The organism is Vibrio sp. 1S139, assembly GCF_041439475.1.
GTDB lineage: Bacteria > Pseudomonadota > Gammaproteobacteria > Enterobacterales > Vibrionaceae > Vibrio > Vibrio crassostreae_C.
Map to the genome: position 1 here is coordinate 1 of NZ_JBGOOD010000027.1, position 57,671 is coordinate 57,671.

The window sequence follows — 57,671 nt, forward strand, 5'->3', positions numbered from 1 at the left end:
CTCGTATCTCGTATCTCGTATCTCGTATCTCGTATCTCGTATCTCGTATCTCGTAGAAGCATAAAAAAGCCCCAACACGAATGTCGAGGCTAAAGTATCTTTATTTATGTTCTAGCTGAGTATCCGCTGCGTGCTACTCTTCGTTGTTTTCAGCAAACTTAGATGGTGACATGCCAAAGTGGTGCTTAAACCTTTGACTGAAATAGGAAGGGTCATTGAACCCCGAATCAAACGCCACATCAGAGATCTTCTCTCCAGCGAGTAAGCGCTCACACGCATGCTCTAGACGTACTTCATTCAAGTGCTCTTTGAAGGTCTTGTTGTAAGCCGATTTAAAGCGTCTCTGTAAGCTTCTCTCAGACATAAACAAATACTTAGCGGCAGTTGCAGTACTGAACTCGGCATCAGCGTAGTTTTCACTCACAAGCTGCGACACTCTGTTCTTCCACTCTTGTTCCGCTGTCAGTTTTTGTTGCTCTGGTGTTGAGGCGGCAAGCTTAATGGTTTCAATCTGTTCAATTGTGCTGGCTTCAAGATTGTCGAGTACTTGATACTCAATTGGCCACGAAAGCTGAACCTTATTTTGAGACTCCGAAACCAAGGCATTAAGCTCACCACCGCTCTGATTCATCAATAGCGGCAGCTTTTCGATGTTAAGGTCGGTCGACTTTCCGGTATTGTCACCCATGCTTGATGCCAGTTTAGGGAAAGGCATCCCATGATCTCGAATGGTCACAACAAGATGCTCCTTAACCTCTTCAACCAGAACCACCATACTCTGCGACTTAAAGTTTCTCTTGATGATGCTCGCAACCAAGCTATTGAAGATAATATCGAGATTAAAATACAGCAACGAGACATATCGTTGTTTTGTTTCGACTTTAATATCCAGTTCAATACCGGCTTTGGTTAAGTCATCCTGCCAAGCTTTGAGTACCACCTCTAAGATTAAAATTATATCGTAACAAACTTGCCCTTCTCCTTGAGGCGTATTACTCAATTGAGCTAAGCCATTTTTCAAGGTTAGAATCGGCGACTTCCCGAGCTCGTCATTCCAATTCGGGAGCATCGCAGCAATATGATTCACTTCAGAAGAGAGTTCATTGGCAGTGTGAGACACAAGCGCATTCTTCACGGATAGCTGCTTTTTAAGCTGTTGATTAGTGGCGAGTAATATCCGGCTTTGGTGCCTCAATTGGTCTGTCTTCAGTGCAACTTGCGCTTTTAAGTGCCGGTTGGCAAAAGTGACATAACGCGAACGCCAAAAGACTAAGATAGTCACAACGCCAATCAGTAATATCAGAGAGCTTGCTGCAGCCCAATTGGTCAGATACCAAGGCTCCGCAATCGAGAAGCTTTGATTGGTTGACACAAAGCGATAATGGGAGCCTTTAACCGGCTTCACTTCAAGTGTGTAATCCCCTGGAAGAAGATGATCGAGCGTTAACAAGCCCCCTTCAAACTCACTCCAAGGTTCATCGTCGCTCAGTCGGTATTCCATCGCAGGTGCGAACGTTGCTGGTAAGATACCTAGCTTAAACCCCATCGATGAACCATAAGGAATCTCATCCAGCTCTGCCGTTTTCCCGCCAAGTGATACCGTTTGTTGGTCGACACTTATCTTACTCAACAAGGCACGGCTATGAGGTGTAGTTGATACCAGTAACTCGTTAGATAACGCGCTGACTACACCATACTTTGAGCCGAAAACAAGCCTCGAAGGTTGGCTATCTTGACTGTAAAAAAGAGCACACGCTCCTGCCGCCAGTTCATTGGTGATCAAACCAAATGGCGAACCTATGTGTTTATGCAGTTGCCCATCCAATCCGTAATAACTGATGCCTTTCGAAGAGCCTAACCAAACACCATTGTCATCGCTTATCAGGCAGTTGGGGCTAATATTGTCTTCAACAAGAGTGATTTCTTGAATAATAGAGCTGTCATCCGGGATTCGATACACGCCATAACTGCTCGCAAACCACTGCGCTCCATCCTTCGCTTTTTCAATATCGACGACTTTGCCAAACCGTTCGCTGGAACGACTAAAGCTAATTCGTTTATCAATGAACGAGTAGAAGCCATGATCCGTTCCTATATAGATGCGACCTAGCAAGCCTACATTGAGAGCGGTGATCTTCGCAGGCAAGAACTTGTCGACTAACCAGTCAGTGCCATAACTCGTCAGTTTCATGGTTTCGATAGATAACGAATAGAGGTTTTGCCCAGAGGTCATCCAAAGAACGTTATCGGCTTGAAGCGCAAGGTTTTCAACACGCACTCCCTCAATTGGCCTTGGTAAATCAAGGGCTTCGGGTTGTAGTGTTTCCGTATTTAGACTGATGATACCTTGTTCGGTCGCCAACCAAATGGAAGAGCCAAAGATCTCAAAATCATTAACAGGGTTAGAGTAAACACGAATTGGGTTCTCTTCACTTTCAGAATCAACCAAGTAGAGCCCCATTGAAGACGCGACCCAAGATAACTGGTCACTGACAGGCAGTACTTTATTGATCACCACACTACTCGAATGCATGCCCATTCCAGTTAGGGGTGTTCTCGAGAAGGTTTTGCTGAACAGTGAGAAGTATCGGATACCGTTGTTTGTCGCAACCCACATACCACCAGCATGATCGTTTATCAACGAATATATTTTCTCACCCGGTAACGAGAAGTCTTGACTAGCGGCTTGTTCGAATCGAGTAATTTGTCCCGTAATAAAGTTGTAGCTAATAAGGCCGTGCTCTGTACCAATCCAATACTGGTCCGAAGTTTCGGCCAACGAGAGAACATGCGACCCTTTAACGATGGTCTCTTTGTCTGGGTTCGCGAGATCAACAATCACAGCACCATTTAAAGTACCGATCACTAACTCACGTCGAGCATTCGAAAAATAAACCGTCTCAATATGGTTTTTGTCTGATGCGGTGACATGGGTAAACTCTTGATTCTCTGAAAGGTAAACGCCAGAACTGGTCGCTAGCACCCACTTTGATAGTACCCACTCAGCGTCGTTAATCGCAATGTCACTGCTGTTATTGTATCGGTACAGTTTAAGTAGAGAGTAGGTGTTGAATTCTAAAGATTGAGTGTTGTAGGTATAGAAATTACTGCCGTCAGTAACCCAAATATAATCGCCTGATGCACCGATATTCGCTATTTCAGCGCCGGGACTTAGGCTAAACGCCAATTCGTTGCCAATTCCAGGGTTATGTCGATAGACCTCATTGCCGAAAAATGTCCAAAACTCATCGTTCAGAAAGGCGACTCTTTCCGAAGAAAATTGCAGTAAGCTTCCCTTGCGAGGGAATAGAGTTCGACCATCGTAAAAGAGTACTTTTCCATGCACATCATGAACCCAGAGCCCACCTCCGGCACCTAAATACAAGTTTTTAGCCGCAAGGAAATTCCCTTGCGCTTGAGCGGGCAAAGGATAGAAAACGGAGGGCGAGGTATTTACCGCTAGAACGCTAAATGAAATGCTCATTAACATGAACATTTTGAAGATAATTCGATACAACTCTTAATCCTGAACAGCAACAACACATGAAATTTTGGGTACCACAACGTCTTATCGTTGCTAAACCAAAAACTGAGTTTTTTTGTGCTTATTATTATCTTTCCATTTTAGCGGAAATTAGAAAAGGAGAAAGGAGGTTTGTTATTTGTTAGGAGGTTTTATCTTAGCGGTCACGAAAATGCCGCAAAAAGCGGCATGATTCATAAATTAACGAGAGCAAAGTAGAGTAAAGAATACTCGTTTATGACTTACTTCTCGTCTAAGCAACTTGTATAGCTATCTGTAAGTTGCTGAAGAAAATCGAAATAGCTTCCACTCTTCACTTCAACTGTTGAACCGATAGGGTCAAGCTGACCTTGTTTTGCGTTACTTCCGCGCGTCACTGATTCAATCACAGCAGGAGTGAATTGAGGCTCAGAAAACACACATTGAACGTTTTCACGTACTATCGTTTTCTTAATAGCGATCAGGCTTTTTGCACCCGGCTTACGCTCTGGGCTCACCGTAAAGTGACCTAAGTTATTTAGCTCAAACTCTTGCTCAAAGTAACCATACGCGTCATGAAAAACGTAGTAACCTTTGTCTTTCACGGGTGCAAGTTGCTCTCGAATAGACTGTTGCTTCTCTTTCAATGCAATCAGGAATGAATCGAGATTCTCTTGGTACGCCATTGCGTTGTCTGGGTCAGTTTCAATTAGCTTGTCTGAGATGTATTTCGCGGCAACTTCAACCTGATCGATCCCCAACCAAAAATGCGGGTCATGGCAGCCGTGGTGGTGGCCTTCGTGTGCATCATGGTCATGCTCTTCGTGTCCATAAGCGCGTAAGTTGATGCCAGGGATTTTAGCGATTTCGATAACGTTATCGTTCGACTCAATCACCTTGGTCAGGAACGCTTCTAAGTCTGGACCAAACCAAACAACCATATCTGCACTATGAACTTTTTTGACATCTGATGGTTTGAGCGCATAATCGTGCGGCGAAGCATTGCTGTTCATCAACACTTCCGGTTCACTAACACCTTGCGTTAGTTCTGTCACAATCATTTGAATTGGTTTGAAGCTTGTTAGAATAGTATTGGCACTTGCAACACTTGGCGCTAAAAGCAAAGTAGCAAGTATAAAAGATGAACGTGACATAATCCCTCGATAATAGAAAAGTAGCTTAGGCTTGAGGTAAATGTTACATTATAACATTAGCGAATTGCAAATGAGTTCTATTCATGGATAACTTAATCCAACTAGATTCTGTGAGCGTCGAATTTGACGGTCGAAAAGTTCTAGACAACATCTCTCTAAATTTAGAGCGCGGCAGAATCACCACCCTGATTGGGCCAAACGGTGCAGGAAAGTCGACATTAGTAAAAGTGGTACTGGGTTTACAGACCAAATTTTCAGGCACAATAACAAAAGCTAAAAAACTGAAAATTGGCTATGTACCACAAAAATTAAAGCTCAATGATTCCCTACCGCTCAACGTAGAGCGTTTTCTAAAACTCACTGGCAATTTCAGTCAGCAAGAGATCCTTGAAGCATTGAAGCTTGTTGGTGCTGAACATCTGCAGAAGAGTAACATGCACCAGCTATCTGGCGGAGAAAACCAACGTGTGCTCATTGCTCGTTCATTGCTAAGAAGACCAGATCTACTGGTTCTCGATGAACCGGCTCAAGGCGTCGACGTTCAAGGGCAAATAGACCTGTATGACTTGATTGACACCATTCGCCACCGCTTTGGTTGTGCCGTATTTATGGTTTCACACGATCTGCATTTAGTGATGGCAAAAACAGACGATGTTATCTGTTTACACCACCACATCTGTTGCTCAGGCGCACCTGCAGACATCAAACACCATCCTTCGTATATTGCGCTCTTTGGCACCGCGCCCCAAGAGACGCTAGCGTTTTATCATCACCAACACGAACATCACCATCATGATCTCGCAGGCCAGCCTGTCGAAGGCGACGTGCATGAATGTTCAAACCATAAACACGGACACCACTAATGCTTGAGTTTCTTCTTCCCTCTATTTTGGCGGGTTTGGGTATTGCACTAATTGCAGGCCCACTAGGTTCATTCGTGGTGTGGCGTAAGATGGCTTACTTTGGTGACACGCTTGCTCACGCTTCTTTGATGGGCTTAGCACTTGGCTTTCTGTTCAACATTAACTTGTATTTCGCGCTGCTGATTTGTTGTTTGATGCTGGCCGTGTTGCTAGTGACTTTACAAAAACAAAAGCTGGTCGCGACCGATACCCTACTCGGTATTTTGGCGCACAGTGCGCTATCACTTGGTTTGGTTGCTGTAAGTTTCTTAGATAACGTTCGTGTTGACCTAATGAGCTACCTATTTGGTGACTTGCTGGCAGTATCTCCAACGGATTTAGTGTTCATCTATGCGGGTGCTGCTGTGATTGGATTAGTACTTGCTATCTTTTGGCGACCACTACTATCAACGACGGTTAACGAAGATCTCGCGGCGGTTGATGGCATCAACATAGATTTAATGCGTCTGATTCTGATGCTATTGGTCGGTATCGTGATTGCTGTCGGTATGAAGTTTGTTGGTGCGTTAATCATGACATCGCTACTGATTATTCCTGCAGCAACGGCAAGGAAGTTCTCGAGCACACCTGAGCAGATGGCCTTCCTTGCATCAATTATTGGCTCTATCGCTGTATTCGGTGGATTAAGCTTGTCTTGGTTCTATGATACGCCTGCTGGCCCGTCTGTGGTTATCAGTGCGGCAGCAATGTTTATGCTATCTCAAATGGTTAGAAGTCGAGCTTAGCACTTAGCAGTACGATCTCGTATCTCGAAAACATAAAAAAAGCTTGGTCAGTGACCAAGCCTTTTTAATATCGTTTCAATTAACTTCTATCTCAATCGATAAAAGCCAGCTGATTACCAACCCGTGATTTCACGTAGGCCTTTACCGATGTCAGCAAGAGACTTAACAGTCTTAACGCCTGCTGCTTCTAGTGCTGCGAATTTATCTTCAGCAGTACCTTTACCGCCAGAGATGATTGCGCCTGCGTGGCCCATACGTTTGCCCGGAGGAGCAGTAACACCAGCGATGTAAGATACAACTGGCTTAGTTACGTTTGCTTTGATGAAATCAGCCGCTTCTTCTTCCGCAGTACCACCGATTTCACCAATCATTACGATTGCTTCAGTTTCTGGGTCTTCTTGGAAAAGTTTCAAGATATCAATGAAGTTTGAACCTGGGATAGGGTCACCACCGATACCAACACATGTAGACTGACCAAAGCCTTCATCTGTTGTTTGCTTAACTGCTTCGTATGTCAGAGTACCGCTGCGAGATACGATACCTACTTTACCCTTCTTGTGGATGTGACCAGGCATGATACCAATCTTACACTCGTCTGGAGTGATAAGACCTGGACAGTTAGGACCGATCATGCGAACGCCAGTTTCTTCTAGCTTCACTTTAACGTCGATCATATCTGTTGTAGGGATACCTTCAGTGATCGTTACGATCAGTTCGATACCTGCATCAATCGCTTCTAGGATTGCATCTTTACAGAAAGGAGCTGGTACGTAGATAACTGTTGCTGTTGCGCCAGTTACTTCTACCGCTTCACGTACTGTGTTGAATACTGGAAGGCCTAGGTGAGTTTGACCACCTTTACCAGGTGAAACACCACCAACCATTTGCGTACCGTATGCGATAGCTTGGTCTGAGTGGAATGTACCTTGACCGCCAGTGAAACCCTGACAGATTACTTTAGTGTCTTTGTTAATTAATACAGACATTATTTAGCCTCCGCAGCAGCAACAACTTTCTGAGCAGCATCTGTTAGAGATTCAGCTGCAATGATATCAACATCAGAATTAGCAAGTACTTCGCGACCTAGGTCTGCGTTTGTACCTTCTAGACGAACAACTACAGGAACTGTTACGCCGACTTCTTTAACTGCACCGATAATACCTTCAGCGATCATGTCACAACGAACGATGCCACCGAAAATGTTTACGAGTACTGCTTTAACATTGTCATCAGAAAGGATGATCTTGAATGCTTCAGCTACACGTTCTTTTGTCGCGCCGCCGCCTACATCAAGGAAGTTTGCTGGCTTGCCGCCGTGTAGGTTTACGATATCCATCGTACCCATCGCAAGGCCTGCACCGTTAACCATACAGCCAACGTTACCATCTAGTGCTACGTAGTTCAGTTCCCACTGTGCTGCGTGTGCTTCGCGCTCATCTTCTTGAGATGGATCGTGCATTTCACGTAGTTTAGGCTGACGGTACATCGCGTTTGAGTCGATGTTGATCTTGCCGTCTAGACAAAGCAGGTTGCCTTCGCCAGTAATTACAAGCGGGTTGATTTCTAGTAGAGCTAGGTCGTACTGAGAGAACATTTGTCCAAGACCCATGAAGATCTTAACGAACTGTTTGATTTGATCGCCAACTAGACCAAGTTTGAACGCCAGTTCACGGCCTTGGTAAGCTTGAGGGCCTACTAGAGGATCGATCGCTGATTGGTGAATCAACTCTGGAGTTTCTTCAGCGATTTTCTCAATGTCCACACCGCCTTCAGTTGACGCCATGAATACAATTTTACGCGTTGCGCGGTCAACAACAGCACCTAGGTAAAGTTCGTTAGCAATGTTTGATGCTTCTTCAACTAGGATCTTAGTTACAGGCTGACCATTAGCGTCTGTTTGGTAAGTCACTAGGTTTTTACCTAGCCACTTTTGTGCAAACTCTTTAACGCCTTCTTTGGTGTCATGTAGCTCTACGCCGCCCGCTTTACCGCGGCCACCAGCGTGTACTTGACACTTAACGACTTTCTTGGCTGTACTGATACGACCTGCAGCTTCGAAAGCTTCTTGTGCAGTATCACATGCGAAACCTTCTGGTACAGGCAAACCGAATTCTGCAAACAGCTGTTTGGCTTGGTATTCATGCAAATTCATTTTGATATTCCGTTTATTTTCCCTTAAGGGATTATTATTTCCATAACGACACAGTTTCCTGTGTTACGTCTGTAGGGTCTTCTCAAAACAACTGCTGTCCATTTTCTAATGGCTTTACAGTTCAATTGAAGGCCAGACGTTGAGCAGCCTAGCCTTTGAAACTTTTTACGTCTAGCTAACGGGGTTAACTAGACGTTTTAGCGATACTAAACGTCTAATAGCAGACGTGCAGGATCTTCTAGAAGCTCTTTGATGGCCACTAGGAAGCCAACTGATTCACGGCCATCGATTAGACGGTGGTCGTAAGAAAGCGCTAGGTACATCATTGGTAGAATCTCTACCTTGCCATCAACAGCCATTGGACGGTCTTGGATTTTGTGCATACCCAAAATTGCCGCTTGAGGCGGGTTGATGATTGGCGTAGACATTAGAGAACCAAATACACCACCGTTTGTGATAGTGAAGTTGCCGCCCATCAGTTCATCAACCGTTAGCTTGCCGTCACGACCTTTGATTGCTAGCTCTTTGATGCCTTTTTCGATATCAGCGAAACCTAGTGTGTCACAGTCTTTGAGTACTGGAGTCACTAGACCACGTGGCGTAGATACCGCCATGCTGATGTCGAAGTAGTTGTGGTAAACGATATCTGTACCATCAATAGAAGCGTTCACTTCTGGGAAACGCTTCAGTGCTTCTGTTACTGCTTTCACGTAGAAAGACATGAAGCCAAGACGCGTATCGTGACGTTTCTCGAATTGGTCTTTGTACTGCTTACGAAGGTCCATGATTGGCTTCATGTTCACTTCGTTGAAAGTAGTCAGCATTGCTGTGCTGTTTTTCGCTTCTAGAAGACGGTTTGCAACTGTCTTACGCAGGCGAGTCATAGGCACGCGTTTTTGGCTGCGAGCCGCTGCTGGCGCTTCAACTGCTGGTGCAGATGCTGCTGCCGGAGCCGCTTTCGCTGCTGCTAGGTGTGCGTCGATGTCTTCACGAGTAATACGACCACCAACACCAGTGCCTTTAACGTCAGCTGGTTGTAGGTTGTGCTCAGCAAGCAGGCGACGAACAGCTGGGCTTAGCGCGTCGTTGTTCTCTTCTGTTAGCGCAGCTTTATGGCGCTTATCAGGAGATGCTTCTGTATCTTCAGTGGTGTCTTTCGTTGGTTCACCAGCGACAGCACCCGGCTTGATTTTAGCCAGAAGCTGCTTAGAAAGTACCGTAGCACCCTCTTCTTCGATGATAGCTTCCAGAACACCCGCTTCAGGAGCCGGTACTTCTAGAACTACTTTATCTGTTTCGATATCTACAATGACTTCATCACGTGCAACCGCTTCGCCCGGTTTTTTGTGCCAAGTAGCAACTGTTGCATCAGCCACAGATTCAGGTAAATCTGGAACCAGAATTTCAATTGTCATGTGCGTATTTTCCTTTTACTTCTAGTTCTTAAGTAGGGTCAAAGCGTCGTCAACTAACGCTTTTTGTTGTTTCAAGTGTACTGACATATAGCCAACAGCTGGTGATGCTGATGCAGGACGACCTGCGTATTGAATATCAGCACCTACTGGGATAGCAGCTCGGAAATTATGTTGGCTACTGTACCAAGCGCCTTGGTTTTGTGGCTCTTCTTGACACCAAACGTAATCGACTACATTTGTGTATTGTGCGATGGCAGCTCTCACATCCTCATAAGGGAACGGGTAAAGTTGCTCAATACGTACAATAGCGACATCGTCTTGCTCGTTCTTACGTCTTTGGTCAAGCAGGTCAAAGTAAACCTTACCTGAACAGAACACGACGCGTTTTACGTTCTCAGGCGCCAGGTCATCAATTTCTGCGATAGCTGGTTGGAACGTGCCTTCTGCCAAATCTTCAAGAGAAGAAGTACACAGAGGGTGACGAAGCAATGACTTAGGTGACATTACAATCAGTGGACGACGCATTGGTCGAACAACCTGACGGCGAATCATGTGGTAAACCTGAGCTGGTGTTGAAGGAACAACAACCTGCATGTTTTGTTCAGCACATAACTGAAGGTAACGCTCAAGACGTGCAGAAGAGTGCTCCGGGCCTTGGCCTTCATAACCGTGAGGAAGCAGCATAGTTAGACCACATAGACGTGCCCACTTTTGCTCACCTGATGAAATGAATTGGTCGATAACAACTTGTGCACCGTTTGCGAAGTCACCAAATTGAGCTTCCCAAAGGGTTAGACCGCTTGGCTCTGCTGTCGCGTAACCATACTCAAATGCGAGTACCGCTTCTTCAGATAACACAGAGTCAAACACTTGGAATGGCCCTTGTTTATCATGAATGTTCGCAAGAGGAACATACGTGCTTGCATCTGATTGATTGTGCAGTACTGAGTGACGGTGGAAGAACGTACCACGACCTGAATCTTGCCCTGAGATACGAATACGCTTACCGTCGTCAACAAGTGTTGCGTATGCCAGAGTTTCAGCCATACCCCAATCGACTTGTTTCTCACCATTCACCATGGCAGTACGATCGTTGTACAGTTTATTTACTCGGCTTTGCAGCTTGTGGCTGTCCGGGTATTGACAAAGTTTGGTACCAAGCTCTTTCAGGCGCTCGATATCAATCTTGTTATCCCACTCGATGTTCCAGTCGTGACCTAGGTAAGGAGACCAGTCTACTGAGTGAAGTGCCATTGGACGCCACTCTTTAACCACAACTTCACCGTGATCAAGTGCATCACGATATTCGTTAACTAGCTGAGTTGCTGTATCAATACCAAACTCACCGCGCTCCATTAGCACGTCAGCGTAAAGCTTACGTGGTGTTGGGTGCTTCTTGATTTTTTGGTACATCAAAGGCTGTGTTGCATTCGGCTCATCGGCTTCATTGTGACCGTGGCGACGGTAACAAACCAAATCAATAACAACATCACGCTTAAACGTATTACGGTAATCCAATGCAAGACGCGCAACAAACGCAACCGCTTCTGGATCATCAGAGTTAACGTGGAAAATCGGAGCCTGAACCATCTTCGCGATATCGGTACAGTACATCGTAGAGCGTGTATCGCGAGGGTTAGACGTTGTAAAACCAACTTGGTTGTTTACAACGATACGAACCGTACCACCTACACAGAAACCACGAGCTTGAGACATGTTAAACGTCTCTTGTACTACACCCTGACCAGCGATAGCTGAGTCACCGTGGATAGTAATTGGAAGTACACGGCTACCATCATTATCACCAAGGCGATCTTGACGTGCACGTACTGAACCGATAACTACCGGGTTTACGATTTCTAAGTGAGATGGGTTAAATGCTAGTGCTAAGTGAACGTTGCCGCCTGGCGTTGCGAAGTCCGCAGAGAAGCCTTGGTGGTATTTCACATCACCAGTACCCCACGTGTCATCGTGCTTGCCCGCAAACTCGTCAAACAGGTCTTGTGGCTTTTTACCAAGCACGTTGACCAACATGTTTAGACGACCACGGTGAGCCATACCAACAACAACTTCACGCATGCCTTGTCCGCCAGCATGACGAATAATTTCTTTCGTCATTGGGATAAGAGCATCACCACCTTCCAACGAGAAGCGTTTTGCTCCTGGGAATTTCGCACCAAGATAGCGCTCAAGACCTTCAGCAGCAGTTAGCTCTTCTAGGAAAGCTTGCTTTTCTTCTTTGTTGAAAGAGGGTTGACCAGATACAGACTCTAAACGTTGTTGGATCCAACGCTTTTGCTCTGTATTTGTCATGTGCATGTATTCAGCACCAATAGAGCCGCAATACGTTTGCTTTAGAGATTTGTAGAGATCTTTAAGCACCATCGTCTCTTGGCCAATGGCGTAAGAGCCGACGTTGAACGTCTCATTGAGGTCATCTTCGGTAAGAGTGTGGAAAGAAGGGTCCAGTTCATCAACTGTCGCTCTTTTCCATAAACCTAGGGGGTCTAGATTTGCTGCTTGATGCCCTCGGAATCGATAGGCATTAATAAGTTGCAGAACCTTTACTTGTTTCGCATCGACATCTGGATCACTAACTTGGACACTGTAATGCTTTGTTTCTTGAGCGAGTCGACGGAAGTATTCACGAACACGAGAGTGTGGTTGTTCCACTGTCTCTGAAGCTTGCACAGGCAGTTCTTCAAAAACACTTCTCCATTCGTCACTTACCGAATCTGGGTCACTTAGATACAGTTCATAGAGTTCTTCTACGTACGTTGCATTGGCGCCAGCCAAGTGTGAAGACTCGAGCCATGCCTTCATCACGCCGTTGTGCATATTTTCCCTTAACCAGTAGTTTTCACGTTTGCTGCGGTCTATGCCGAGCTATTAAAAGGCCGCCCCAAAACTTCTAGGGCGGCAATTTTTATATAACTTAAACCGAACGATTCACTAGCATGGTCTTGATGTGACCAATAGCTTTCGTCGGATTTAATCCCTTAGGACAAACACTTACACAATTCATGATGCCATGGCAACGAAAAACGCTAAATGCATCATCAAGATCGGACAAACGTTCGTCTGTCGCTGTATCTCGGCTATCAATTAGCCAACGGTACGCTGCAAGCAGGCCTGCTGGTCCGATGAATTTGTCAGGGTTCCACCAGAATGATGGGCATGACGTTGTACAACATGCACACATGATACATTCGTACAATCCATCTAAATGAGCACGCTCATCAGGGCTTTGTAAGTTTTCACGAGCCGGTGGCACATTGCCATCAGACACTAAGAATGGCTTCACTTTTTCGTAGTTATCGTAGAACTGAGTCATGTCTACAATCAGGTCACGAACAACGGGTAAGCCAGGCAGTGGGCGAATCACAATCTTGTCTTGGCCCGAAAGCGCAGACAATGGCGTGATACACGCTAGGCCATTTTTACCGTTCATGTTCAAACCATCCGAGCCACATACACCTTCACGGCATGAGCGACGGAATGAGATTGTTGGATCTTGCTCTTTCAACAGAATAAGCGCATCCAAAAGCATCATGTCTGAACCTTCATCCACTTCTAGAGTGTATTCCTTCATATAAGGTTTCTGGTCGACATCTGGATTGTAACGATATAAAGAGAAATTCAGTTTCATGGTCATATCTCCTTAGTACGTACGTGCTTTTGGTGGGAACGCTTCACGATGGATAGGTTCCATGTTTACACCACGCTTAGTCATGCTCTCTGACTCTGGGTTGTAAAGTGAGTGGCATAGCCATTGCTCATCATCACGGTCAGGGAAATCGAATCGAGCGTGTGCGCCACGGCTCTCTGTACGGAAATTTGCAGCAACAGCCGTTGCGAATGCCGTTTCCATCAAGTTTTCAAGCTCTAGACACTCGATACGTTGAGTGTTGAACTCTGTAGACTTATCAGATAGGTGTGCATTTTTCAGACGCTCGCGAATCGCTTTTAGCTCTTCTAGGCCTTCAGCCATTGCTTTGCCTTCACGGAATACTGAGAAGTTGTTCTGCATACATTGCTGAAGATCTTTACGGATTTGCGCTGGATCTTCGCCGTCTGTGCTGTTTTCCCAACGGTTGTAACGCTCTAGTGAACGCTCAATGTCAGCTTCAGTTGCAGGTTTCGCTTCGTCTTGCTTCTTCAGTGTCTCACCTAGGTGTAGACCTGTCGCACGACCAAATACCACTAAATCAAGCAGTGAGTTACCACCTAGACGGTTGGCACCATGTACTGATACTGATGCGATTTCACCACAAGCAAAGAGACCTTGGATTTCAACATCGTTGCCGTCTTCGGTTTGCTTAATAGCTTGACCAGAAACTTGTGTTGGAACACCACCCATCATGTAGTGACATGTCGGGATTACTGGGATTGGCTCTTTCACTGGATCAACGTGAGCAAAGGTACGAGAAAGTTCACATACACCAGGAAGACGAGATTCAAGTGTCTCTTTACCTAGATGATCAAGCTTAAGCTTGATGTGTGGACCCCAAGGGCCATCGCAACCGCGACCTTCACGAATTTCAACCATCATTGAACGAGCAACAACATCACGACCCGCTAAGTCTTTAGCGTTTGGTGCGTAACGTTCCATGAAGCGTTCGCCGTCTTTATTGAGAAGGTAACCACCTTCACCACGACAACCTTCCGTTACCAATACACCTGCACCAGCGATACCCGTCGGGTGGAACTGCCACATTTCGATGTCTTGCATAGGAACGCCAGCACGAATCGCCATACCAACACCGTCACCAGTGTTAATGTGTGCATTGGTTGTTGATGCGTAGATACGACCAGCACCACCAGTCGCAAGGATTGTTGCCTTCGCTTTGAAGTAGCAAACCTCGCCCGTTTCCATACAAAGCGCGGTAGTACCTAAAATTGCACCATCTTCGTTTTTAACAAGATCCAGTGCATACCACTCAGAGAAAACCGTCGTTTTGTGTTTAATGTTTTGTTGGTAAAGCGTATGAAGCAGTGCGTGACCAGTACGGTCGGCTGCAGCTGCGGTACGAGCCGCTTGCTCACCACCAAAGTTTTTAGATTGACCACCGAAAGGACGCTGGTAAATAGTACCGTTCTCAAAACGAGAGAAAGGCAGGCCCATTTTTTCGAGTTCGATTACCGACTCAGGACCGTTTTTACACATGTATTCGATAGCGTCTTGGTCACCGATGTAATCAGAACCTTTTACTGTGTCATACATATGTTGTTCCCAATGGTCTTCATGCGCGTTACCAAGAGCAACAGTGATGCCGCCTTGCGCTGAAACCGTATGAGAACGAGTAGGGAAAACTTTAGAAAGCAATGCACAAGAAAGGCCTTGCTCAGAAATTTGCAGTGCGGCACGCATACCTGCACCACCAGCGCCGATCACTACGGCATCAAACTCACGAACAGGAATAGTCACTTACGCACCCCACAAAATAAACAGACCAGAGAAGAAATATCCAAGAAGAACTGCAACAACACCGACTTGAAGACCAACACGCAGTTTTGCGCATTTGATGTAGTCAGTTAGTACTTGCCATAGGCCGATCCACGCGTGAACCAAAACAGAAGTAAGCGCTAACATGGTGAAGACTTTAGTGAAGGTTCCACCAAAGAATTGCGTCCAAGATGCGTAAGAGATATAACCAGAGAAAGCACAAAAGCTAACTAGGTAGATAGTGTAAAGCGTCATAATGATGGCAGTAGCACGAATCAATAGATAATCGTGGACACCATTACGACCAAAAGTAGAAACGTTGTTTACCATACTAAGATCCCCGCTAGTAGAGACAATACCGCTGTTGCTGCGAATGCAACCTTAGCGCTCTTAGCGCCAGATTCCAGCTCTTCAAAGTGACCAAGGTCCATAAGAAGGTGACGAATACCACCAGCAATGTGGTAAGCCAAAGCGGTTAAAATGCCCCACAGAATAAACTTCACGAAGAAACCATCGACAATGTCGCTAGCTTCGGCAAAGCCTACTGGGGATGAGAGGGAAATGGATAGTAACCAAAGCAGAATTCCAATCGCGACAAAAGTTATCACCCCAGACACACGGTGTAGGATGGAAGCTATTGCTGTGATTGGAAAGTGGATGGTCTGTAAATCTAAATTAACAGGTCTTGTCTTTCTTTCTTTCACGGGCTTGCTCACTCAGCTCCATTGAGCATTATGGTCATTAAATAACCTTATGATATTGTTATGGACAAAATTTGATTGTAAACCTTCAAAATTTAACATTAACTTAACAAATAACTGAAGTTGAGCCTTAGATAATTGTAAAACAATTGTTAACTGCTCGATTAAGAAAGACACCTCACATTTCTTCTTAGCCTTGCTTTTATAAGGTTTTAACCAAACTTTTCAGCGTCACTATACGACTGGCAACATTCTAATACAATTGATGTAACAAATAATGCTACACAGACCAGATTTTTAACGAATTTAATGTAAAAAACACTAACAAGTGCACACAAAGCTTCAGAAAAATTGACTTTCCCACGTAAGACCAGTAAAAAAATGGCACATAAACATCCTGGACGGATTAAATAATAAACAAAGGAGATTGTTATGGCGGATAAGAAAGCTACCCTTCACATTGAAGGTCAAGCGCCAATCGAGCTGCCGATTACAGAAGGTGTACTTGGTACTCCAGTGATCGATGTTCGTACACTAGGTTCTAATGGTTTTTTCACTTTTGACCCTGGTTTTCTTGCCACTGCATCCTGTGAGTCTCAAATCACTTTTATTGACGGTGGAAAAGGCATTCTTTTACATCGTGGTTATCCAATCGACCAACTTGCCAATAACGCTGATTACTTAGAAGTATGTTACATACTTCTTTACGGTGAAGCCCCATCTCGAGCTGAGTACGAAAAGTTCAAGACTACCGTGACACGTCACACTATGGTGCACGAGCAAATCGCTAGTTTCTTCCACGGCTTCCGTCGTGACGCTCACCCTATGGCTGTAATGTGTGGTGTTGTAGGCGCTCTAGCGGCGTTCTACCACGACTCACTTGATGTCAACAACGATACACACCGTGAAATTGCGGCATACCGCCTGATTTCAAAAATGCCAACACTGGCTGCAATGTGTTACAAATATTCAATCGGTCAGCCGTTTATCTACCCACGTAACGACCTAGGCTACGCAGAAAACTTCTTACACATGATGTTTGCAAACCCATGTGAAGAGTATGAAGTGAACCCTATCGTTGCTCGTGCAATGGATAAGATTTTCACTCTACATGCTGACCACGAACAGAACGCTTCTACGTCTACAGTGCGTCTTGCTGGTTCATCTGGTGCTAACCCGTTTGCGTGTATCGCAGCAGGTATCGCATCACTTTGGGGCCCAGCTCACGGCGGTGCAAACGAAGCTTGTCTGCGCATGCTTGAAGAGATCGGTAGCGTAGATAACATTGAAGAATACGTTGCGAAAGCAAAAGACAAAGATGACCCATTCCGTTTGATGGGCTTCGGTCACCGTGTTTACAAGAACTACGACCCACGTGCAACAGTAATGCGCGAAGCGTGTCACGAAGTGCTTAAAGAGCTAAACATCCAAGATCCACTACTAGACGTAGCGATGGAACTTGAGCGTATCGCTCTTTCTGATGAGTACTTTGTTTCTAAGAAGCTATACCCGAACGTAGATTTCTACTCAGGTATCATTCTGAAAGCAATCGGTATTCCAGTATCTATGTTTACAGTAATCTTCGCGATGTCTCGTACCATCGGTTGGATTGCTCACTGGAACGAAATGCACAGCGATCCGACGAACCGTATCGGTCGTCCTCGTCAGCTATATACTGGTGAAGAACAACGTGACTTTAAAGCACTTCACGAACGTGAATAGTTGCTATAAATCATAATGTTAAAAGGGGTTGATGTGAGAACATCAACCCCTTTTCTTTTGTACGCTCTCAACCCCGTCATCCTCAAGAATGCGAAGTGAACGAATAAAATAATATCGTCATCCCCAAGAACGAGGGACGAATGAGTTGGGGATCTCCTTAAGCGAGCAGATAAACTATACAGGTTACCTGCTCAATTCTAGAGAACGACGCATACACTCGACTCGTACCCCTTATCTCGCATCTGCTCTTAAACTGGGTTATCGATATCGATAAACTCAACATCCAAGCAGTGCTCTTTTGCTAACCACTCACCTAGTGCCTTCACGCCGTAGCGTTCTGTCGCATGGTGACCTGCAGCAAAATAATGGATGTCTTGCTCGCGGGCCGAGTAAGTTGTGCGCTCAGAAATTTCACCAGAGATAAATGCGTCGATACCTTGAGAGGCTGCAAGTTCAATGTAATCTTGACCGCCGCCAGTACACCAACCTACCGTTTCAATCATTTTATCTGCGTTTTCAGGAGCAATATGTAGCGGCTTACGATTCAGTACTTGATCAATTTTTGCCGCAAACTCAGCACCGGTCATCGGTGTCTTTAATCTACCAAACATAGCAACCGATTGTGGGTGCCCTTCCAAGCCACCTTCTACTTCAATATCAAGCAGTTCAGCGAGTTTGGCGTTGTTACCAAGTTCAGGATGGATATCGAGAGGTAAGTGATAACCCAAAAGGTTAATGTCATTCTTTATCAGAGTGCGAATGCGTTTGCCCTTCATGCCACGAATTGCCTCTGACTCACCTTTCCAAAAGAAACCGTGATGAACCAACAAAGCGTCTGCGTTCAGTTCTACCGCTTTATCAATCAAGGCTTGAGAAGCTGTTACACCAGTAACGATTCGCTTCACTTCTGTCGCGCCTTCAACTTGAAGACCATTAGGACAGTAATCTTTAATCTGCTGTGGCTGCAGTTTTTCGTTAAGTAGCTTTTCTAATTGTAAGTTAATCATTTTTCTTTCCAGCTTACCTTCATAATAACGTCGTTATATCAATTTACGGGTAGAATGTCGAAAGCCCTTCCACTCTGTTTCTAGAGAACAGATGCCTGAAGTTTACGAGGAACCGATGACTGAACTGCAACGCTTTTATCAATGGGTGATTAGCTCACCACCGCTACTAGAAATCAAGCCGCCCATTTCTGATCTCAGTGTATTCTCAAACCACCAAGCACTCGACGAGTCGCATACTTATGATGGAAACCCTAGATTAGGCTTCCTCTACCAACACTTATGTGAACAAGTCATCATGACTTCGGATAATTATTCAATCAAGTACGATGAGATTCAGATTAATGTTGAGGGACGAACACTTGGCGCAATCGACTTTATCCTGGAAGACACGAGCAGGCAAAAATTAGAACACTGGGAAGTGGCAATTAAGTTCTACCTACTTCATGAGCAAACATGGTTTGGTCCCAATTCTCACGACCAATTGGACAAGAAGCTCGATAGGATGCTCTGCCATCAACTTGGTATGTCCTCTTCAAGCGCTTTTATTGATCAGTATCCAGCTATCGATGTCGACTCAAAACACCTTTTGATGCAAGGTCGTCTATATACCAACCCTTTCTTAGAGCAAAACATACCGACAAAATGCTTGGGCTATGACATTAACCCAAGCCAAGTAAACGGCTTTTGGTGCTATCAAGATCAGGCTCATTTAATCAGTGAACCACTGTATCCACTCACCAAAGAGCAATGGGCAGCAGGGACGGATGATTTCAGCAGTCAGCCGATCACCGAGTTCGGTGATCGCTTCGTCCATGGGCAAACAAAGTCGGGGCAATTCTGGTTTGTGATGCCACAAAGTTGGCCACACGGTTAGTCGTCTGAGCTAACTCAGTTACCTTTTCCCGCTTATACGTAACTAACACAAACAAAAAGGGTTGATGCTTTCACATCAACCCTTCTTCTATTTACTTAGCAACTCTAGTAATCGAGATTCGATTATAGGCCAGCGGCTGCAAATACTTGGTTAACAATCTCTTGAGCTTCTGCTTCGATTGCTTTCAGGTGCTCTTCACCCTTAAAGCTTTCACAGTAGATCTTGTAGATGTCTTCAGTGCCTGATGGACGTGCAGCAAACCAGCCGTTCTCAGTTGTCACTTTCAAGCCACCAATCGCAGCACCGTTACCTGGAGCGTGTGTTAAGCGTGCAGTAATTGCATCACCAGCCAACGTCTCAGCAGAAACCATCTCTGGAGATAGTTTCTTCAGCACGTCTTTCTGTGCACCATTTGCTACCGCTTGAATACGGTTGTACTTAGATTCACCGTGTTTAGCGGCAAGTTCTTCGTAGTATTCTTGTGGGTTCTTACCTGTCACTGCTGTGATCTCAGCCGCAAGCAAGCAAAGAATCAGGCCGTCTTTATCTGTTGACCAAGGCGTACCGTCTTTACGTAGGAAAGAAGCACCTGCGCTCTCTTCGCCACCAAAACCAAACTGGCCGTTGTATAAGCCATCAACGAACCATTTGAAACCAACTGGCACTTCACAAAGTTCGCGACCTAAGTCAGAAACTACGCGATCGATTAATGCACTTGATACTAGTGTCTTACCAACAGCAACGTCTTTACCCCAACCTTCACGGTTACGGTATAGGTAATCAATACAAACCGCTAAGAAGTGGTTTGGATTCATCAAACCTTTAGGTGTCACGATACCGTGGCGATCGTAATCTGGGTCGTTACCAAATGCTAGAGTGTACTCGTCTTTAAGCGCCAGTAAGCCTGCCATTGCGTATGGAGAAGAACAGTCCATACGAACTACGCCATCTTTATCTAGAGACATGAATTGGAATGAAGGGTCAACCGCTTCACTTACCAGAGTAAGAGCTAGATTGTACGCTTTACCAATTTGACGCCAGTAATCAATACCGCTGCCACCCAGTGGATCAACACCAATCTTGATGTTTGCTTTCTGGATCGCTTCCATATCCACGACGTTAACCAAATCAGCGACGTATGGCGCGACTAGGTCAACTTCTTTTACTAGCTCAGACTGTTTAGCCTGTGCGATAGGCGTACGCTTAACACCTTGCATTTGCTCAGCAATGATCACGTTCGCACGGTCTTCAATCGCTTGAGTCAGTTCAGCTTCAGCTGGGCCACCGTGTGTCGGGTTGTATTTAATACCGCCGTCTTGAGGTGGGTTATGTGAAGGCGTGATAACAATGCCGTCGGCTTTTTTGTCATTCACTAGGTTGTGCGTAAGAATCGCGTGCGAGATACCAGGTGTTGGAGTAAAGCCGTTGTTTTCTTGAATAATAACTTCAACACCGTTCGCTACAAGCACTTCGATAACCGTAGAGAACGCAGGCTCAGATAGAGCGTGAGTATCTTTACCTAAGAAAAGAGGGCCAGTTGTACCTTGCTCGGCACGAACTTCAGCAACCGCTTGTGCAATTGCTAGAATGTGGTTTTCGTTAAATGTTGATTTGTCTGCTGTACCGCGGTGACCTGAAGTACCGAAAAGTACTTTATGATCTGGGTTCGTAGCATCCGGTTGCTGTAAGAAATAGTTAGCAACTAAAGCCGGGATATTATGAAGATCTTCCTGCTGAGCTTTCTGCCCAGCACGAGGGTGCATAGCCATTTTTCGACATCCTTATATATAAAATTTTAAAACAAAAAAACCTCATAATATCTTCTTATCCATGGATATTATGAGGTTTAAATCAGATTTCGTTAAATTGAACCTGTTACTTTTTCTATCAATTCTGCTTGGAAATTCATGCGGCTCATAAGCTGCTCAACCATCTGTCTTTTTCGGCTTGTATTGTTATTAGTAATAACCCAAAAAGGACTTTGTGGAATAGCTTTAGGCTTAGTCGTGTTGCCGTTTGCTAGCAACGTCGCTTCGTTATCTGCAAAGTAAACGCGCTTACGGCCTTTTACTTGAGTTGCTTCTGAAAAGCTTAAAGGGTCGATTTTATGCAGTGTTGATAACACAAGCATGAAACGATCAATGGCTTTCTTTAGTGATGCAAACTCATCTGATATTAGTAGTGAGCGCATTTCTTTAACGCCATCGAACTTCTCTGGAGTAAAGCCTACCTCTTTGCTAACAACGATACCTTTTGGCTCAACGATCTCTTCGATCGGAGCCATGCCTTGGCTATCAACCTGTAACAAGCGGCGCAGAATATCTGAAGCGCTTTCGCCAATACGTTCTGTCTGACCCGCAATAAAACGGTATAGGTCCTCATCAACCTCAATTGTTTTCATTCGCTTTTCACAATCTCAATGTTTAAACTCTGGGGGATTATAGCGAGATCCGCGCGGATACTCTACGTCAAACCCACCATGAATAAGATAAAAATGTCAGTACAGCTCAACTATAAAATTGAAGGTGAGGGTCACACCATTGTTTTGATCCATGGATTATTCGGTAATCTGGACAACCTTGGCTTGCTCGCTAGGGATCTAAAAGCCGATCATCAGGTACTTAGTATCGATCTCCGCAACCACGGTCAATCCTTCCATAGTGACACTCATAACTATCAAGCGATGGCACAAGACGTGGCTCAACTGCTGCATGATCTTAAGTCAGAAGACGTCACTGTGATTGGTCACTCGATGGGTGGCAAAGTAGCGATGGCACTGACACAACATCTTGCGCTGCATAAATTGATTGTCTTGGATATGGCTCCGGTCGCGTACACTCAGAGTCGCCACGACAACGTATTCGCAGGCCTGCAAGCCGTGATAGAAGAAGAGCCGACTTCACGCTCAGATGCACTCAAGGTTCTCGCAAAACATATCGAGATCGATGGCGTTCGCCAGTTTTTAACCAAATCTTTGTTCAAAACAGAGCAAGGCATCATGGAATGGCGCTTCAATGTTGCTTCGTTATTGAGCAACTACCCACATATTATTGGTTGGGAACCGATCGAGAAAACCTCGGTCAAAACCTTGCTCATTAAAGGTGGGGATTCAGATTACCTCACCGCAGAACATCAAGCAGCCGTTCAGCAGCAATTTTCTAACGCAAAAGCGCATGTCATTGCCAACACAGGTCACTGGCTGCATGCTGAAAAACCAGCAGAAGTACTTAGAGCAATTAGAAAATTCATCGCTTAACTGCGCTTTTTCGTGCAGATAAATGAGAGCTGTGTAATTACTGCAGATTAACTTTATCTCACAACAGTGATATAGTGCGCCCAAGCAAAATTGGTATATAAGGTTCCCATGCTTTACGACTACATGAACATCATCGAATCTGTTGGTTTAGATCTCCTGTTTGCCGCGATTTTCTTTTTAATCGGTATGGCAATTAAGGACGTTCTCAAGCAGGGAAATGTTCCTCCATTTGGTCGTCGCATCGTATGGTCAGTACTTTTCCTTGGCTGTGCGGGTTTTATCGCCAAAGGGATAATCCAACTAAGCTGGGAAGGAACTGGGATCTAACGATTCTCTTCCGAACTTTATTACACCGACAACAGACAAAATGAAAGGTAATGATTCTATGGCAAGTGTAGGTCTCTTCTTTGGTAGCGATACAGGTAACACTGAAGCTGTTGCTAAGATGATTCAAAAGCAATTGAGCAAACAGCTCGTTCACGTTCAAGACATTGCAAAAAGCAGCAAAGAAGATATCGATAACTTCGATCTACTGCTGCTTGGTATCCCTACGTGGTACTACGGCGAAGCACAATGTGATTGGGATGACTTTTTCCCAGAGCTAGAAGCTATTGATTTCTCAACTAAGCTTGTTGCTATCTTTGGTTGTGGCGACCAAGAAGATTACGCAGAATACTTCTGTGATGCTATGGGTACTATCCGTGACATCGTTGAAGCGAAAGGCGGTACTATCCTAGGTCACACATCAACTGAAGGCTACGAATTCGAAGCATCGAAAGGTTTAGTTGAAGGCGATGACAGCCAATTCGTTGGTCTATGTATCGATGAAGACCGTCAACCTGAGCTAACTGATGAGCGCGTATCTAACTGGGTTAAACAAATCCACGAAGAGATGTGCCTAGCAGAGCTAGAAGACTAATTCTCTAGTGGTTGTTAATTGTTACAGTTAATAACCATTATGTAGATATGAAAAAACCTCCTTATAGGAGGTTTTTTGCTATTTAAAATCTATTAATTAGCACTCAGCCTCTAATGCTTCATCATCATCTCTAAATTGCGGCTTCTTTCTTACATAGAGGGTGCGTTGAATTTCTGAAACCACATTACCCTGCTTATCTTTCACGTGAATAATAAATTCGGGGAAACACTTTTCACCGAGTTGCGTCTGACGATAGATATCGTCAAGCTGCCCTTGCCTTATCTCAAAATCTGCATACAAGTCCGATTGCCCCGGCTTGATGAAGTTAATGCTCGCTTCTTTATCCCAAACATAATATCGTTCACCTAAAATTCCCATTAACATCAATGAGTAAACGGGATCGGTAAGAGAAAAGATACTGCCGCCATATTGAGTACGATTGGCGTTCTTATTCCACCAGCGTAGCTTAAGTACTGTCTTAACAACCCTAAAGTCAGTGCTAATGTGGGCTATTCGAATACCCGCTCCCCAAAAGGGAGGCCAAATATTAAGAGCAAATTTTACAATGTTGGGTTTATATATTTTTGCGAGTTGCTTATTCATAACAACATTCCATGTTCATATCAGAAACACCGTCACCTTGACTGGTCGTACCTCCACTATAAGTGAGATACTTCCAATTTACAAAACAGATTGTGATGTCAGTAAGTAACCCTTTGAAGTTCGTGGTTTATTGTTATGCCTGACTAAACTATAATGGTATTAATATTGAATTCTGTTAATTGCTGCAGATCATCAACAGGAAAGTATATGTCAGACAATAATCAAGCGCTAAAAGATGCAGGTCTTAAAGTGACCCTTCCACGGCTCAAAATTTTAGAAGTATTACAACAGCCAGACTGCCAACATATTAGTGCTGAAGATTTATATAAGAAGCTGATCGACCTAGGTGAAGAAATCGGTCTTGCAACCGTTTATCGAGTACTTAACCAATTCGATGACGCTGGCATTGTAACTCGTCACCACTTCGAAGGCGGCAAGTCTGTATTTGAACTTTCTACACAGCACCACCACGACCACCTTGTATGTTTAGATTGTGGCGAAGTGATCGAATTCTCTGATGACATCATCGAAGAAAGACAGAAAGAGATTGCTCAGCGTTACAACGTGCAACTAACAAACCACAGTTTGTACTTGTACGGCAAAAGCATTAACGGAGATTGCAAAGGCAACCCAGACGCGCATAAAGCGAAGTAGTAATACAGAACGCTGGCTTAGGCCGGCGTTTTTTATATAGGGCATCATAAAGTATCCATGAAAAGAATCCCGCTAGTTAAGGCTTTTACTTTAATTGAGATGTTGGTTGTTGTGGTGATTATTGCAGTGCTTGCTATTGTTGCCCTTCCCCGTTTTCTTAACATTCAAACCGATGGCCGTATCGCTCTGTTTGACGCTGCTCAATCTCAATTTCAAACTGCGATCACGTTTGCTCACAGTAAATGGCTGGTCAGCGGCGGCGGCAACGCTGAAATGAATGACATGCCAGGTTTTGGGGAAGACGGAGACGGCAATGCTCAATTGGACATAAATGACGTCGGCTACCCACTCGGCGTCGATAAAGGCAACCCTATGGGGCAGCCTTACAACATAGGTCAAGGTGACCAAGGGTGTGTGTCAATATGGAATGCCATTATGACAACCGACCTGACCGCGACTACAGACCCGAACCAGTCCAACAATTTTGATTTTATTACCCGCCGTCAAAACCATAGTTTTGTTGCCAAAGACGGTACTCCTCAAAACAAACTCGCGCTTTGCTACTTCATCTACACTGGAGTCGATTTCGACAGCGATCCTGGTAATGCAGGTTATGTTTTCTGGTATAACTCACGCACGGGTGAAGTAACCCAACAAGACCCTAATAATCCCTAAAACTCTGGCTCTAGTGCTTAAAACGCTAGTTGGTCACTAGAAACACCTTGGTAATCAAATTTAAGACACAAAAAAACCGGCCCTAAGCCGGTTTTTTATTGGGTCGTTTTTAACAAACTAAATACTCAAGCATTAAGCTTCAGTTTTACCCCATGTGTCACGTAGACCAACCGTGCGGTTGAAGACTAGTGCATCTGCTTTAGAGTCTTTCGAATCCACACAGAAGTAACCTGTACGTTCAAACTGGTACGCTTGCTCTGCCACACCTTCTGCTAAGCTAGGTTCAACAAAACCATTTAGCGTAACAAGTGATTCAGGGTTTAGCGTTGCAGCGAAGTCATCAGCAGCGGCTGGGTTTGGCACTGTGAATAGACGATCGTACAAACGAATCTCAGCAGGCAGTGCTTTATCAGCAGATACCCAGTGGATAACGCCTTTCACTTTGCGGCCATCTGCAGGGTTCTTACCCAATGTTTCATTGTCGTAAGAACAGAAGATAGTCGTAATGTTGCCTTCTGCATCTTTTTCGATACGTTCAGCTTTGATCACGTAAGCACCACGCAGGCGAACTTCTTTACCTAGAACCAAACGCTTGTACTTTTTGTTTGCTTCTTCACGGAAGTCATCACGCTCAATCCAAACTTCACGTGTAAATGGTACTTCACGAGTGCCCATTTCTGGCTTGTTTGGGTGATTTGCAACCGTTAACGTTTCTACTGTATCTGCTTCGTAGTTTTCGATAACGATCTTAACTGGATCCAGAACAGCCATTGCACGAGGTGCATTTTCGTTCAGATCATCACGGATGCAAGATTCAAGTGAACCGAACTCAATCATGTTCTCTTGCTTAGTTACACCAATACGCTTACAGAATTCACGAATCGAGCTTGAAGTAAAACCACGACGACGTAGGCCAGAAATAGTAGGCATGCGTGGGTCATCCCAACCTTGAACTAGGTTTTCAACCACAAGTTGGTTCAGCTTACGCTTAGACATCACTGTATATTCAAGATTCAGGCGGCTAAACTCGTACTGACGAGGTTGGCAGTCAATCGTGATGTTATCTAGAACCCAATCGTACAAACGACGGTTATCTTGGAATTCAAGCGTACAGATAGAGTGCGTAATACCTTCCAGCGCATCAGAGATACAGTGAGTAAAGTCGTACATTGGGTAAATGCACCACTTGTCAGCCGTTTGATGGTGGTGAGCAAAACGAACACGGTAGATAACAGGATCGCGCATAACCATGAACGAAGAGCTCATGTCGATCTTAGCACGTAGACACGCTTTACCTTCTTCGAAGCCACCGTCACGCATTTTTTCAAACAACGCTAGGTTCTCTTCTGGGCTGCGGTCACGGTATGGGCTCGCTTTACCTGGCTCTTTTAGCGTGCCACGGTACTCACGGATTTGATCAGGACTTAGCTCGTCAACATACGCTAAGCCTTTATTAATTAATTCCACAGCATAAGCGTAAAGCGTATCGAAGTAGTTTGATGAGTAGCAAATATCACCAGACCATTCGAAGCCTAACCAGCTTACATCATTCTTAATTGACTCAACGTATTCAACGTCTTCTTTTTCAGGGTTTGTATCATCGAAACGAAGATTACATTGTCCCTGGTAGTCCTGAGCAATACCAAAGTTCAAGCAAATAGATTTAGCGTGACCAATGTGCAGGTAGCCATTTGGCTCCGGCGGGAAACGAGTATGCACGCTACTGTGTGTACCATCCGCTAAATCTTTATCAATAATTTGGCGAATGAAATTCGATGGACGAGCCTCAGCTTCACTCATCTATAGCACCTCTATGTATTTAGTATTGTCAGAGAAAGTTATCTTTCGTCCCCAAGAAAACGGTCGCTTATAGCGCCAGTCAAAGATAGAAAGATCATTGTTGCTAATCATCCACAATTCTTAGCCTTTGCACAATAAGAACCGTCCGTTAATTGCGATTATTTCTGCTATTCGATGAAGAATAGAACGAACCGTGTTCGCTGGTCTTAAACTGCAGGCACAAAAAAGCCTCCCGTGTGGGAGGCTTTCAATTCGACACTTACTTAAGAGTAACTTTACGTCTTAATTAAGTACTTCCCTTACTGTGGAAGTTTTACATCAGATAGGTCTTCGCCTGCACCAATAGCTTTCATTTCGCCAGCTACGATTTCAGCTAGTGGGCCTAGGATAACCTGTAGGTTGTTTTCACCTAGTTTAACCACACCTTTAGCACCAAGTTTCTTAAGAACAACTTCATCTGCAACAGAGCGGTCTTTAAGAGTTAGACGTAGACGAGTGATACAAGCGTCGATTGAAGTTAGGTTGTCGTGACCACCTAGAGCTTTAAGGTATTTACGTGCAAGGTCGCCCTTTGGTGCTTCGCCAGCAGGAGCTGCAACAGCTTCGTCATCATCTTCACGACCTGGCGATTTCAAGTTGAAAGCGCGGATTGCGAAAGAGAAAGTGAAGAAGTATAGAGCACCGAAGCCAAGACCGATTAGTAGTAGTACGAATGGTTTAGTTGCTAGACCCCAGTTCAATACGAAGTCGATAAGACCAGCAGAGAAACCGAAACCGTGCAGAGTACCAAACATGTTAGCAACTACTAGAGACAAACCTGTAAATACAGCGTGCATTGCGTATAGAGCAGGAGCTAGGAATACGAACATGAATTCTAGCGGCTCTGTGATACCTGTTAGGAATGAACAGAATGCAACTGAGAATAGTGCGCCACCAACTTGGCTACGTTTTTCAGCAGGAGCAGCTAGGTACATTGCAAGTGCAGCACCTGGTAGACCGAACATCATTACTGGGAAGAAACCGTTCATGAATACGCCAGCGCCTTTATCGCCGCCGAAGAAACGGTGTAGGTCGCCAGATTTAACTGTTTCAGTTACTTCTTTAACAGTTGCAACAATTTCTGGGTTAACTGAGTTAGCAAATTCAAATGTGTACTCTTGACCAACAACTAAAGTTTTAGCTAGTGCAGGGTCAACACAAAGTTGAGAGAAGCCTTCTGCAGCAACTACGATCTCTTGACAAGAGCCCATACCGAACCAGAAGTACGAGTTCAGTACATGGTGTAGACCTACTGGGATAAGTGCACGGTTAAGAGTACCGTAAACAAATTGACCGATAGCGCCAGACGTTGAAACTGCGTGAGCAAGTGCATCTAGACCAGATTGAACAGCAGGCCATACAACACCAAAGATTGCGCCAGCAACTAGAGCAAATAGACCAGCCATAATAGGAACTAGACGTTTGCCAGAGAAGAATGCTAGCCACTCTGGAAGACGAGTCGCGTGGAATGCATTGTAAGAGTGACCTGCGATGATACCTGCAAAGATACCGCCGAAGAATGACATATTTACACTAGCATCGATGTTTGTTGCGGTTGCTGTCAGAACAAAGTAAGCAACTGCACCAGCAAGACCTGCTGCGCCGTTACCGTCTTTAGAAAGACCAATAGCTATACCCAAACCAAACAATAATGGTAGTTGACTGAAGATTGCGTTACCAGCAGATGCCATGAATGCGATATCGAGTAAGTCTGGTTGACCCAGACGTAGCAGCAATGCCGCAATCGGAAGCGTTGCGATTGGTAGCATTAACGCCTTACCAAGCTTCTGCGCATATCCTAGAATATTCACCAGTTGTTTCCCCCTATAGGATTTTTTAGAATTCGTTTGAGAAACTTATTTTAGTCGCTCAATTTAGTCCTATTCAGTGTATTCAATTAATTTTGCTCCGCAAATTAAAACCTTACCATTTGTGATCCTAATCACCAGTTTTTACCAAATCCAGAGGTTTTTGCTAGCGAGATCATAAAACTTATTTTATCATTCAAAAAAATGAACATTTATGGATAAAATCCAAATCTAATCATTAGGCAAAAAGATGGTAACTCCGGGCTTATAGAGCACCGTGAATAATCATTATTGATGGACCTAAATGTATAATAAAAATCAATTGTTCATATGTTTTTCAACAACTTAAATCGCTTATCATTTTGAAGCCGTTTGCCCATAAAAGATAAATCGTTACGTAAATGATGCTCGCAAACTAAGTCCGCATTTAGGTAACGAACGAATTTAAAAGATCTCACGAAATAAGGATTAGCTGACTATGTACGCGCTAAGTAACTGTAAAATTTACACTGGTAGTGATGTTCTAACCGATCATGCTGTTGTAATCGAAAACGAACTGATCAAAAAAGTCTGTCCTATCTCTGAATTGCCAGAAGGAATCGAGCTTCGCGACCTAGACGGAGCAAACCTAAGCCCAGGTTTCATTGACCTACAACTGAATGGTTGTGGCGGTGTAATGCTTAACGATGAGATCACTGCAGAAACCATGCAGATCATGCACAAAGCAAACCTGAAATCTGGCTGTACTAGCTTCCTACCAACGCTTATCACCTCTTCAGACGAAGATATGCGTGCGGTTATTACGGCAGCTCGTGAATACCATAACCAGTACCAAAACCAATCTTTAGGTCTGCACCTTGAAGGCCCTTACCTAAACGTTGCGAAAAAAGGCATCCATAGCGTCGATCACATTCGTAGATCTGACAACGAAATGATTGAGCTTATCTGTGAGAACCGTGACCTTATTGCAAAAGTAACATTGGCTCCAGAGCTTAACGACCCTGAACACATCGAACGCCTGCACAAAGCTGGCGTTGTCGTTTCTATCGGCCACACCAACGCAACTTACGCAGAAGCGCGTCAAGGTTTCGAATCTGGTATCACGTTCGCCACTCACCTGTTCAATGCAATGACGCCGATGGTTGGTCGTGAGCCTGGCGTTGTTGGCGCGATTTACGATACTCCTGAGGTTTACGCTGGCATTATTGCCGACGGCTTCCACGTTGATTACGCAAACATCAGAATTGCGCATAAAATCAAGGGAGAAAAGTTGGTATTAGTGACGGATGCCACAGCTCCTGCAGGTGCTGACATGGAATACTTTATTTTTGTCGGTAAGAAAGTATATTACCGTGATGGTAAGTGTGTTGATGAAAACGGCACACTGGGCGGCTCAGCTCTGACTATGATTGAAGCAGTTCAGAATACAGTTGAGCACGCTGGTATCGCTTTAGACGAAGCTCTTCGCATGGCTACGCTATACCCAGCTACGGCTATCGGTGTAGAAAGCAAGCTAGGTCGAATCAAAAAAGGCATGGTTGCAAACCTAGCTGTATTTGACCGAGACTTTAACGTTAAAGCGACTGTTGTTAACGGACAATACGAGCACAATTAAGTATGAATGGCGGACAAATAGGTAACGTAGACTTAGTTAAACAACTAAACAGTGCGGCGGTATACCGACTTATAGACCAACAGGGACCTATCAGTCGTATACAAGTGGCTGATGTAAGCCAACTCGCACCGGCAAGTGTTACAAAAATTACCCGCCAACTTTTAGAGCGCGGCCTAATTAAAGAGGTTGCGCAGCAAGCGTCTACTGGCGGTAGACGCGCTATCTCCCTAACCACAGAAGTAGAGCCTTTTCATTCTGTTGCTGTGCGTTTGGGTCGAGACTACATTCAAATAAGCCTGCATGACCTTGGTGGTCGTGAATTGGCTTTCCAACAGCAAGACCTGAATTATTCAGACCAATCAGACCTTACCCAAGGCTTGGTCAATAACCTCAAAGCTTTCATTGCTGAGCATCAACCAAAGATCGATCAACTGATTGCTATTGGTGTCACGCTTCCAGGCTTGGTTAACCCAACGACCGGTGTTGTTGAGTACATGCCGAATACCGACATCGATAACCTCGCATTAAGCGACATTATTCGCGATACATTCCATGTTGCTTGTTTTGTTGGTAACGATGTTCGTGGAATGGCGCTTGCTGAGCACTACTTCGGTGCAAGTAAAGATAGCCAAGATTCTATTTTGGTCAGTGTTCACCGTGGTACAGGTGCAGGTATTATCGTTAATGGTCAGGTTTTCCTAGGTCATAACCGTAATGTGGGTGAAATTGGTCATATCCAAATTGATCCGCTAGGCGAGCAATGCCAATGTGGTAACTTCGGCTGTCTTGAAACAGTAGCGGCAAACCCAGCTATCGTTGAACGCGTGCAGAAGCTGATTAAACAAGGCTATGAGTCTTCTTTAACAGAGCTTGAGCATATTACGATTCAAGACGTTTGTGACCACGCGATTAATGGTGATGAGCTAGCCAAGCAAAGCTTAGTTCGAGTAGGAAACCAGTTAGGTAAGGCTATCGCGATGACGATTAACTTATTTAACCCTCAAAAAGTTATCATTGCTGGTGATATTACCAAGGCACAAGAGATTGTTTTTCCTGCAATTAAGCGCAATGTAGAGAATCAGTCGTTAACGACTTTCCATAGCGGCCTGCCTATTGTAGCATCACAGATCGATAAACATCCTACGATGGGAGCTTTTGCTATGATTAAGCGCGCCATGCTTAACGGCGTGTTACTGCAGAAGCTTCTCGAAGACTAGAGAAAACAATTCTGATTTTCCGCGGGCCGTGTTTGTATAAACACGGCCCGTTTTTTTAAGCTAGGGAACTACAACAACAAGTTATGGAACTTATATTAATATCCACTGCGTTTATCGCAGGATTTATTGCTTTAAAGTGTCACCTTCCCCCATTAGTTGGTTTTTTGGTTGCAGGCTTTGGGCTTTTTGCCTTTGGCTTTGAAACCAATGACACCATCATTACTTTAGCTGACCTTGGTGTCACGCTGCTTCTATTTACTATCGGCTTAAAGCTCGATATCAAAACCCTACTCTCTAAAGAGATCTGGGCTGGCGCGACAATCCACAACCTTTTGTCCACTCTGTTTTTCGCCGTCGCCCTGTTTGGCTTTAAGTTCTTAGGTATTTCATCGCTAGCTGCCATGTCGGTAGAACAGATCGTTCTGCTCGGTTTTGCTCTTTCATTCTCTAGTACTGTATTTGCGGTTAAGACTCTGCAAGAGAAAGGCGAAATGAATGCGACCTACGGAACGTTAGCGATTGGTATCTTGGTCATGCAGGATATCTTCGCCGTAGTATTCTTAACGGCTTCTACGGGCAAAATACCTGAGTGGTATGCAATTGCTCTGTTTGCCCTACCCTTATTACGCCCACTGTTCTACAAAGTGCTCGATTGGGTTGGTCACGGTGAGATGCTGGTTCTTTCCGGCATCTTCTTCGCATTAGTCGTCGGTGCTGGTTTATTCCATTTGGTTGGTGTGAAACCAGATTTGGGGGCTCTTGTTCTAGGTATGTTACTTGCTGGTCACCCAAAAGCCTCAGAATTATCAAAGTCGCTGTTTAACCTTAAAGAACTTTTCCTTGTCTGTTTCTTCTTGAATATTGGTCTGTCAGAGCAACCAACCATTCAAGGCTTTATGCTCGCAATCTTGTTCTTGCTGATGCTGCCAGTGAAAGGTGTTCTCTACTTCTTGGTACTCAACCGCTTCAAGTTCCGTGTTCGAACGTCTCTACTTGCCTCGCTATCACTGTTTAACTATAGCGAGTTTGGCCTCATCGTTGGTGGTCTCGCCTTCAAGATGGGTTGGATGTCGGGTGATATCTTAGTTGCCGTTGCCATTGCAGTTTCACTGTCTTTTCTAATCGCTGCTCCTTTAAACCGAGCTGGTCATAAGCTTTATCAGCAGTCAGGTAAATGGCTAAAAGAGCATGCGTCAGAAAAGCTTCACCGACGTGATAAGCGAATTGACCCTGGTCGTGCCCAAGTGCTTATTCTAGGTATGGGCCGAATTGGTACCGGTGCTTATGACGAATTACGTACTCGCTATGGCAAGGTCAGCCTAGGTGTAGAAGTGCGTGAAGAAGCCGCGCACAACCACAGAAGCCAAGGCAGAAACGTGATTTCTGGCGACGCGACTGACCCAGATTTCTGGGAGCGAATTCTAGATACAGCAAACGTAAAGCTGGTGATTTTGGCAATGCCTCACCACCAAGGTAATCAAACCGCTTTAGAACAATTAAAGTCACGTAACTTTAAAGGCCAAATTGCGGCTATTGCTGAATATCCCGATCAACTCGAAACACTGAAAGAGAATGGCGTTGATGCGGCATTTAACATTTACAGCGAGGCTGGTAGTGGTTTTGCTCGCCACGTTTGCGAACAGTTAAATCCAAATATCAATAAAATCTAGTATTAGACAGTGTTCAACTAAACCTCTCAAAACTGCCCATTTTTCGCACTTTTGAGAGGTTTTTGTTTAAAAAACCAACCGCAATTAAACATCACACACCAAAAGCACATAAAAATTAGATAATTTCTAACAGAACACCCTTTATATTATTTTTTTGCTCACATCCGGTTGCTTTTTTTAGCCAGAATGGCAAATTGAATGCAGTTGATTTGGAAATTATTTAAAAGGAAGTTCTATGTGTTCAGTATTTGGCATTCTCGACATTAAAAGTGATGCCGCAGCACTTCGCCCTATTGCTTTAGAAATGTCTAAGAAGCTTCGTCACCGTGGTCCAGACTGGTCTGGTATCTATGCTGGTGAAAAAGCAATCCTTGCTCATGAACGTCTTGCTATTGTTGGCTTGAACAGTGGTGCTCAACCACTATACAGTCAAGACAAAAAGCACATTCTTGCAGTAAACGGTGAAATTTATAACCACAAAGAACTTCGTGCACGCTATGAAGATAAGTACCAGTTCCAGACTGATTCTGACTGTGAAGTTATCCTAGCGCTATACCAAGAGATGGGTGCAGACCTTCTAGAAGAGCTTAACGGTATTTTCGCATTCGTTTTATACGACGAAGAGAAAGACGAGTACCTAGTGGGCCGCGACCATATTGGTATCATCCCGCTTTACCAAGGTTACGATGAGCACGGCAACTACTACGTGGCTTCAGAGATGAAAGCATTGGTTGAAGTATGTAAGACGATCAGTGAATTCCCTCCAGGTAGCTTCTACTCTTCGAAAGATGCTGAACCTCAACGCTACTACATCCGCGATTGGAACGAGTACGCTGCGGTACAAGGCAACAGCACAAGCAAAGAAGAGCTGACTGAAGCGCTAGAAGCAGCCGTTAAACGTCAACTAATGACTGACGTTCCTTACGGTGTACTTCTATCTGGTGGCCTGGATTCATCAATTACTTCAGCAGTTGCAAAACGCTTTGCGGCAATGCGTATCGAAGATGATGAGCAATCTGAAGCTTGGTGGCCACAACTGCACTCGTTCGCTGTTGGTCTTGAAGGCGCACCAGACCTTATCGCTGCTCGTGAAGTTGCGGACAAGATCGGAACTGTGCACCATGAGATGACTTACACTATTCAGGAAGGCCTAGACGCAATCCGTGACGTTATCTACCATATCGAAACTTACGATGTAACGACGATTCGTGCATCAACGCCAATGTACTTGCTGGCTCGTAAGATCAAAGCGATGGGCATCAAGATGGTACTTTCAGGTGAAGGTGCTGATGAAATCTTTGGTGGTTACCTGTACTTCCATAAAGCGCCAAACGCGAAAGAGTTCCACGAAGAGACAGTACGTAAACTGCTTGCTCTAAGCATGTTCGACTGTGCTCGTGCAAACAAATCGCTAGCGGCATGGGGTGTTGAAGGCCGTGTACCATTCTTGGATAAAGAGTTCATCGATGTCGCAATGCGTCTGAACCCTGAAGATAAGATGTGCGGTAACGGTAAGATGGAGAAACACATCCTGCGTGAGTGTTTTGAAGACTACCTACCAGATTCAATCGCATGGCGTCAAAAAGAGCAGTTCTCTGATGGTGTTGGCTACGATTGGATTGATACATTGAAAGCAACGGCTGAAGCAAAAGTAACGGATCAACAAATGGAAGCTGCTAAGTTCCGTTTCCCTTACAACACGCCAACAACCAAAGAAGGTTATGTTTACCGTGAAATCTTTGAGGAGCTATTCCCTCTAGAATCTGCGGCAGAGTGTGTACCTGGTGGTCCTTCAGTTGCTTGTTCATCAGCGAAAGCGATTGAGTGGGATGAGTCATTCAAAAACTGTGTCGACCCATCAGGCCGTGCAGTACAAGCCGTTCACAACGATGCTTACAACGCTTAGAGCGTTTTGAACAAATCCTAAAGACTAAAAAAGGCGCATTATGCGCCTTTTGTTTTAAGCCTATTTTTATTACTGCAGTTATGCGCGAGCTTGTAGTGCTTCGTTCTCAATACTGATTGGAACGACTTGGCTGATCATTTTCACCAGCATAATCGATCGAGACTCACCGTCTTTCTGATCGAAAATAGCTTCAACCCCAGCAAATTGGCCACTCTGAATCTTAACTACCTGTCCAGATTCAAACTCAACACAACAATCTTCCACTTCGTTACTGCAGCACTTCTCAAACTCTTTAAGTTCAAACACCAAGTCTCCTTGGACCTCGTGCGGCAGTGAACCGAACTTAATAAAGTCCACAACGCCACGTGTTGAACGAACGGTCGTGAAGCTAGGACCTTGCTCATAATCGAAGCGAACAAAGATGTAAGACGGAAACAGCGGTTCTTTGACCTGCTTTTCTTTCCCTCTCACCACCTTTTTGACTTCTATTTGAGGGTAAAAGCACTCTACCCCCTGATTCTCTAAGTGCTGCTGAGCGCGTTTTTGATCACCACGCTTACAGTAAAGCAAATACCAACGTTTCATTTAACTAGCCATTTTATATTTTTAGATATTTTACCACATGCCTAAAACGGTTGAATCGCCATTAATAAAATGAATCGTTGCTAACGAAAAATAATGCGTAGCAGACCAATTTATCAACAAAAAGTTATAGGTGTCGGAGTGGTTAAGCATTGTACAGAGATCATTTAGAGATCAAAAGACTCATTGTTGTAAGCATATGTATACCCCACCTAATGAGCACACCACTCCCTTTAAACTCAAAATGATACACCAGAGCAATGCATCTAAAGATTTTTATTCAACACGACTTTAATAAAGGTTATTAACCAACCAGCTCAAATCTGGAAAATTAGTTTGCAGCACACTTAAAATGGGCAACATTAAAAGTAAAGATGATTAATATCAATACCTTAGCTAAACCAAGTTGTCGTAACCATAAAATACGTCTATTGCAGACTTTTATCCCACTGTGTATACATGAATGACTATAAAATCTTTTAATACCTAAAATTAGTAAAACTTATGCCAAGCAACCACAACATCTTTGGCCACCCTAGAGGCCTATTTCTACTTTTTAGCACAGAGCTATGGGAACGTTTCTCTTACTATGCGATGCGCGCCATCCTTGTCTTATTTTTGACTGACACTACCCTCAACGGTGGACTGGGTTGGTCAACGAAAGACGCACTCGATCTCTACGGTATTTACACCGGTTTAGTCTACATCACACCATAATTGGTGGCTGGATTGCCGATAACTACCTAGGTCAGCGTAAATCAATTCTGATTGGCGGTGTATTAATGGCACTTGGCCAATTTACACTGGCTCTACCTAACGGCTTCATCGGTTTAGACCAAGTGAACGCTCTGTACCTTGGTTTAGCACTGCTAATCAGTGGTAACGGTATGTTTAAGCCGAACATCTCAACCATGGTTGGCGATCTGTACCAAGAAGGCGATAACCGCCGTGACGGTGCTTTCACCATTTTCTACATGGGCATCAACTTAGGTGCGCTGCTTGGTGGCTTAATTTCAGGTGCTGCTGTCGATTCATTCGGTTGGAAAGCAGGTTTCCTAGCCGCTGGTATTGGTATGGTTATTAGCTTGATCATGCAAGTGACAATGGCTCAGTCTTGGTTAGGCAACATCGGTTCTGTACCTGCTGCTGCAAGAGCGAAAGCACTGAACAAATCTAAAGAAAAAGCGCCACTGACCAAAGAAGAGTTCGACAGACTAAAAGTGATTCTTATCATGGGTCTGTTCGTGATTGTATTCTGGGCGGGCTTTGAACAAGCTGGCGGCCTAATGAACATCTACACTCAACAATATACTGACCGTATGATTGGTGGCTTTGAAGTTCCTGCTGCGTGGTTCCAATCTTTGAACCCATTCTTCATCATTACACTTGCTCCAATCATTGCTGCGTTCTGGGTGAAACTGGGTAAGCGTGAACCCAACTCTCCTGTGAAGTTTGCAATGGCATTGTTCTTCTTAGCACTGGGCTTTGTGTGCATGATGGGCGCGGTAATGGAGCAAGGCGGTGACCTAACAGTGAAAACATCAATGCTATGGCTAGTCGGCGCTTTCTTCTTCCATACCCTTGGTGAGCTTTGTCTATCTCCTATTGGCCTGTCGTTGGTCACTAAGTTAGCTCCGCTTCGCCTAGCATCATTGATGATGGGTGCATGGTTTGGCTTCAATGCGGTGGCAAACTACGTGGCAGGCCTGGTTGGTTCTCACGTTGGTGAGCTTGGTGCTATGTCAATCTTCAGTGGTATTGCTATCACAGCAACGGTGAGTGGCATATTACTGCTGCTTTGTGCTGGTAAGCTTGTGTCATGGATGCACGGCGTAGAAACCAACATGACGCTTGAAGCAGAGCCTAAAGCTAAGCAAGCAACAGAGACATCTGCGGCTTAACTCTCAAGCTGTTTCAAAACGAAATATCCTGATCAAAAAGGGCTGCTCAATGAGCAGCCCTTTTGTTATTTGTATTATGCGCCTTAATGCTAACGATAAGTCATAATCAAGGCTCAGCATCTGTTAGCGATACAGCGCCACTAACTCTGCCATCATATCGATGTGCGAATCTCTGTCGTTCAGACACATAATGTAGCTAAAGTCCGAACCACCAGCGTCAATGAAAGTCTCTTTACACTGGTCTGAAATCTCTTCCAACGTTTCCAAACAGTCAACCGAAAAGGCAGGTGCCATAATGTCGATCTTCTTGATGCCTTTACTCGGCAGTGATTCAAGTGTCTCGTCAGTGTATGGCTTCAACCACTCTTCTCGACCAAATCGCGATTGGTATGTCATTGTGATATCGTCCGCTGACAAACCTAACTCTGCCGCAAGCAGCTTTGTTGTCGCTTCACAATGCTGAGGGTAGATATCGCCTTCATCAGCCAGTCGCTTCGGAATACCGTGGAAAGAACACACTAAATGATCGGCTCTGCCATTTTTATCCCAATGACTGCGGACGCTTTCAGCCAATGCTTTGGCATAGCTTGGGTGCGCGTAGTAGTCGCGAATAAAGCGATAGCTCGGGATAACTGGCATCTGCTTAAAGGCTTTGGTTAAACCATCAGAAACCGCCGCTGTGGTTGTACCAGAGTACTGCGGATATAAAGGCAGTACGATGATGTCCTCAACGCCCTGCTCCATCAGTTGCTCAACACCAGTCTTTAGGCTTGGGTTGCCATAGGTCATACCCAGTGCAACAGGCATCTCTAGCTTCTTCTGGAGCTTTTCAGCTTGTCTTTGAGAGTACACAAGCAGTGGTGAGCCTTCATCCATCCAGACAGACTGATACAGCTTAGCAACTTTAGGCGAGCGAATCGGTAAAATCACCCCATGTAATATAGGACACCAAAGCCAACGCGTTAGGTTTACAACTCGCTTGTCGTGTAAGAATTCACTCAAAAATCGACGAACGCCAGCGGGGGTCGCCGAATCTGGAGTTCCTAAGTTCACCAGTAAAACACCCTGCTTTTTATTATTTTCCATAGATACCTGAGACCAATATGTGATTTTCTGGAAAGTAATATACTAATCTGCATAAGTTTAAGATCATTGCGCCTCAATGAAAGTCTGAATAATCACTCTTCATATGAGATACACAACATCCACTCTCAATTGCTAGCCACTGCCATCGGGTCTGAACCGTTCTGAATCATGTGCAATCAAATTATCTAGATTGGTATCGTACTAAAAATTGAAACAAAAAAAGCGACCCTTAAGGTCGCTTCCAATATATCAAATTCTAAAACTGGCTGTTAGCCAATTATGCTAGTGCTTTCTCAAGTTCTGCACTAACTTCAGCAACTTGCTTAGTACCATCAAACTTAAGGTACTGAGTGTTGCCTGCTTCAGCTTCTTTACCGTAGTAAGAGATTAGCGGAGCTGTTTGATCGTGGTATACACCTAGACGTGCACGAACTGTTTCTTCTTTGTCGTCATCACGTACCACTAGGTCTTCACCCGTTACGTCATCTTTACCTTCTTCTTTAGGCGGATTGTACACAGTGTGGTATGTACGACCAGAAGGAAGGTGAGCACGACGACCAGCCATACGCTCAACAATCACATCGTCAGCTACGTCAAATTCAACAACGTAATCAACAGCGATGCCCATTTCTTTTAGGCCATCAGCTTGTGGGATTGTGCGTGGGAAACCGTCTAGTAGGAAACCTTTCTCACAGTCATCTTGAGCGATACGCTCTTTGATAAGACCAAGGATAATTTCATCAGAAACTAGCTGACCAGCGTCGATTACTGATTTTGCTTGCTTACCAAGCTCAGTACCCGCTTTGATAGCAGCACGTAGCATGTCACCAGTTGAAATTTGAGGGATACCAAATTTGTTCATGATGAAGTTAGCTTGAGTACCTTTACCCGCGCCAGGAGCACCTAGAAGAATGATGCGCATGTTTAATCCTCTTATAAAATTATGATTTATACCGAAGCTCACTATCCCTCCATTCTTGCTCATTTTTAGGATGAACAGAAAGCGTTAAGTAACCATTGAGGCTAAGCAAAACTGTGAACAGAAGCAAAACGGTAAGTTTCGGTATAACGTTTAAAAATCATACAACTGGAGATAGTCGCTTCTTAGCCCCAGCTGATTAGGTCGAGCATTCTATCACATTAATATTCAATTTGGCTGAATTTACGACTAAAGAATGCATCGACAACATTTGTTGTGACGATAACGGTGACGTTGACCACGTTAGGTCAATTTTCAACGACGTTCATAAAAAAAGCCCGCATTTGCGAGCTTTTTATTGTAATTGTTGGCTTAACCTAAAGTCGAAAGACTAACGCTTTGTTAGTAGCTCGTTGATTGCACCCAAGAATTGTGACGGATCTTCCATTGAGCCCTTTTCAGCCAGCATCGCTTGACCAAGTAGCAACTCAACCCAACGACCAAACGCTTGCTCGTCTGCTTCGTCAGCCATCTGTTTAACCAGTGCGTGCTCAGGGTTAATCTCGAAGATGTACTTCACTTCCGGTGCCGCTTGACCCGCAGCTTCAAGAAGCTTCGCCATTTGCGTGCCCATTTCGAAGTCGTCAGTCACAACAACCGCAGGTGTTGTTGCTAGCTTGAAGGTCGTACGAACTTCTTTAACACGACCACCTAGGTAAGATTGAGTGCGCTCTACAACAGATTTGAACTCTTCTTCTGTCTCTTTTTGCTTCTCTTTCTCTTCTTCACCTTCAAACTTGCTTAGGTCTAAGCCTGCTTTAGTGATCGATTGGAACTGTTTACCGTCGAAGTCAGTCAGGTAGTTCATTACGTACTCATCAATACGATCGTACATTAGAACCACTTCAATACCTTTAGCTTTGAACTGCTCCAAGTGTGGGCTGTTCTTAGCGGCAGCGTAGCTATCTGCTGTCAGGTAGTAAATCTTATCTTGGCCTTCTTTCATGCGCTCAACGTAAGATTCTAGGCTGATGGTTTGTTCAGCAGAATCCACTTCCGTTGACGAGAAACGAAGTAGACCAGCGATCTTCTCTTTGTTCGCCATATCTTCAGCCGGGCCTTCTTTCAATACTAGGCCGAACTCTTTCCAAAACTCTAGGTACTTATCATTGTCATTCTTCGCCATGCGCTCAAGCATAGTCAGTACACGCTTGGTACATGCGCCACGAAGAGACTGAGTTACCTTGTTGTCTTGCAGGATTTCACGAGACACGTTCAATGGCAGATCGTTTGAGTCAATCAAGCCACGAACGAAACGCATGTAAGATGGCATGAACTGCTCTGCGTCATCCATGATGAATACACGCTGCACGTAAAGTTTCAAGCCACTCTTGTGGTCACGGTTCATCATGTCCCAAGGTGCTTTCGCTGGGATGTAAAGCAGGCTTGTGTAATCGTTCTTACCTTCAACCTTGTTGTGGCTCCAGGTTAGTGGATCAGCAAAGTCGTGAGATACGTGTTTGTAAAACTCTTGGTACTCTTCTTTCTCGATATCAGACTTGTTACGAGTCCAAAGTGCTTGCGCCTTGTTGATCTGTTCCCAATGTTTCTCTTCGGTGTCTTTACCTTCGTCATCTTTCACTGCTGTGAAGATAGAAACAGGAATGCCGATGTGGTCAGAATATTTACCAATCACTTCACGCAGACGCCACTCATTTAAGAACTCTTTACCGTCTTCACGCATGTGCAGAACGATGTCAGTACCACGAGACTCTTTAGTGATGTCTTCGATTGTGTAATCGCCTTCACCTGCAGAGTGCCACTGAACAGCTTCATTGTTCGGCAGGCCAGCTGCACGTGTGCGAACCGTTACCGCGTCTGCGACGATGAATGCAGAATAGAAACCCACACCAAATTGACCAATCAGTTGAGAGTCTTTGCTTTGGTCTTCAGACAGCTTTGAGAAAAAATCTGCAGTGCCTGACTTAGCAATCGTACCTAAATGTTCAATAACGTTGTCGCGGCTCATACCGATACCGTTATCAGAAATGGTTAACGTGTTTGCTTCCGCGTTGAAAGAAAGTTTTACACCTAGATCTGCATCACCTTGGTAAAGGTCACCGTTCGATAGAGCTTGAAAACGAAGCTTATCAGCCGCGTCAGATGCGTTAGAGATCAGCTCACGTAGAAAGATTTCTTTATTTGAATACAGTGAGTGAATCATTAGATGAAGTAGTTGTTTTACTTCAGATTGAAAGCCACGAGTCTCTTTATTTTGCGTTGCCGTTTCGCTCATTTTTACTCCAAAACATCTATACTTTATGTTGAATAATCATAGGGGCGTAACACTTGATGCCACTCTTCTGTTCATTAACATGAGGATGACAAATGTAAATTCAAGGTCAAAAATCATAAAAACACTGTTTTTTTTATCTGTTTTTATTATCCTTGAGCCTGATAAATATAAAAGAACATAAAATAAGCCATGATTTGGTGAAGAATTAACGGAACTTCACCTGAGATTTGTCTATTTCGCCCCCCAAAACAATCCAAAATAGAAGAATTCAATGAGTAATATCGGCACAAAGTTTATTCTCGCACAACGGTTCGTATTCGACCCAAACAGCAATTCACTTGTCGATCAAATGAGCGACGGTGAAGTCGTACGTCTTGGTAGCAATGAAAGCCGCATTCTCTTGATGCTGTCAGAAAGGCCTAATGAAGTTATCACTCGTAATGAATTGCATGAGTATGTTTGGCGAGACCAAGGCTTTGAGGTGGATGACTCAAGCTTAACGCAAGCCGTATCGACTCTGAGAAAGATGCTCAAAGACTCGACTAAATCTCCTGAATTCGTAAAGACAGTACCGAAGCGCGGTTACCAATTTATTGCGACCGTTGAGCGCTCTGCGCCACTGTCATCAAATGATCAGCCAGTAGCCGCTGAAATTGCAGAAAATGACGTTGAACCTATCCTAACGTTTGCAACGCCTGCAGCGACTGAACAAGCAATCACTGACACATTTGAACCTGAGCCAATTACAAAAGTTCAACAAACTAAAGTGGCAGTAGAACCAGCAACCGCTCCTGTTGTAGCTCCGGCTAAAAGCACCAATAAATGGTTAACATTTTGGTTACTGCTTGCCGCTTTCATCATGCCGATTCTCGTTTTAACGTTTACTACCCCGGTGGAGTCCGAGTTCACGGTTTTGACTGAAGTGGATGGTGTAAAGGTTCAATCACCGGTTAACCACCCAGACCTCAGCAGTTGGCTGCCAGCAATAGAAAAGTGTGTATTAAGTTACAACACGAGTCACACTGGTGTGTTAAAGCCGGCTGAAGTGATCGCTACAGGAGGACAAACCAATAACCTTGCCCTCAATTACATTCACCCGCAAGATTACTCGAGCGAAAATGTAACCCTAAGAATTTACGCAAACCAGTCGGATGTAAACGACATTTGTAACGGTGGTAAGTAACATGAAATTAAAAGTATCGATTATCTTACTGGTTCTATCGGCATTTTTGAGCGGTTGGTTATATTGGAGCAGCGATGCAAAAGTAGAGCGCTTACTCACTCAGCATGAATGGCAGTCGAGAATGGTGACGCTGATTAGCGATAACAAGCAAGCTGACTCAATCGGCCCACTTCGTAGAGTTGAACTATCATCGAATGCGAAATACCTACCAAATGGTACATATTTAAGAATGTCAGTGGTTAGACTTTACGGTAATCAAACTGAGCCTGCGAATGTCATCAACATCTCTGAAACGGGTCAGTGGGATATTAACGATAACTACTTACTGGTTTCGCCAACGGAGTTTAAAGATGTGACCTCGGCTCAGCGCCAAGACTTTTCAGAAGAACAGCTAGAGCTGATCACTCAAGTCATTAAGATGGACGCAGAGCAAAGCCGCCGCATAGATATTGTTAACCCGAAGGCACTGCTACTGACTAGCTTAAATCATGGTTCTACCGTATTGTTTTCAAACTAAGATTGGATCGCTATTTACTGTTTATGAATAGCTGAATACCATGAAACGGTAAACCAATAGAAAAAAGGGGCATGAAGCCCCTTTTTTGTTAGCCGTTGGTATCAAATTACGGATGTAGCATTTTAAGGATTAACCATGAAAACGGAACAACCTAATCTGGCGCCAGCGAAAGAGACAGCAACAAAAGCCACAATCGCGATACACTATTGCCGTCAATGCAATTGGATGCTTCGCTCTAGTTGGTTATGCCAAGAGCTACTGCATACCTTCAGCGAAGAAATTGAACAAGTGAGCTTACACCCAGACACAGGAGGCAGGTTCGAAATCTTTTGTAATGGTGTGCAGATTTGGGAAAGAAAAGCAGATGACGGTTTTCCAGAGGCGAAAGTTCTGAAGCAAAGAGTACGAAACATCATTGCTCCAGACAGAGATCTCGGCCACGTGGACTCAAAATAAGCCCTTTTACGGCCGATCCAATGATTTAAAGCTGACCACTCACGAGAACATCACCTTCAAGGCTAATGACTTTGAAGGTATTGTTTTCATAGATGCCATAGCTCGCCGCGTGTCCCTCTCGTGGGAATGTCACCGAGCTAGGGTTAAAGATAAAGATGTCATCTTGGTATTCGGCGACAGGAATATGGGTATGACCGTGTGCAATGATATCGCCCGCCTTCAACGCTGGGCGTTTATTGGTGTTGTACAAATGGCCATGCGTTAGGAAGATACGCTGGCCTGATTCTAATAGCACCCACGAGTAATCCATCATCATTGGAAAAGACAACAACATCTGATCCACTTCGCTATCGCAGTTACCACGAACGGCAATGATCTCTTGAGAAAACGCATTCAACTTATCTGCAACCGCCGGCGGGTTGTATCCTTCTGGAATCAGATTTCTTGGTCCATGATTCAGAATGTCACCCAATAGAACTAAATATTGCGCACCAGACGCTTGGTAGAGTTCTAATACCTTTTCTGTTGCTGGCAGCGAACCGTGTAGGTCTGAAGCAAAAAATAATTTCACACGTACTTCTCCATAAAATTTATGAGCCTATTGTACGTATCTAAATGCTACACGTCATCTCTCGCCATACCATTGATCACGATATTATTGTAACTAACCATACCGACTATCTTGTTATCACGAACTACTGGCGCACGACTGATACCAAAGCGTTCAAACAAGCGAGCGCAATACTTTACGTTCATCTCAGCAGACACGCTTAGCGCTGGCTTGGTCATGATCTCATAAACATTGGTTCGCTTTGGAGATCGGTTTTTAGCCAGTACTTTCTTGGCAATGTCATTCATCAATACGATACCGTATTCGTCATCTTCGTGGCGTTTATCGACAATGATTGCCTTCACTTTGTGCTTTTTAGCCATCTCTATCGCTTCTAACACCGTGGTTAGCCCATCGATAATCACATACGTATTGGCCATGACATCGCCTACTCGGATCTTTTCACTGGTACTCATAGCTCATCCTCCACAACCTTTGTTAACGTCTCGACTTGATGCGCAACCCCGACTGCGTCTTCGATATCGATCTGCACCGCTATACCTTGTCCTGACTCCTGGTCAAACTCGCCGACTTCGCCAATAGTTTCAAGAATATGCCTAGCTAAGTGTTCCTCAACCACAAACAGCAACACATCTTTTTGCACCTCTAACGTTAAGCCGAAGAAGGTGGTTTTTTGGTTTAAGCCTTGCCCTCTGGCGTTATTAATCACCGTTGCTCCAGTCGCGCCCGCATCACGCGCGGCATCGAGCACAGTGTCGGTCTTGCTCTCTTCTACAAACGCTAGGATAAGTTTAAAGCGCATCTTTGCTCTCCTTAGAGGTATGTAAACGGTTTAACCATTGTGTTATTTGGGCATAGCCCATCACTGAAATGATGGGAAATAAGCTGGCAAAGGCGATCAATCCAAAGCCATCAATGACAGGATTTCTTCCTGGTACGGTTGAAGCAAGTCCAAGCCCGAGCGCCGTCACTAAAGGGACTGTCACCGTTGATGTAGTGACGCCACCCGAATCGTAGGCTAATGGGATAATGAGTTTTGGGGCGTAAAAGGTTTGAATGACCACGACGACATAACCAAAAATGATGTAGTAATGGATCGGGTCACCCGCAACGATACGGTAGCTGCCCAGAGAGATACCGATAGCAACGCCCAATGCCACGGCGATCCTCAGCCCATTGACGCTGATACTGCCACCGGAAACTTGGTTCGCCTTAATCGCTACAGCTATCAAAGAAGGCTCGGCTATCGTGGTGCTGAAACCAATACAAAACGCAAACAGGTAAACCCAGTAATAATCAAACCAAACCAAAGCAAGACCAGAACTGATCTTAAACTCAGTCAAAAAGCTTGGCTCGGTGAGTTGCATTGCCATCGTCTCCCCTAGAGGGAATAACGCGAGCTCCAATCCCATCAAAAAGAGTGATAAGCCAAGAATGACGTAGAAGAAACCGATCAGCACTTTGGCTAGGTTATTGACTGGCTTTCGTAATACCGCCAACTGAAAACCGAAGATGATGATCGCAATCGGGATCACATCCATCACAGTGCCGAGAAAGGTGTCGATAAATTGTTGAACACTGATCATGTCACCACCATCCCGTACACCATGACAAACATCATCGGCAGCAACGAAGCAAACGCGATCAACCCAAAACCATCTATCATCGGATTACGCCCTTTAATTGCCGAGGCTAAACCCACCCCTAACGCAGTTACTAATGGGACGGTGATCGTCGATGTCGTTACTCCACCAGAGTCATACGCAATTCCAATGATGTTTTCCGGAGCAAATGCAGTGAGCACGACCACTCCAATATATCCACCGATGATCATGTACTGGATTGGCCAACCTTTTAAGATTCTCAGCACACCGAGTAAAATAGCGATACCGACTGACAGTGCCACAGTAAAGCGCAGGCCATTGGCATACTGCTCCATTTCATCTAACGTATTGGGGATTACACCTCCCTCAGCTGCCACTTCTGCGGCTTCGGCAGCGACTGCGGTTAACGCTGGCTCGGCTATGGTGGTACCAAAACCCAAACAAAAAGCGAAGATCAATAACCAGAACACACTCCCCTTTCTGGCAAATGCTTGAGCCATCGATTCGCCAATTGGAAACAACCCCATTTCAAGGCCAAAGATAAAGAAAGTGAGTCCAAAAACGACGAGCACTAAGCCAGTCAGAATAGATAAAAGATGAGGAAGTGGCTCTTGTAAGACAGCAAGCTGGAAGAAAGCGATTACCGCCACGATTGGCAATAGATCCCTCAGGCTACCTAACATGGATCGAAACAAAGCAAGCACCGCCGTCATCGCAATTCCTTGTCGCTGATTATGAATTAATAATAATCATGGCAAATCCTTATCATTGCTTATGTGACAAATATTACGCAGTTGGTAACATATCCGAGTAAAGTGCATAAGTGTGATGACGGTACACATCCTGACTTGATGAATTTAATTTCACTCCTTTGTAAATTGAAAAAGGCGTAATTTGGGCATCACACGATTGAAACCTTATGATCGTTATAGTGATTTTTTCGTATTGATTGGCGACTAAAAACAAGCCATGTCTATAATTATGTTTAATAGGGAGATTGGTATGAAGATATTGTTAACGGGTGGTACTGGATTTATTGGCTCTGAATTGGTCAAGAGTTGGAACACTGACGACGTGACATTGCTGACGCGGAGTCCTGAAAATGCGAAGCAAAACCTAAATCACCTCAACCAGAACAACCTTCATTACATTCAATCCCTTGATGAGCTCAGTGATCTCAATGACTTTGATGTGGTGGTCAACCTCGCGGGTGAGCCGATTGCCGATAAGCGTTGGAGTACAGAACAAAAAGAGAGGATCTGTAACAGCCGCTGGCACATCACTGAAAAGCTGGTCGAATTAATTCATGCCAGTAGCAACCCGCCACACGCTTTTATTAGCGGTTCAGCCGTGGGTTACTATGGCGATCAACAGCAGCACCCGTTTGACGAGTCACTGCAAGTAGAAGATGAAAGCTTTCCTCATAAAGTCTGTGCCCACTGGGAAGAGATAGCCAAGAGAGCACAATCAGAAAGCACACGCGTGATACTACTGCGAACAGGGGTTGTACTTGGCGAGAATGGCGGCGCACTCAAGAAGATGCTATTGCCTTATAAACTCGGCGTCGGTGGTCCACTAGGTTCAGGTGACCAGTACATGCCATGGATTCACATTCTCGATATGGTGAGAGCCATCAATCACTTGTTGTCTATCCCTCACGCTCAAGGGGAATTCAATATGTGTGCTCCTCACCCTGTGACCAACAAACTGTTCAGCAGCACGTTAGCGAAACAATTAGGCCGACCGCATTTCTTATTCACGCCGAAATGGGCGATGTCGATTCTCATGGGGGAATCATCTTGTTTGCTATTTGACAGCATTCGCTCCAAGCCGAAGAAACTCACTGAGATGGGATTCATCTTTAGTTACTCAAGAATCGAGCCAGCACTAAAAAACTTGTTACAACATCAAGACTAATTCTTTACCCTAGAGCGATAGAGACTCTAATAAAGGATTAAGTGTGAACAAGTCGATTCTGATTACCGGTTGCTCAACAGGTATTGGCTATACATGTGCTCATGCACTTCAAAAGCGTGGTTTTCATGTCATTGCATCTTGTCGTGATCCACAAGATGTTCAACGCCTTCAAGATGAAGGCCTCACCTGTATTCAATTAGATCTTTCCAACCAAGAAAGTATTGAGCATGGCGCCAAGCTTGCTATTGATCTCGCACCTAATGGATTGTATGGATTATTCAATAACGGTGCTTACGGTCAAACAGGGGCACTAGAAGACTTACCGACCCAAGGACTCAGAGAACAATTCGAAACCAACTTCTTTGGTTGGCATCATCTCGTCTGTCAGATCCTTCCGCACATGCGCGAGCGTGGCGAAGGTCGAATCGTACAAAACAGTTCCGTATTAGGTTTTGCAGCCATGAAGTATCGTGGTGCTTATAATGCTTCTAAATTCGCGATTGAGGGTTGGACAGATACCTTACGATTAGAACTGCATGGCAGCGGTGTACAGATCTCATTACTGCAACCCGGCCCTATCGAAACCCAGTTTAGAGCCAACGCCCTGAAAGCGTTCAATAAATGGATCAACATTTCTGGCAGTGTCCACCAAGAAGCTTACCAACAGCAAAAAGACCGACTTGAAAAAGAGTCGTCGAACAACGCTTTTGTCCTGCCTGCTGCAAGCTGCATTGAACCCGTTTTTCATGCGCTGACTGCCGATAAACCTAAGTTAAGGTACCGAGTTACGACACCAACCAAGGTATTCGCTGTGTTAAAAAGACTCCTACCAAGCCGCTTGCTAGACCCTATTTTAAAAAAAGCAGCATAAATGAGTAACTTTGAATGCACAGTCGCAAACTTTAATGTAACGATGTAATTTATTCGTAACAATAAGATGTCATGATTTAGGCTATCTCATCAATTATTCCCAATTGATGAAGCTACTTCTGGATATTTCATGACTTTAAACCGCCTTAATTGGGTAGGTGTGAGTTTGGCTATTACGTTGTTTATTCTGTTTTGAGTATCTCACGCAACGCCTCACTGACTACCTCGATGATAACGCTATGCCTTCCATGTTGAGATAACAATTATATCAACATCGAAGCATAGCGTTTTTCTATTTTTGGTTCTTTTTATCCGAGATAACCGAGTTAGATCTTGAAGTTACCGACTAATCCCCCCATATTTGCAACGTATCCACAAAACAAACCTCAAGGAACGTAAATGCAATCTCCGCATATTGTTGAACTTAATGAGCAGAACTTTCGTCAAGTATTAGAAGGTTCGATGCAGACCCCTGTACTCATCCATTTTTGGGCACCAATGAGCCAAGAGAGCGCCCAAGTCATTCCTGAACTGCAAACTTTAACTCAGCAATACAACGGTGCCTTCACCTTAGCCCTGCTCAATTGCGAACAAGAGCAAGCTATTGCTAGCCAGTTTGGTGTTCAAGCACTGCCCACTATTGCACTGTTTGTTAATGGTCAGCCAGTCGATGGGCTCGGTGGCCCTCAAAGCATAGAAGCTATTGTCGATATGCTCAGCAAACACCTTCCTAGCCAAGATGAACTTGCTTTGCGTCAGGCTCTTGAGCAAATGCAAGCTGGCGAGCACACACAGGCACTAGCAGCAATGCAGCAACTTCCAGCAGAGCTGACGAATAAAGGTGAAGTAAAACTGGCGATCGCAGAGTGTTTGTTAGAAACGCAACAATTTGACCTTGCTGAAACTCAGCTAGCAACTATCCCTCTTGAGTACCAAGACAACTACTACAAAGGCTTAGTTGCAAAGCTTGAACTTCATAAACAAGCAGCAGACAGCCCTGAAATACAAGCATTAGAAGCAGCTCTTCAGCAAAATCCGAGCGACGCTAAAACAGCATCTGAATTAGCATTGCAATATCACCAAGTGAACCGCAGTGAAGAAGCTATGGATCTATTATGGTCTTTCCTAGCCAAAGATCTTAATGCTCTCGATGGTGACATGAAGAAAGAGTTCATGGACATCTTGAGTGCGCTTGGACAAGGTAACCCAGTTGCCAGTAAGTACCGTCGACAACTGTACTCTCTGCTTTACTAGTTAAACCTAAAAAGCCGTAGATTAAACATCGAAAATTGACAATTCAATCAATTAGTTTATCGCATAATAGAATGTAAAATGGGCCATAAAATCAATGATTTATGGCCCATTTCTCGTTTATAAATTTGCTCAGAATTTAAATATGAGCCAGTATCAATACTGAACTATCAAAAACTCAAACTTGCAAAGGATTTTGTATGCCTATTGATACCTTGATTACTATCGGCGTCTTTACTGCCGTCGCACTGTTATTTATCTTCGCTGGCGTAAAAACCGTTCCACAAGGCAACAACTGGACCGTTGAACGCTTCGGGCGATACACACACACCCTTAAACCGGGTCTTAACTTAATCATTCCATTTATTGATAAAGTTGGACAGCGCATCAGCATGATGGAGCGTGTTCTCGACATCCCAGCACAAGAAGTCATCTCCAAAGATAATGCAAATGTGGTTATCGATGCGGTTTGTTTTGTTCAAGTTATCGACGCGCCTAAGGCAGCTTATGAAGTGAATGACCTTGAACATGCGATCCGTAACTTAACCCTCACCAATATCCGTACTGTGCTTGGCTCGATGGAACTGGATGAGATGCTGAGTCAGCGTGACATGATCAATACCAAGCTACTGAACATCGTTGATGAAGCGACAAACCCTTGGGGCGTAAAAGTCACCCGTATCGAAATTAAAGACGTACAGCCACCAGCAGACCTTACTGCTGCGATGAATGCCCAGATGAAAGCCGAGCGTAATAAACGTGCTGATATCTTAGAAGCAGAAGGTGTACGACAAGCTGAGATCTTGAAAGCAGAAGGCCACAAGCAATCAGAGATCCTGAAAGCAGAAGGTGAGAAGCAAGCGGCAATATTGCAAGCAGAAGCCCGTGAGCGTGCCGCAGAAGCAGAAGCTAAAGCGACAGAAATGGTATCAACGGCAATTGCTCAAGGTGACATGCAAGCGGTCAATTACTTCATTGCACAAGGTTACACCGACGCATTGAAATCTATAGGCCAAGCTGAAAACGGCAAGATCATCATGCTACCACTCGAAGCAACTGGCCTTATGGGTTCTGTAGCGGGTATCGCGGAGATGTTTGCACATAAGAATGACAAAGGTAGTAAGGACTAACTTATGGTCGAATTACTAGAACAAGTAAACCACTGGCATTGGTTAGCGTTTGGTCTAGCATTGTTAGCGCTTGAGCTAATTGGAACCGCTGGTTACTTTTTATGGATAGGCATATCTGCCATGCTGGTCGGTGCCCTATTAGGAGCATTACCAATTGGTTGGCAGATGCAATGGCTGTCCTTTGCTAGCTTCTCTCTTATTACCACTTGGTTGTGGTGGAGAAGACAACTCTCGAATGACAAGCAATCGGATGCAGGGCGAGAGTTAAACCAAAGAGAAAAGCAATTGGTAGGTCAAACCGTTATTTTAAGTGAAGACGTAAAGAAAGGTAGCTGTCGAATTAAGTTCGGTGACTCTTCTTGGTCAGCAAAGGCCAGTCAAGATATTCCATCTGGAACCGAAATTAAGATTGTCGCTTTAGACGGAATCGTTCTAATAATAGAACCTTTATAAACAAGAGCTATATGAAGCCTGCATTTTCAATAAATGCAGGCTTTTTCTATTTTTGAACCTTAATAATATTCGAATTATCATTGCGATAGATTGAATTGAAAAAAAAATAAGTTCTTATTTCGTAAAGCTAAAAAGTTTGATTGAGCTAAAAAGGTATAAGAAAGCCAGATTTCTTACCCAATATATATATGAATAGTTAACCTTACTCTCGCTTATTTATAATTATTAAAAATGTTAAGTCCGTCCAATTTTTGAAATTTTCTTTTCCTTGTCCATACTTTCAATTATCTCAATTAGAGATAAACCTAATGGAGTTTGTATGAGACATTTTTTAATAATTCTAACGGCTATTTTCAGCTTGTCATTTGGAAGCGCTCTAGCGAGCAGTCAGTCTCCTGGTAACGGAAACATGGGGCCTATCGTTAAGTGTTCAGATGGTAACGCAGTCACTCATGTACCACTGTTGATCTGTAAACATTACGGCGGAAAGGTGCTGTGATAGGTGCTGTGATAGGTGATTAAAGTCAGGCTAGTAATGAAATTGCTGCCTGACAATTATTTAGAACTGGAATAACCTAACTGCGGCCAGATAGATTATTCAAGATAGGACATTCCGTTGAAGTATCTCCAGGGCAGTCATGTACCCAAGATTGTAGCTGCACCTTCATCTTGTTTAACTCCGCAAGCTTCAACTCTATTTCATCTAACTTCTGAGTAGCCTTCTTCTTTACTTCGTAGCTTTGTCTGTTGGGATTCATTGCCAACTCAACCAGTGACTTACACTCATCGAGAGTGAAACCAACCATTTTAGCTCTCAAAACGAACTCTAACTGTTCGATATGAATCTCGCCATATTGCCTGTAACCATTTTCTGATCGGTGCGGTGGGCTCATCATGCCTTTACTTTCGTAAAAACGAATGGATTTCGCTGTTGTACCAACACGCTTCGCTACTTCACCAATATTCACAATCTTACCTGTAAGCCTAAAATGAAAAACCGCAGTACTGCTGTTATACAATACTGCGGTTGAAAAACATAGCTAGAGACTTACGTTAGAAGCCTACTCTTGCTCTAACAGCCAAATCATAGTTTGAGATTTTTCTTCACTGTCTAGCTTATTGAACCAGTATGAAACCATTTCGATCTCTTTTGAGCCTTCTAGTAATGCTGGGTTAGCGTTCTTACGGTTCTTGAATGCCCAATCTGTTACTGCAGATTGCTCTTCTTTGGTTGCTTCACCATACCAGTAATTCACCATCTCTTGTGCTTGTGATGCTTTTGGCTCTTCAGCAACTACTGCTGCTACTGGAACAGCCGCGACTGGAGCAACCGCGATAGCTGTATGATTATTTGCACCGTTATAAATTGTGTCGATATACGCCTTTGGTACGATAAAAGTCGTGCTCATGACTGAGTTTTGGCCTTCAAGCGTAAATTCTAAATTCTTTTGTCTTGCTTGCTGAATATCAGCGTCACTTAATGGAAACTTAATATATTGAGTCTTAGTACAGTGCTCGCTGCAGCTTTCTCTTGGTACTTGTCTATCTTCTAATTCTATCGTTTTACCAAAAAAACTAACCGTTTCGTACTCTTTGTAACTTTGGAAGTAACTCACGTCCATAGTAATTGAAGATTCTGGGGCAGTATTTGGTGTTACTTCTTTATTGTATGTAAAGTAAAGCGACGACTTGAGAATGTCTGCGCCTACATTTGCTCTATTTTCTGCTACGTAAGATTGACCGGTTACTTTAATGTAACCACCTCTGGGCTGTACATCCGCAACTGAATCTGCAAAATTGCTTTGTGAATCAAGTGAACTACAAGCTCCCAAAAATAATGATAATACAACTACACTAACTTTATTCATTATGACTAATTCCTTATGTTCACTATGGAAAAACGCTGGCAAAAAGATTTACCAACGTTTTGATTTTAATTTAACTGTTTTAAGCAGATAACTTTAACTTAGAAACCGTACTCAAGACCAATGCGAGTTACGATATCTGATGAAACCTCACCGCGGTCATTGTCAGTAAAGCTACGGCTTGCTACACGTAGATAAGGTACAAAGCCATTATCCACGTACATAAGTTGACCAGAGATAGTATCACTCTTATCTGTTGCGCTCGCTTTTAGAGAAGAATTTGAAGCAGTTGTTCCAGATAACTCTGCATCATCATTCGCTGCGTAGCCTAGTTTAAAGCCCCATGGACCATTCCAGTATTGGCCAATAATAGAGTATGAGTCTTGAGTATATTTGCGAGAACCGTTATCAATTTCTTCGCCTTTGTATGCTGCTGCAATACCAAAGCCTGCTGGTAGGCTTGCTTCAAAGCCTACAATATAAGCGAATGTATCGTCTTTATAACCATCTACTGCAGCTGTACAATCAGGTGTACCTGGTGCATCAGGGTCAAATACACAAGACTTTGCTGTATCTCCAACAACACGAGTACCAGACTCAACACCACCCATAAATGTTACTTTTTCAAAGCTGTACTTAGCGCTCGCGCCAAAGAATTCTGAATCACGAGTCGCCGCGCCACCACCATTGTCGTTATCATCACGACCAACAGAAGCTGCAAAAGAGAAACCACCGAATTTTGGCGAATCGTAACGAACTTGGTTAGATTGACGATCGTAATGACCGTTGATACCGCCCCAATCGAATACAGAACCTAGACCAGGGTTAGAGAATGGCCAATCGACGATTTCGTATAATGGCGTAAGAACACGACCCACACGTAGATTACCCCAAGAGCCAGAAGCGCCAACGAAAGTATCACGGAAACCAAGCACACCACCTGAAACGCCGCCATGACCCCAGTCTGTGCTATCTACGTAGCCAGATTCAATCTGCATTGTAATTAATACGTCATCAAACATATCTTTATGAGCACGGAAGCCGATACGAGATTCATTCTCTACAGCGTAGCCACTGCTCGCATCATCTTGATCTGTTGTGTTGTAGTTAACTAGAGAGATAGCTGCAACACCGTATACGTCAACGTTGAAATCAGAGTTGATACCAACTTCTTTCGCCATTACGCCTGTCGATAAAAGTGCAACCGTTGCACCTAGTAGAGTACGTTTAAAAAATTTGTTTTCCATGGAATAAAACTCCTAAAAATGGATATAGCTGTTTGAATATTCCCCGCCTAAAGTTGGCCGCCGTAGAGAGAAATACCTTTTCTTGTTTGAGAACCCTAAACTCTGAATTCTCTATTTCCTTTCTGGTTATACACATCATGTGCATCCATGGCATTAAGACTAACTTCGCCCTCAAAAAGATCAATGAGAACTTAATTTTCATCTAAAAAAATATGAGTTGGTGCAAATTTAATAGGTACTTAGTGATCCAGATCGATAAATAGAAAAATCCTCACCAAAACAAAATCAATACCAATAAATTCAACAACTTGAGGCAATTATCACTTTGTAAAAATAGATATGACTCGCAATTATGATACAACTAGAATGGTATTTCATTAATGTTGAGCGGCATCACTGTCCCTTTTTGAGAGTTCGTATAGGTACAAAATTCTCAACAATTAAAAAGGCATCTAATTTGCAGCAGACACAAAAAAAGCACTCCCTTTAAAGGAGTGCTTTTGAGCTTTCTTTACCTTGGTTTACTTACGAAATAAGTGCAATTAGATCTTCTTCTGTTCTTATTTCGATACCTAAATCTTGTGCTTTAGTTAATTTAGAACCCGCAGCTTCACCGGCAAACAAGATGTCCGTTTTCTTCGATACGCTACCCGTCACTTTCGCACCTAATGCTTGTAACGCAGCTTTAGCTTCACTTCGACCTAATTGCGACAATGAGCCTGTTAACACAACGACTTTACCTTCTAATGGTAGCTCTTGGTCATCCGCAACAGCTTCGATTGCAGGCCAGTTAACACCAAGCTCTAGCAACTGCTCGACTACAGCTCTGTTTTTCTCCTGCGAGAAGAAGCTCGTGAGGTGACTTGCTACGATGTCACCAATATCTGACACTTCAACTAACTGTTCATGGGTTGCTGCTTGAACCAACTCCAACGTCTTGAAGTGTTGAGCTAAGTTCATAGCCGTCGCTTCACCGACTTCACGAATACCGAGTGAATAGAGGAAACGTGCTAACGTTGTGTCTTTGGCTTTATTCAGCGCACTCACCACATTTTGCGCCGATTTAGGCCCCATACGATCAAGAACTGTAATTACGCCCGCGCTAAGCTTGAACAAGTCAGCGGGCGTTTCTACCATTTCACGGTCCACAAGCTGCTCTATCACTTTTACGCCAAGGCCATCGACATCCAACGCCTTTCTCGACACAAAGTGCTTAAGCGCTTCTTTACGCTGTGCCTGACACACTAGACCGCCAGTACAACGCGCTACAGCTTCCCCCTCGACACGCTCAACCGTAGAGCTACATACAGGGCAAGCATCAGGGAAAACAATGTCTCTAGCCGTTTCAGGGCGACGATCTAGTACAACAGCCACAATTTGCGGAATAACATCACCTGCACGGCGAATAATAACGCTGTCGCCTACCTTCACGCCTAAACGCGCAATCTCATCGGCATTGTGTAAAGTGGCATTGCTGACTGTCACGCCACCAACGAAGATAGGTTCAAGTTTAGCAACCGGCGTAATAGCACCAGTACGGCCCACCTGAAATTCAACGTCATTGAGCAGTGTAATCTCTTCTTGAGCTGGAAACTTATAAGCAATTGCCCAACGTGGCGCTCGTGCAACAAAGCCAAGTACTTCTTGAGCCGCGATATCGTCGACTTTGATAACAACGCCATCAATCTCATAAGCCAGAGCATCACGACGAGTCATAATATCTTGGTAATAGGCTTTCACGTCTTCGAGAGAGCTCAGTTGCTTAGTCTCGGGGCACATAGGTAAGCCCCAACCTTTAAGCTGTAAAAAGCGTTGGTAGTGACTATTTGATAGCTCAGCGCCTTGTACAACACCGACACTGTATGCGTAGAAAGCTAGCGGACGTTTCGCAGTAATACGAGAATCAAGCTGACGCAGGCTACCTGCAGCGGCATTACGTGGGTTAACAAATACTTTCTCGCCTTTCTTCAACGCCATCTCATTCAACTTATCGAAACCCGCTTTTGGCATAAACACTTCGCCACGAACTTCAATACGCTG

Annotated in this window: 52 protein-coding genes and 1 pseudogene (1 of these 53 running past the window's edge); 23 read left to right on the plus strand and 30 right to left on the minus strand. The window is 44.3% G+C overall.

Going from position 1 to position 57,671, the window contains the following annotated elements; genetic code table 11:
- Window positions 1–133: 133 nt before the first annotated feature.
- A complete protein-coding gene (locus ACED46_RS10940) occupies window positions 134–3,496 on the minus strand; it encodes a helix-turn-helix domain-containing protein (RefSeq protein ID WP_371721453.1) in 3,363 nt (1,120 codons plus the stop codon).
- A 269-nt stretch (window positions 3,497–3,765) separates the two neighbouring features.
- On the minus strand, window positions 3,766–4,656 hold the full coding sequence (gene znuA / locus ACED46_RS10945) for a zinc ABC transporter substrate-binding protein ZnuA (RefSeq protein WP_371721437.1): 891 nt from the start codon (window positions 4,654–4,656) through the stop codon (window positions 3,766–3,768).
- An 83-nt stretch (window positions 4,657–4,739) separates the two neighbouring features.
- Here znuA and znuC point away from each other — a divergent pair, with 83 nt between their 5' ends.
- Window positions 4,740–5,519, plus strand: coding sequence for a zinc ABC transporter ATP-binding protein ZnuC (gene znuC, locus ACED46_RS10950; RefSeq protein WP_371721438.1), 780 nt, complete (start codon window positions 4,740–4,742; stop codon window positions 5,517–5,519).
- Entirely contained in the window at window positions 5,519–6,304 is a 786-nt protein-coding gene (znuB, locus tag ACED46_RS10955; protein WP_017061944.1) for a zinc ABC transporter permease subunit ZnuB, read from the plus strand. Before znuC ends, znuB begins: the two co-directional genes overlap by 1 nt.
- A gap of 113 nt (window positions 6,305–6,417) precedes the next feature.
- Here znuB and sucD read toward each other — a convergent pair whose 3' ends face one another.
- From sucD to sdhC, 8 genes are all read right to left on the minus strand, one after another.
- Window positions 6,418–7,290 (minus strand): succinate--CoA ligase subunit alpha, encoded by an 873-nt coding sequence (gene sucD, locus ACED46_RS10960; RefSeq protein WP_017061945.1) that lies wholly within the window; start codon window positions 7,288–7,290, stop codon window positions 6,418–6,420.
- Window positions 7,290–8,456 (minus strand): ADP-forming succinate--CoA ligase subunit beta, encoded by a 1,167-nt coding sequence (sucC, locus tag ACED46_RS10965; protein WP_010436793.1) that lies wholly within the window; start codon window positions 8,454–8,456, stop codon window positions 7,290–7,292. Before sucC ends, sucD begins: the two co-directional genes overlap by 1 nt.
- A gap of 206 nt (window positions 8,457–8,662) precedes the next feature.
- Entirely contained in the window at window positions 8,663–9,871 is a 1,209-nt protein-coding gene (odhB, locus tag ACED46_RS10970; protein WP_371721439.1) for a 2-oxoglutarate dehydrogenase complex dihydrolipoyllysine-residue succinyltransferase, read from the minus strand.
- Window positions 9,872–9,892: 21 nt separating this feature from the next.
- A complete protein-coding gene (gene sucA / locus ACED46_RS10975; protein ID WP_017061946.1) occupies window positions 9,893–12,709 on the minus strand; it encodes a 2-oxoglutarate dehydrogenase E1 component in 2,817 nt (938 codons plus the stop codon).
- A 97-nt stretch (window positions 12,710–12,806) separates the two neighbouring features.
- A complete protein-coding gene (locus tag ACED46_RS10980) occupies window positions 12,807–13,520 on the minus strand; it encodes a succinate dehydrogenase iron-sulfur subunit (RefSeq protein ID WP_010436773.1) in 714 nt (237 codons plus the stop codon).
- A 12-nt stretch (window positions 13,521–13,532) separates the two neighbouring features.
- Complete coding sequence (sdhA, locus tag ACED46_RS10985; RefSeq protein WP_017061947.1) at window positions 13,533–15,299, minus strand: succinate dehydrogenase flavoprotein subunit; 1,767 nt, start codon at window positions 15,297–15,299, stop codon at window positions 13,533–13,535.
- The gene (sdhD, locus tag ACED46_RS10990) at window positions 15,300–15,647 is read right to left on the minus strand and encodes a succinate dehydrogenase, hydrophobic membrane anchor protein (RefSeq protein ID WP_371721440.1); all 348 of its coding nucleotides are present in this window, start codon (window positions 15,645–15,647) and stop codon (window positions 15,300–15,302) included.
- A complete protein-coding gene (gene sdhC, locus ACED46_RS10995) occupies window positions 15,641–16,033 on the minus strand; it encodes a succinate dehydrogenase cytochrome b556 subunit (protein ID WP_017061948.1) in 393 nt (130 codons plus the stop codon). The genes sdhD and sdhC overlap by 7 nt, the downstream gene beginning before the upstream one ends.
- Window positions 16,034–16,450: 417 nt before the next feature.
- On the opposite strand from sdhC, the gene ACED46_RS11000 reads away from it, so the two are divergent.
- Entirely contained in the window at window positions 16,451–17,740 is a 1,290-nt protein-coding gene (locus tag ACED46_RS11000; protein WP_017061949.1) for a citrate synthase, read from the plus strand.
- A 248-nt stretch (window positions 17,741–17,988) separates the two neighbouring features.
- On the opposite strand, the gene ACED46_RS11005 is transcribed toward ACED46_RS11000, so the two are convergent.
- Window positions 17,989–18,747: a Nif3-like dinuclear metal center hexameric protein gene (locus tag ACED46_RS11005; RefSeq protein WP_136973706.1), complete on the minus strand. Its 759-nt coding sequence runs from the start codon at window positions 18,745–18,747 to the stop codon at window positions 17,989–17,991.
- A gap of 115 nt (window positions 18,748–18,862) precedes the next feature.
- On the opposite strand from ACED46_RS11005, the gene ACED46_RS11010 reads away from it, so the two are divergent.
- Window positions 18,863–19,621, plus strand: coding sequence for a DUF1853 family protein (locus tag ACED46_RS11010; protein ID WP_371721454.1), 759 nt, complete (start codon window positions 18,863–18,865; stop codon window positions 19,619–19,621).
- 122 nt (window positions 19,622–19,743) lie between these two features.
- Here the strand turns inward: ACED46_RS11010 and pgm are convergent, their stop codons facing one another.
- Both pgm and seqA read right to left on the minus strand, forming a co-directional pair.
- Window positions 19,744–21,390: a phosphoglucomutase (alpha-D-glucose-1,6-bisphosphate-dependent) gene (gene pgm / locus ACED46_RS11015; protein WP_371721441.1), complete on the minus strand. Its 1,647-nt coding sequence runs from the start codon at window positions 21,388–21,390 to the stop codon at window positions 19,744–19,746.
- 92 nt (window positions 21,391–21,482) lie between these two features.
- Window positions 21,483–22,022: a replication initiation negative regulator SeqA gene (gene seqA / locus ACED46_RS11020; RefSeq protein ID WP_017061953.1), complete on the minus strand. Its 540-nt coding sequence runs from the start codon at window positions 22,020–22,022 to the stop codon at window positions 21,483–21,485.
- A 93-nt stretch (window positions 22,023–22,115) separates the two neighbouring features.
- On the opposite strand from seqA, the gene ACED46_RS11025 reads away from it, so the two are divergent.
- From ACED46_RS11025 to fldA, 3 genes are all read left to right on the plus strand, one after another.
- Window positions 22,116–22,877, plus strand: a complete 762-nt coding sequence (locus ACED46_RS11025; RefSeq protein ID WP_017061954.1) for an alpha/beta fold hydrolase — start codon at window positions 22,116–22,118, stop codon at window positions 22,875–22,877.
- A gap of 108 nt (window positions 22,878–22,985) precedes the next feature.
- Window positions 22,986–23,204, plus strand: coding sequence for a DUF2788 domain-containing protein (locus tag ACED46_RS11030; RefSeq protein ID WP_371721442.1), 219 nt, complete (start codon window positions 22,986–22,988; stop codon window positions 23,202–23,204).
- Between the two features lie 58 nt (window positions 23,205–23,262).
- On the plus strand, window positions 23,263–23,796 hold the full coding sequence (gene fldA / locus ACED46_RS11035) for a flavodoxin FldA (protein ID WP_010436745.1): 534 nt from the start codon (window positions 23,263–23,265) through the stop codon (window positions 23,794–23,796).
- A 96-nt stretch (window positions 23,797–23,892) separates the two neighbouring features.
- Here fldA and ACED46_RS11040 read toward each other — a convergent pair whose 3' ends face one another.
- Complete coding sequence (locus tag ACED46_RS11040; protein ID WP_017061955.1) at window positions 23,893–24,399, minus strand: DUF4442 domain-containing protein; 507 nt, start codon at window positions 24,397–24,399, stop codon at window positions 23,893–23,895.
- 207 nt (window positions 24,400–24,606) lie between these two features.
- Here ACED46_RS11040 and fcrX point away from each other — a divergent pair, with 207 nt between their 5' ends.
- A complete protein-coding gene (gene fcrX / locus ACED46_RS11045) occupies window positions 24,607–25,053 on the plus strand; it encodes a ferric iron uptake transcriptional regulator FcrX (protein ID WP_017061956.1) in 447 nt (148 codons plus the stop codon).
- Between the two features lie 57 nt (window positions 25,054–25,110).
- Window positions 25,111–25,728 carry a prepilin-type N-terminal cleavage/methylation domain-containing protein gene (locus ACED46_RS11050; protein ID WP_032547229.1) on the plus strand — a complete coding sequence of 206 codons (618 nt, stop codon included), beginning with the start codon at window positions 25,111–25,113 and terminating at the stop codon, window positions 25,726–25,728.
- A gap of 132 nt (window positions 25,729–25,860) precedes the next feature.
- Here ACED46_RS11050 and glnS read toward each other — a convergent pair whose 3' ends face one another.
- Entirely contained in the window at window positions 25,861–27,528 is a 1,668-nt protein-coding gene (gene glnS, locus ACED46_RS11055; RefSeq protein WP_017063407.1) for a glutamine--tRNA ligase, read from the minus strand.
- A gap of 299 nt (window positions 27,529–27,827) precedes the next feature.
- Window positions 27,828–29,378 carry an N-acetylglucosamine-specific PTS transporter subunit IIBC gene (nagE, locus tag ACED46_RS11060; protein WP_371721443.1) on the minus strand — a complete coding sequence of 517 codons (1,551 nt, stop codon included), beginning with the start codon at window positions 29,376–29,378 and terminating at the stop codon, window positions 27,828–27,830.
- Window positions 29,379–29,853: 475 nt separating this feature from the next.
- Here nagE and nagA point away from each other — a divergent pair, with 475 nt between their 5' ends.
- From nagA to asnB, 4 genes are all read left to right on the plus strand, one after another.
- Complete coding sequence (gene nagA / locus ACED46_RS11065) at window positions 29,854–30,990, plus strand: N-acetylglucosamine-6-phosphate deacetylase (RefSeq protein ID WP_371721444.1); 1,137 nt, start codon at window positions 29,854–29,856, stop codon at window positions 30,988–30,990.
- Between the two features lie 2 nt (window positions 30,991–30,992).
- Window positions 30,993–32,207, plus strand: a complete 1,215-nt coding sequence (locus tag ACED46_RS11070) for an ROK family protein (protein ID WP_017062194.1) — start codon at window positions 30,993–30,995, stop codon at window positions 32,205–32,207.
- Window positions 32,208–32,290: 83 nt separating this feature from the next.
- Window positions 32,291–33,877, plus strand: coding sequence for a cation:proton antiporter family protein (locus ACED46_RS11075; protein WP_017062195.1), 1,587 nt, complete (start codon window positions 32,291–32,293; stop codon window positions 33,875–33,877).
- A 235-nt stretch (window positions 33,878–34,112) separates the two neighbouring features.
- Window positions 34,113–35,783: an asparagine synthase B gene (asnB, locus tag ACED46_RS11080; protein ID WP_017066007.1), complete on the plus strand. Its 1,671-nt coding sequence runs from the start codon at window positions 34,113–34,115 to the stop codon at window positions 35,781–35,783.
- 78 nt (window positions 35,784–35,861) lie between these two features.
- On the opposite strand, the gene rfaH is transcribed toward asnB, so the two are convergent.
- Window positions 35,862–36,368: a transcription/translation regulatory transformer protein RfaH gene (gene rfaH, locus ACED46_RS11085; protein WP_371721445.1), complete on the minus strand. Its 507-nt coding sequence runs from the start codon at window positions 36,366–36,368 to the stop codon at window positions 35,862–35,864.
- A 501-nt stretch (window positions 36,369–36,869) separates the two neighbouring features.
- Here rfaH and ACED46_RS11090 point away from each other — a divergent pair.
- Window positions 36,870–38,266 (plus strand): annotated as a pseudogene (locus ACED46_RS11090) (peptide MFS transporter).
- Between the two features lie 123 nt (window positions 38,267–38,389).
- Here the strand turns inward: ACED46_RS11090 and hemH are convergent.
- From hemH to htpG, 3 genes are all read right to left on the minus strand, one after another.
- Entirely contained in the window at window positions 38,390–39,352 is a 963-nt protein-coding gene (gene hemH / locus ACED46_RS11095; protein ID WP_017063404.1) for a ferrochelatase, read from the minus strand.
- Between the two features lie 277 nt (window positions 39,353–39,629).
- Window positions 39,630–40,274, minus strand: a complete 645-nt coding sequence (gene adk / locus ACED46_RS11100) for an adenylate kinase (RefSeq protein ID WP_017062200.1) — start codon at window positions 40,272–40,274, stop codon at window positions 39,630–39,632.
- Window positions 40,275–40,662: 388 nt separating this feature from the next.
- The gene (gene htpG, locus ACED46_RS11105) at window positions 40,663–42,567 is read right to left on the minus strand and encodes a molecular chaperone HtpG (RefSeq protein WP_017062201.1); all 1,905 of its coding nucleotides are present in this window, start codon (window positions 42,565–42,567) and stop codon (window positions 40,663–40,665) included.
- Between the two features lie 271 nt (window positions 42,568–42,838).
- On the opposite strand from htpG, the gene ACED46_RS11110 reads away from it, so the two are divergent.
- The 3 genes from ACED46_RS11110 to ACED46_RS11120 all read left to right on the plus strand — a co-directional run bounded on the left by ACED46_RS11110 (window position 42,839) and on the right by ACED46_RS11120 (window position 44,723).
- Entirely contained in the window at window positions 42,839–43,750 is a 912-nt protein-coding gene (locus ACED46_RS11110; protein ID WP_017063403.1) for a transcriptional regulator, read from the plus strand.
- Window position 43,751: 1 nt separating this feature from the next.
- Entirely contained in the window at window positions 43,752–44,267 is a 516-nt protein-coding gene (locus tag ACED46_RS11115; RefSeq protein WP_050653752.1) for a regulatory protein ToxS, read from the plus strand.
- A 135-nt stretch (window positions 44,268–44,402) separates the two neighbouring features.
- The gene (locus ACED46_RS11120) at window positions 44,403–44,723 is read left to right on the plus strand and encodes a SelT/SelW/SelH family protein (RefSeq protein ID WP_017062204.1); all 321 of its coding nucleotides are present in this window, start codon (window positions 44,403–44,405) and stop codon (window positions 44,721–44,723) included.
- 25 nt (window positions 44,724–44,748) lie between these two features.
- On the opposite strand, the gene yfcE is transcribed toward ACED46_RS11120, so the two are convergent.
- The 5 genes from yfcE to ACED46_RS11145 are packed head-to-tail and all read right to left on the minus strand — an operon-like array spanning window position 44,749 to window position 47,611.
- Window positions 44,749–45,294: a phosphodiesterase gene (gene yfcE / locus ACED46_RS11125; protein ID WP_017066004.1), complete on the minus strand. Its 546-nt coding sequence runs from the start codon at window positions 45,292–45,294 to the stop codon at window positions 44,749–44,751.
- Between the two features lie 47 nt (window positions 45,295–45,341).
- Window positions 45,342–45,749 carry a CBS domain-containing protein gene (locus ACED46_RS11130; protein WP_017062206.1) on the minus strand — a complete coding sequence of 136 codons (408 nt, stop codon included), beginning with the start codon at window positions 45,747–45,749 and terminating at the stop codon, window positions 45,342–45,344.
- On the minus strand, window positions 45,746–46,096 hold the full coding sequence (locus ACED46_RS11135) for a P-II family nitrogen regulator (RefSeq protein ID WP_017062207.1): 351 nt from the start codon (window positions 46,094–46,096) through the stop codon (window positions 45,746–45,748). The genes ACED46_RS11130 and ACED46_RS11135 overlap by 4 nt, the downstream gene beginning before the upstream one ends.
- Window positions 46,086–46,880 (minus strand): DUF1538 domain-containing protein, encoded by a 795-nt coding sequence (locus tag ACED46_RS11140; RefSeq protein WP_017066002.1) that lies wholly within the window; start codon window positions 46,878–46,880, stop codon window positions 46,086–46,088. Before ACED46_RS11140 ends, ACED46_RS11135 begins: the two co-directional genes overlap by 11 nt.
- Window positions 46,877–47,611 carry a DUF1538 domain-containing protein gene (locus ACED46_RS11145; RefSeq protein ID WP_017072437.1) on the minus strand — a complete coding sequence of 245 codons (735 nt, stop codon included), beginning with the start codon at window positions 47,609–47,611 and terminating at the stop codon, window positions 46,877–46,879. Before ACED46_RS11145 ends, ACED46_RS11140 begins: the two co-directional genes overlap by 4 nt.
- A 289-nt stretch (window positions 47,612–47,900) precedes the next feature.
- Between ACED46_RS11145 and ACED46_RS11150 the strand changes: the two genes are divergently transcribed.
- The 6 genes from ACED46_RS11150 (at window position 47,901) to ACED46_RS11175 (ending at window position 53,018) form a co-directional block, all read left to right on the plus strand.
- Window positions 47,901–48,815 carry a TIGR01777 family oxidoreductase gene (locus ACED46_RS11150; protein ID WP_017063397.1) on the plus strand — a complete coding sequence of 305 codons (915 nt, stop codon included), beginning with the start codon at window positions 47,901–47,903 and terminating at the stop codon, window positions 48,813–48,815.
- A 43-nt stretch (window positions 48,816–48,858) separates the two neighbouring features.
- A complete protein-coding gene (locus ACED46_RS11155) occupies window positions 48,859–49,686 on the plus strand; it encodes an SDR family oxidoreductase (protein ID WP_371721448.1) in 828 nt (275 codons plus the stop codon).
- Between the two features lie 398 nt (window positions 49,687–50,084).
- On the plus strand, window positions 50,085–50,939 hold the full coding sequence (locus ACED46_RS11160; RefSeq protein ID WP_017061924.1) for a co-chaperone YbbN: 855 nt from the start codon (window positions 50,085–50,087) through the stop codon (window positions 50,937–50,939).
- Between the two features lie 197 nt (window positions 50,940–51,136).
- Window positions 51,137–52,066: an SPFH domain-containing protein gene (locus tag ACED46_RS11165; protein ID WP_017063395.1), complete on the plus strand. Its 930-nt coding sequence runs from the start codon at window positions 51,137–51,139 to the stop codon at window positions 52,064–52,066.
- Window positions 52,067–52,069: 3 nt separating this feature from the next.
- Window positions 52,070–52,519 (plus strand): NfeD family protein, encoded by a 450-nt coding sequence (locus ACED46_RS11170; RefSeq protein WP_017061926.1) that lies wholly within the window; start codon window positions 52,070–52,072, stop codon window positions 52,517–52,519.
- 319 nt (window positions 52,520–52,838) lie between these two features.
- Entirely contained in the window at window positions 52,839–53,018 is a 180-nt protein-coding gene (locus tag ACED46_RS11175) for a hypothetical protein (protein WP_017061927.1), read from the plus strand.
- Between the two features lie 76 nt (window positions 53,019–53,094).
- On the opposite strand, the gene cueR is transcribed toward ACED46_RS11175, so the two are convergent.
- The 5 genes from cueR to ligA form a co-directional block, all read right to left on the minus strand.
- Window positions 53,095–53,487, minus strand: a complete 393-nt coding sequence (gene cueR, locus ACED46_RS11180; RefSeq protein ID WP_017061928.1) for a Cu(I)-responsive transcriptional regulator — start codon at window positions 53,485–53,487, stop codon at window positions 53,095–53,097.
- Between the two features lie 93 nt (window positions 53,488–53,580).
- The gene (locus ACED46_RS11185) at window positions 53,581–54,387 is read right to left on the minus strand and encodes a DUF2057 domain-containing protein (protein ID WP_371721449.1); all 807 of its coding nucleotides are present in this window, start codon (window positions 54,385–54,387) and stop codon (window positions 53,581–53,583) included.
- A 98-nt stretch (window positions 54,388–54,485) separates the two neighbouring features.
- The gene (locus tag ACED46_RS11190) at window positions 54,486–55,631 is read right to left on the minus strand and encodes a porin (protein WP_136973710.1); all 1,146 of its coding nucleotides are present in this window, start codon (window positions 55,629–55,631) and stop codon (window positions 54,486–54,488) included.
- Window positions 55,612–55,767: a hypothetical protein gene (locus tag ACED46_RS11195; RefSeq protein ID WP_004734257.1), complete on the minus strand. Its 156-nt coding sequence runs from the start codon at window positions 55,765–55,767 to the stop codon at window positions 55,612–55,614. The genes ACED46_RS11190 and ACED46_RS11195 overlap by 20 nt, the downstream gene beginning before the upstream one ends.
- Window positions 55,768–56,156: 389 nt before the next feature.
- A protein-coding gene (ligA, locus tag ACED46_RS11200) for an NAD-dependent DNA ligase LigA (protein WP_371721450.1) crosses the window boundary here: on the minus strand, window positions 56,157–57,671 show its 3' portion. It continues 498 nt past the right edge of the window; only the last 1,515 of its 2,013 coding nucleotides appear in the window; its start codon lies beyond the right edge, outside the window; the stop codon is at window positions 56,157–56,159.

Coding starts and splice junctions, on each gene's coding strand:
- ACED46_RS10940 (WP_371721453.1), bottom strand. CDS start 3,496: ATGTTCATGTTAATGAGCATTTCATTTAGCGTTCTAGCGGTAAATACC.
- znuA (WP_371721437.1), bottom strand. CDS start 4,656: ATGTCACGTTCATCTTTTATACTTGCTACTTTGCTTTTAGCGCCAAGT.
- znuC (WP_371721438.1), top strand. CDS start 4,740: ATGGATAACTTAATCCAACTAGATTCTGTGAGCGTCGAATTTGACGGT.
- znuB (WP_017061944.1), top strand. CDS start 5,519: ATGCTTGAGTTTCTTCTTCCCTCTATTTTGGCGGGTTTGGGTATTGCA.
- sucD (WP_017061945.1), bottom strand. CDS start 7,290: ATGTCTGTATTAATTAACAAAGACACTAAAGTAATCTGTCAGGGTTTC.
- sucC (WP_010436793.1), bottom strand. CDS start 8,456: ATGAATTTGCATGAATACCAAGCCAAACAGCTGTTTGCAGAATTCGGT.
- odhB (WP_371721439.1), bottom strand. CDS start 9,871: ATGACAATTGAAATTCTGGTTCCAGATTTACCTGAATCTGTGGCTGAT.
- sucA (WP_017061946.1), bottom strand. CDS start 12,709: ATGCACAACGGCGTGATGAAGGCATGGCTCGAGTCTTCACACTTGGCT.
- ACED46_RS10980 (WP_010436773.1), bottom strand. CDS start 13,520: ATGAAACTGAATTTCTCTTTATATCGTTACAATCCAGATGTCGACCAG.
- sdhD (WP_371721440.1), bottom strand. CDS start 15,647: ATGGTAAACAACGTTTCTACTTTTGGTCGTAATGGTGTCCACGATTAT.
- ACED46_RS11000 (WP_017061949.1), top strand. CDS start 16,451: ATGGCGGATAAGAAAGCTACCCTTCACATTGAAGGTCAAGCGCCAATC.
- ACED46_RS11005 (WP_136973706.1), bottom strand. CDS start 18,747: ATGATTAACTTACAATTAGAAAAGCTACTTAACGAAAAACTGCAGCCA.
- ACED46_RS11010 (WP_371721454.1), top strand. CDS start 18,863: ATGACTGAACTGCAACGCTTTTATCAATGGGTGATTAGCTCACCACCG.
- pgm (WP_371721441.1), bottom strand. CDS start 21,390: ATGGCTATGCACCCTCGTGCTGGGCAGAAAGCTCAGCAGGAAGATCTT.
- seqA (WP_017061953.1), bottom strand. CDS start 22,022: ATGAAAACAATTGAGGTTGATGAGGACCTATACCGTTTTATTGCGGGT.
- ACED46_RS11025 (WP_017061954.1), top strand. CDS start 22,116: ATGTCAGTACAGCTCAACTATAAAATTGAAGGTGAGGGTCACACCATT.
- ACED46_RS11030 (WP_371721442.1), top strand. CDS start 22,986: ATGCTTTACGACTACATGAACATCATCGAATCTGTTGGTTTAGATCTC.
- fldA (WP_010436745.1), top strand. CDS start 23,263: ATGGCAAGTGTAGGTCTCTTCTTTGGTAGCGATACAGGTAACACTGAA.
- ACED46_RS11040 (WP_017061955.1), bottom strand. CDS start 24,399: ATGAATAAGCAACTCGCAAAAATATATAAACCCAACATTGTAAAATTT.
- fcrX (WP_017061956.1), top strand. CDS start 24,607: ATGTCAGACAATAATCAAGCGCTAAAAGATGCAGGTCTTAAAGTGACC.
- ACED46_RS11050 (WP_032547229.1), top strand. CDS start 25,111: ATGAAAAGAATCCCGCTAGTTAAGGCTTTTACTTTAATTGAGATGTTG.
- glnS (WP_017063407.1), bottom strand. CDS start 27,528: ATGAGTGAAGCTGAGGCTCGTCCATCGAATTTCATTCGCCAAATTATT.
- nagA (WP_371721444.1), top strand. CDS start 29,854: ATGTACGCGCTAAGTAACTGTAAAATTTACACTGGTAGTGATGTTCTA.
- ACED46_RS11070 (WP_017062194.1), top strand. CDS start 30,993: ATGAATGGCGGACAAATAGGTAACGTAGACTTAGTTAAACAACTAAAC.
- ACED46_RS11075 (WP_017062195.1), top strand. CDS start 32,291: ATGGAACTTATATTAATATCCACTGCGTTTATCGCAGGATTTATTGCT.
- asnB (WP_017066007.1), top strand. CDS start 34,113: ATGTGTTCAGTATTTGGCATTCTCGACATTAAAAGTGATGCCGCAGCA.
- rfaH (WP_371721445.1), bottom strand. CDS start 36,368: ATGAAACGTTGGTATTTGCTTTACTGTAAGCGTGGTGATCAAAAACGC.
- hemH (WP_017063404.1), bottom strand. CDS start 39,352: ATGGAAAATAATAAAAAGCAGGGTGTTTTACTGGTGAACTTAGGAACT.
- adk (WP_017062200.1), bottom strand. CDS start 40,274: ATGCGCATCATTCTTCTAGGTGCTCCTGGCGCGGGTAAAGGTACTCAA.
- htpG (WP_017062201.1), bottom strand. CDS start 42,567: ATGAGCGAAACGGCAACGCAAAATAAAGAGACTCGTGGCTTTCAATCT.
- ACED46_RS11110 (WP_017063403.1), top strand. CDS start 42,839: ATGAGTAATATCGGCACAAAGTTTATTCTCGCACAACGGTTCGTATTC.
- ACED46_RS11115 (WP_050653752.1), top strand. CDS start 43,752: ATGAAATTAAAAGTATCGATTATCTTACTGGTTCTATCGGCATTTTTG.
- ACED46_RS11120 (WP_017062204.1), top strand. CDS start 44,403: ATGAAAACGGAACAACCTAATCTGGCGCCAGCGAAAGAGACAGCAACA.
- ACED46_RS11130 (WP_017062206.1), bottom strand. CDS start 45,749: ATGAGTACCAGTGAAAAGATCCGAGTAGGCGATGTCATGGCCAATACG.
- ACED46_RS11135 (WP_017062207.1), bottom strand. CDS start 46,096: ATGCGCTTTAAACTTATCCTAGCGTTTGTAGAAGAGAGCAAGACCGAC.
- ACED46_RS11140 (WP_017066002.1), bottom strand. CDS start 46,880: ATGATCAGTGTTCAACAATTTATCGACACCTTTCTCGGCACTGTGATG.
- ACED46_RS11145 (WP_017072437.1), bottom strand. CDS start 47,611: ATGACGGCGGTGCTTGCTTTGTTTCGATCCATGTTAGGTAGCCTGAGG.
- ACED46_RS11150 (WP_017063397.1), top strand. CDS start 47,901: ATGAAGATATTGTTAACGGGTGGTACTGGATTTATTGGCTCTGAATTG.
- ACED46_RS11160 (WP_017061924.1), top strand. CDS start 50,085: ATGCAATCTCCGCATATTGTTGAACTTAATGAGCAGAACTTTCGTCAA.
- ACED46_RS11165 (WP_017063395.1), top strand. CDS start 51,137: ATGCCTATTGATACCTTGATTACTATCGGCGTCTTTACTGCCGTCGCA.
- ACED46_RS11170 (WP_017061926.1), top strand. CDS start 52,070: ATGGTCGAATTACTAGAACAAGTAAACCACTGGCATTGGTTAGCGTTT.
- ACED46_RS11175 (WP_017061927.1), top strand. CDS start 52,839: ATGAGACATTTTTTAATAATTCTAACGGCTATTTTCAGCTTGTCATTT.
- ACED46_RS11185 (WP_371721449.1), bottom strand. CDS start 54,387: ATGAATAAAGTTAGTGTAGTTGTATTATCATTATTTTTGGGAGCTTGT.
- ACED46_RS11190 (WP_136973710.1), bottom strand. CDS start 55,631: ATGGAAAACAAATTTTTTAAACGTACTCTACTAGGTGCAACGGTTGCA.
- ACED46_RS11195 (WP_004734257.1), bottom strand. CDS start 55,767: ATGTGTATAACCAGAAAGGAAATAGAGAATTCAGAGTTTAGGGTTCTC.